The 57671-nt window shown below is 45.9% G+C and carries 54 protein-coding genes (1 of these 54 running past the window's edge); 6 read left to right on the top strand and 48 right to left on the bottom strand.

Going from position 1 to position 57671, the window contains the following annotated elements; genetic code table 11:
• The 6 genes from AB4209_RS17840 to prmB all read right to left on the bottom strand — a co-directional run.
• The coding region (locus AB4209_RS17840) for an ABC transporter substrate-binding protein (protein ID WP_372056752.1) at nucleotides 1-1043 on the bottom strand (1043 nt) is incomplete at its 3' end.
• A gap of 111 nt (nucleotides 1044-1154) precedes the next feature.
• On the bottom strand, nucleotides 1155-2600 hold the full coding sequence (locus AB4209_RS17845; RefSeq protein WP_017068960.1) for an ATP-binding protein: 1446 nt from the start codon (nucleotides 2598-2600) through the stop codon (nucleotides 1155-1157).
• Nucleotides 2601-2645: 45 nt separating this feature from the next.
• Nucleotides 2646-3374, bottom strand: coding sequence for a response regulator (locus AB4209_RS17850; RefSeq protein ID WP_017060637.1), 729 nt, complete (start codon nucleotides 3372-3374; stop codon nucleotides 2646-2648).
• Nucleotides 3375-3533: 159 nt separating this feature from the next.
• Nucleotides 3534-4991: a protein adenylyltransferase SelO gene (locus tag AB4209_RS17855; RefSeq protein ID WP_372056754.1), complete on the bottom strand. Its 1458-nt coding sequence runs from the start codon at nucleotides 4989-4991 to the stop codon at nucleotides 3534-3536.
• Nucleotides 4992-5526: 535 nt separating this feature from the next.
• A complete protein-coding gene (locus tag AB4209_RS17860) occupies nucleotides 5527-6168 on the bottom strand; it encodes a LysE family translocator (RefSeq protein ID WP_017060639.1) in 642 nt (213 codons plus the stop codon).
• A 253-nt stretch (nucleotides 6169-6421) separates the two neighbouring features.
• A complete protein-coding gene (prmB, locus tag AB4209_RS17865; protein WP_017060640.1) occupies nucleotides 6422-7354 on the bottom strand; it encodes a 50S ribosomal protein L3 N(5)-glutamine methyltransferase in 933 nt (310 codons plus the stop codon).
• 62 nt (nucleotides 7355-7416) lie between these two features.
• Here prmB and smrB point away from each other — a divergent pair, with 62 nt between their 5' ends.
• On the top strand, nucleotides 7417-7947 hold the full coding sequence (smrB, locus tag AB4209_RS17870; protein WP_017064096.1) for an endonuclease SmrB: 531 nt from the start codon (nucleotides 7417-7419) through the stop codon (nucleotides 7945-7947).
• Between the two features lie 111 nt (nucleotides 7948-8058).
• Here the strand turns inward: smrB and sixA are convergent, their stop codons facing one another.
• The gene (sixA, locus tag AB4209_RS17875) at nucleotides 8059-8523 is read right to left on the bottom strand and encodes a phosphohistidine phosphatase SixA (protein WP_017064097.1); all 465 of its coding nucleotides are present in this window, start codon (nucleotides 8521-8523) and stop codon (nucleotides 8059-8061) included.
• Between the two features lie 305 nt (nucleotides 8524-8828).
• Here sixA and AB4209_RS17880 point away from each other — a divergent pair, with 305 nt between their 5' ends.
• Entirely contained in the window at nucleotides 8829-11606 is a 2778-nt protein-coding gene (locus AB4209_RS17880) for an insulinase family protein (protein WP_372056756.1), read from the top strand.
• A gap of 303 nt (nucleotides 11607-11909) precedes the next feature.
• Here AB4209_RS17880 and fadJ read toward each other — a convergent pair whose 3' ends face one another.
• Together fadJ and fadI are read right to left on the bottom strand one after the other, a co-directional pair.
• Nucleotides 11910-14126: a fatty acid oxidation complex subunit alpha FadJ gene (gene fadJ, locus AB4209_RS17885; RefSeq protein ID WP_372056758.1), complete on the bottom strand. Its 2217-nt coding sequence runs from the start codon at nucleotides 14124-14126 to the stop codon at nucleotides 11910-11912.
• Nucleotides 14126-15433, bottom strand: coding sequence for an acetyl-CoA C-acyltransferase FadI (gene fadI, locus AB4209_RS17890; RefSeq protein ID WP_017060645.1), 1308 nt, complete (start codon nucleotides 15431-15433; stop codon nucleotides 14126-14128). The genes fadJ and fadI overlap by 1 nt, the downstream gene beginning before the upstream one ends.
• Nucleotides 15434-15985: 552 nt before the next feature.
• Between fadI and AB4209_RS17895 the strand changes: the two genes are divergently transcribed.
• The 4 genes from AB4209_RS17895 to AB4209_RS17910 all read left to right on the top strand — a co-directional run bounded on the left by AB4209_RS17895 (nucleotide 15986) and on the right by AB4209_RS17910 (nucleotide 20422).
• Nucleotides 15986-16534 carry a sigma-70 family RNA polymerase sigma factor gene (locus tag AB4209_RS17895; RefSeq protein WP_017060646.1) on the top strand — a complete coding sequence of 183 codons (549 nt, stop codon included), beginning with the start codon at nucleotides 15986-15988 and terminating at the stop codon, nucleotides 16532-16534.
• Complete coding sequence (locus tag AB4209_RS17900; RefSeq protein ID WP_372056760.1) at nucleotides 16527-17255, top strand: DUF3379 domain-containing protein; 729 nt, start codon at nucleotides 16527-16529, stop codon at nucleotides 17253-17255. Before AB4209_RS17895 ends, AB4209_RS17900 begins: the two co-directional genes overlap by 8 nt.
• Nucleotides 17256-17552: 297 nt before the next feature.
• Nucleotides 17553-18821, top strand: coding sequence for an outer membrane protein transport protein (locus tag AB4209_RS17905; protein ID WP_069597167.1), 1269 nt, complete (start codon nucleotides 17553-17555; stop codon nucleotides 18819-18821).
• Nucleotides 18822-19117: 296 nt separating this feature from the next.
• Nucleotides 19118-20422, top strand: coding sequence for an outer membrane protein transport protein (locus AB4209_RS17910; protein WP_017068971.1), 1305 nt, complete (start codon nucleotides 19118-19120; stop codon nucleotides 20420-20422).
• An 89-nt stretch (nucleotides 20423-20511) separates the two neighbouring features.
• Here the strand turns inward: AB4209_RS17910 and AB4209_RS17915 are convergent, their stop codons facing one another.
• The 39 genes from AB4209_RS17915 to AB4209_RS18105 all read right to left on the bottom strand — a co-directional run.
• Nucleotides 20512-21297: a VacJ family lipoprotein gene (locus tag AB4209_RS17915; RefSeq protein WP_372056762.1), complete on the bottom strand. Its 786-nt coding sequence runs from the start codon at nucleotides 21295-21297 to the stop codon at nucleotides 20512-20514.
• A 124-nt stretch (nucleotides 21298-21421) separates the two neighbouring features.
• Complete coding sequence (gene ccmI / locus AB4209_RS17920; RefSeq protein ID WP_372056764.1) at nucleotides 21422-22642, bottom strand: c-type cytochrome biogenesis protein CcmI; 1221 nt, start codon at nucleotides 22640-22642, stop codon at nucleotides 21422-21424.
• Nucleotides 22642-23130, bottom strand: a complete 489-nt coding sequence (locus AB4209_RS17925) for a cytochrome c-type biogenesis protein (RefSeq protein WP_017084526.1) — start codon at nucleotides 23128-23130, stop codon at nucleotides 22642-22644. The genes ccmI and AB4209_RS17925 overlap by 1 nt, the downstream gene beginning before the upstream one ends.
• Complete coding sequence (locus AB4209_RS17930) at nucleotides 23127-23678, bottom strand: DsbE family thiol:disulfide interchange protein (RefSeq protein ID WP_372056766.1); 552 nt, start codon at nucleotides 23676-23678, stop codon at nucleotides 23127-23129. The genes AB4209_RS17925 and AB4209_RS17930 overlap by 4 nt, the downstream gene beginning before the upstream one ends.
• Nucleotides 23679-23683: 5 nt before the next feature.
• Nucleotides 23684-25654, bottom strand: coding sequence for a heme lyase CcmF/NrfE family subunit (locus tag AB4209_RS17935; protein ID WP_017060654.1), 1971 nt, complete (start codon nucleotides 25652-25654; stop codon nucleotides 23684-23686).
• Nucleotides 25651-26133: a cytochrome c maturation protein CcmE gene (gene ccmE, locus AB4209_RS17940; RefSeq protein WP_017064106.1), complete on the bottom strand. Its 483-nt coding sequence runs from the start codon at nucleotides 26131-26133 to the stop codon at nucleotides 25651-25653. The genes AB4209_RS17935 and ccmE overlap by 4 nt, the downstream gene beginning before the upstream one ends.
• Nucleotides 26130-26336, bottom strand: a complete 207-nt coding sequence (gene ccmD, locus AB4209_RS17945) for a heme exporter protein CcmD (protein ID WP_009848525.1) — start codon at nucleotides 26334-26336, stop codon at nucleotides 26130-26132. The genes ccmE and ccmD overlap by 4 nt, the downstream gene beginning before the upstream one ends.
• Before the next feature lie 14 nt (nucleotides 26337-26350).
• Nucleotides 26351-27091 carry a heme ABC transporter permease gene (locus AB4209_RS17950; protein WP_017064107.1) on the bottom strand — a complete coding sequence of 247 codons (741 nt, stop codon included), beginning with the start codon at nucleotides 27089-27091 and terminating at the stop codon, nucleotides 26351-26353.
• Between the two features lie 157 nt (nucleotides 27092-27248).
• Nucleotides 27249-27917, bottom strand: coding sequence for a heme exporter protein CcmB (gene ccmB, locus AB4209_RS17955; RefSeq protein WP_017060658.1), 669 nt, complete (start codon nucleotides 27915-27917; stop codon nucleotides 27249-27251).
• A 1-nt stretch (nucleotide 27918) separates the two neighbouring features.
• Entirely contained in the window at nucleotides 27919-28536 is a 618-nt protein-coding gene (gene ccmA / locus AB4209_RS17960; protein WP_017060659.1) for a cytochrome c biogenesis heme-transporting ATPase CcmA, read from the bottom strand.
• A gap of 278 nt (nucleotides 28537-28814) precedes the next feature.
• Nucleotides 28815-29327: a DUF2802 domain-containing protein gene (locus AB4209_RS17965; protein WP_017066369.1), complete on the bottom strand. Its 513-nt coding sequence runs from the start codon at nucleotides 29325-29327 to the stop codon at nucleotides 28815-28817.
• Nucleotides 29327-29821: a chemotaxis protein CheW gene (locus tag AB4209_RS17970; protein ID WP_017064109.1), complete on the bottom strand. Its 495-nt coding sequence runs from the start codon at nucleotides 29819-29821 to the stop codon at nucleotides 29327-29329. Before AB4209_RS17970 ends, AB4209_RS17965 begins: the two co-directional genes overlap by 1 nt.
• A 72-nt stretch (nucleotides 29822-29893) precedes the next feature.
• Complete coding sequence (locus AB4209_RS17975; RefSeq protein ID WP_372056768.1) at nucleotides 29894-31036, bottom strand: chemotaxis protein CheW; 1143 nt, start codon at nucleotides 31034-31036, stop codon at nucleotides 29894-29896.
• Nucleotides 31023-31805 carry a ParA family protein gene (locus tag AB4209_RS17980; protein WP_017071206.1) on the bottom strand — a complete coding sequence of 261 codons (783 nt, stop codon included), beginning with the start codon at nucleotides 31803-31805 and terminating at the stop codon, nucleotides 31023-31025. Before AB4209_RS17980 ends, AB4209_RS17975 begins: the two co-directional genes overlap by 14 nt.
• A gap of 10 nt (nucleotides 31806-31815) precedes the next feature.
• Entirely contained in the window at nucleotides 31816-32940 is a 1125-nt protein-coding gene (locus tag AB4209_RS17985; RefSeq protein WP_017071205.1) for a chemotaxis response regulator protein-glutamate methylesterase, read from the bottom strand.
• Nucleotides 32941-32953: 13 nt separating this feature from the next.
• A complete protein-coding gene (locus AB4209_RS17990) occupies nucleotides 32954-35146 on the bottom strand; it encodes a chemotaxis protein CheA (protein WP_017064112.1) in 2193 nt (730 codons plus the stop codon).
• 9 nt (nucleotides 35147-35155) lie between these two features.
• Nucleotides 35156-35887: a protein phosphatase CheZ gene (locus AB4209_RS17995; protein ID WP_372056770.1), complete on the bottom strand. Its 732-nt coding sequence runs from the start codon at nucleotides 35885-35887 to the stop codon at nucleotides 35156-35158.
• A gap of 106 nt (nucleotides 35888-35993) precedes the next feature.
• Nucleotides 35994-36362 (bottom strand): chemotaxis response regulator CheY, encoded by a 369-nt coding sequence (cheY, locus tag AB4209_RS18000; protein ID WP_016767062.1) that lies wholly within the window; start codon nucleotides 36360-36362, stop codon nucleotides 35994-35996.
• A 42-nt stretch (nucleotides 36363-36404) separates the two neighbouring features.
• Nucleotides 36405-37139 carry an RNA polymerase sigma factor FliA gene (locus tag AB4209_RS18005; RefSeq protein ID WP_017060667.1) on the bottom strand — a complete coding sequence of 245 codons (735 nt, stop codon included), beginning with the start codon at nucleotides 37137-37139 and terminating at the stop codon, nucleotides 36405-36407.
• On the bottom strand, nucleotides 37132-38019 hold the full coding sequence (locus AB4209_RS18010; protein ID WP_017060668.1) for a MinD/ParA family protein: 888 nt from the start codon (nucleotides 38017-38019) through the stop codon (nucleotides 37132-37134). The genes AB4209_RS18005 and AB4209_RS18010 overlap by 8 nt, the downstream gene beginning before the upstream one ends.
• Nucleotides 38020-38032: 13 nt before the next feature.
• The gene (flhF, locus tag AB4209_RS18015) at nucleotides 38033-39595 is read right to left on the bottom strand and encodes a flagellar biosynthesis protein FlhF (protein WP_029235190.1); all 1563 of its coding nucleotides are present in this window, start codon (nucleotides 39593-39595) and stop codon (nucleotides 38033-38035) included.
• 27 nt (nucleotides 39596-39622) lie between these two features.
• A complete protein-coding gene (flhA, locus tag AB4209_RS18020) occupies nucleotides 39623-41722 on the bottom strand; it encodes a flagellar biosynthesis protein FlhA (protein WP_017064115.1) in 2100 nt (699 codons plus the stop codon).
• 210 nt (nucleotides 41723-41932) lie between these two features.
• Nucleotides 41933-43063, bottom strand: coding sequence for a flagellar biosynthesis protein FlhB (gene flhB / locus AB4209_RS18025; protein WP_017064116.1), 1131 nt, complete (start codon nucleotides 43061-43063; stop codon nucleotides 41933-41935).
• A gap of 9 nt (nucleotides 43064-43072) precedes the next feature.
• Nucleotides 43073-43855: a flagellar biosynthetic protein FliR gene (gene fliR, locus AB4209_RS18030; RefSeq protein WP_372056773.1), complete on the bottom strand. Its 783-nt coding sequence runs from the start codon at nucleotides 43853-43855 to the stop codon at nucleotides 43073-43075.
• A 6-nt stretch (nucleotides 43856-43861) separates the two neighbouring features.
• Complete coding sequence (gene fliQ / locus AB4209_RS18035) at nucleotides 43862-44131, bottom strand: flagellar biosynthesis protein FliQ (protein WP_004736211.1); 270 nt, start codon at nucleotides 44129-44131, stop codon at nucleotides 43862-43864.
• Nucleotides 44132-44142: 11 nt separating this feature from the next.
• On the bottom strand, nucleotides 44143-45072 hold the full coding sequence (fliP, locus tag AB4209_RS18040) for a flagellar type III secretion system pore protein FliP (protein WP_017091072.1): 930 nt from the start codon (nucleotides 45070-45072) through the stop codon (nucleotides 44143-44145).
• Complete coding sequence (fliO, locus tag AB4209_RS18045) at nucleotides 45059-45475, bottom strand: flagellar biosynthetic protein FliO (RefSeq protein ID WP_372056816.1); 417 nt, start codon at nucleotides 45473-45475, stop codon at nucleotides 45059-45061. The genes fliP and fliO overlap by 14 nt, the downstream gene beginning before the upstream one ends.
• 104 nt (nucleotides 45476-45579) lie before the next feature.
• Nucleotides 45580-45990, bottom strand: coding sequence for a flagellar motor switch protein FliN (gene fliN, locus AB4209_RS18050; protein ID WP_004736208.1), 411 nt, complete (start codon nucleotides 45988-45990; stop codon nucleotides 45580-45582).
• A gap of 29 nt (nucleotides 45991-46019) precedes the next feature.
• Nucleotides 46020-47063 carry a flagellar motor switch protein FliM gene (gene fliM, locus AB4209_RS18055; protein ID WP_017087925.1) on the bottom strand — a complete coding sequence of 348 codons (1044 nt, stop codon included), beginning with the start codon at nucleotides 47061-47063 and terminating at the stop codon, nucleotides 46020-46022.
• Nucleotides 47064-47070: 7 nt separating this feature from the next.
• A complete protein-coding gene (gene fliL / locus AB4209_RS18060; protein WP_017087926.1) occupies nucleotides 47071-47559 on the bottom strand; it encodes a flagellar basal body-associated protein FliL in 489 nt (162 codons plus the stop codon).
• 109 nt (nucleotides 47560-47668) lie between these two features.
• The gene (locus AB4209_RS18065; protein ID WP_372056776.1) at nucleotides 47669-49798 is read right to left on the bottom strand and encodes a flagellar hook-length control protein FliK; all 2130 of its coding nucleotides are present in this window, start codon (nucleotides 49796-49798) and stop codon (nucleotides 47669-47671) included.
• Nucleotides 49799-49980: 182 nt separating this feature from the next.
• The gene (fliJ, locus tag AB4209_RS18070; RefSeq protein WP_372056778.1) at nucleotides 49981-50418 is read right to left on the bottom strand and encodes a flagellar export protein FliJ; all 438 of its coding nucleotides are present in this window, start codon (nucleotides 50416-50418) and stop codon (nucleotides 49981-49983) included.
• A gap of 19 nt (nucleotides 50419-50437) precedes the next feature.
• Nucleotides 50438-51757: a flagellar protein export ATPase FliI gene (fliI, locus tag AB4209_RS18075; protein WP_372056780.1), complete on the bottom strand. Its 1320-nt coding sequence runs from the start codon at nucleotides 51755-51757 to the stop codon at nucleotides 50438-50440.
• Nucleotides 51757-52557 carry a flagellar assembly protein FliH gene (gene fliH, locus AB4209_RS18080; protein WP_017060681.1) on the bottom strand — a complete coding sequence of 267 codons (801 nt, stop codon included), beginning with the start codon at nucleotides 52555-52557 and terminating at the stop codon, nucleotides 51757-51759. The genes fliI and fliH overlap by 1 nt, the downstream gene beginning before the upstream one ends.
• A 124-nt stretch (nucleotides 52558-52681) precedes the next feature.
• On the bottom strand, nucleotides 52682-53743 hold the full coding sequence (gene fliG / locus AB4209_RS18085) for a flagellar motor switch protein FliG (RefSeq protein WP_017060682.1): 1062 nt from the start codon (nucleotides 53741-53743) through the stop codon (nucleotides 52682-52684).
• Entirely contained in the window at nucleotides 53736-55478 is a 1743-nt protein-coding gene (gene fliF, locus AB4209_RS18090; RefSeq protein WP_372056782.1) for a flagellar basal-body MS-ring/collar protein FliF, read from the bottom strand. The genes fliG and fliF overlap by 8 nt, the downstream gene beginning before the upstream one ends.
• A 16-nt stretch (nucleotides 55479-55494) precedes the next feature.
• Nucleotides 55495-55806 carry a flagellar hook-basal body complex protein FliE gene (gene fliE / locus AB4209_RS18095; RefSeq protein ID WP_017060684.1) on the bottom strand — a complete coding sequence of 104 codons (312 nt, stop codon included), beginning with the start codon at nucleotides 55804-55806 and terminating at the stop codon, nucleotides 55495-55497.
• A gap of 132 nt (nucleotides 55807-55938) precedes the next feature.
• A complete protein-coding gene (locus tag AB4209_RS18100; protein ID WP_102321175.1) occupies nucleotides 55939-57348 on the bottom strand; it encodes a sigma-54 dependent transcriptional regulator in 1410 nt (469 codons plus the stop codon).
• 33 nt (nucleotides 57349-57381) lie between these two features.
• A protein-coding gene (locus AB4209_RS18105) for a PAS domain-containing sensor histidine kinase (RefSeq protein ID WP_017060686.1) crosses the window boundary here: on the bottom strand, nucleotides 57382-57671 show its end. The gene runs 751 nt beyond the window's last position; 290 of the gene's 1041 nt are visible here — the last part of the coding sequence; the start codon falls outside the window, past its right edge; it ends in the stop codon at nucleotides 57382-57384.

Raw genomic sequence — 57671 nt, forward strand, 5'->3', positions numbered from 1 at the left:
AGGTGCCGCCTATCCGACATATCTAGACGTACAGGGATAGAACCCTTGTTAAGGTTGAAGACTTCTTGGAAATCTTTGGTAAGAATGGTTTTCGCTAGGTCTTGCTGCGCTTTTTGGTTCTCTTTGTCACTCAGCTCAAAGAACGCAAAGCTATCGATGTTGAAAGTGAATTGGCCATCAGTGCCCGGTGCTGGTGCACAGATGTAATCTTTACCCGGTACTTTGCCTGCCGCAGTAAATTCACCTTTCGCCCAGTCACCCATGATCTGCATTGCCGCTTCGCCATTGATAACCATCGAAGTTGCTACGTTCCAATCACGACCCGGAGAGTTGCTGTCGATGTAATCACGCATCTTTTTGAACTTGGTGAACACTTCCACCATTTTGTCGCCAGATAACACGTCCATATCCAGGTCAACGAACGCTTTGTTGTAGTCTTCACTGCCTAGCACATCAAGTGCCACCGCTTCGAATACCGTCGCGTCTTGCCAAGGTTGACCACCGTGAGCCAGTGGAATGAAGCCAGCCGCTTTAATCTTGTCTGCGGCAACAAAGAACTCATCTAACGTAGTTGGAACCGTCACGCCTGATTTTTCTAAAACAACAGGGTTCGCCCAAAGCCAGTTAACACGGTGAACGTTGACAGGAACTGCGACATATTCGCCATCCCACTTCATCACTTTAGTGACCACTTCTGGCAGTAGCTCATCCCATTTTTCTTGTTTCGCAGTTGCATCGAGAGACGTTAGAAAACCTAAACCACCCCACTCTTGAATATCATGACCTTTAATCTGCGCCGCAGATGGAGGATTGCCCGACACTGCTCGAGTTTTCAAAACAGTCATCGCACTTTCACCGCCGCCACCAGCAACAGCGAAATCTTTCCAAGTATGGCCTTGTTCTTCAATCATCTCTTTCAGTACAGCTGCGGATTTCGCTTCGCCACCGGCAGTCCACCAGTGAAGCACTTCCACTTCACCAGCTTGAGAAAATGTTGAGGCAGCAAGAAGAGATAGAGTAAGTAGGGTTTTATTGATTTTCATTATTATCTTCCATGTTTTAGCGGACTCGACGTCCGGTTCAATACAGAGTCTACTTATTCTGATTTGTAAGATTGAAACAAAAGGTAAGCTCAATGTAACACAATTGTTACATTAAACTTCTAGGCCGCGTGGAATATAGACTTTAGCTTCTAAGCCGCCTTGAGGGGAGTTACGAATAATGAGATCTCCGCCGTGTCCGTGTAGGATATTTCGGCAGATCCCGAGGCCAAGACCGTGTCCTTGATCATCCGTTGCTAACCTAAAGTAAGGTTCAAAAACTAACTCTAGCTTGTCTTCTGGAATACCGAGACCACGGTCTTGAATGGTCACGACCACCCAAAGATCATCACCGCTGATTTCAACAACTGCTGAGGAACCATACTTAACCGCGTTGTCGATTAAGTTGGTGAGTACACGCTTTATCGCCAGTGGTTTAGCGACCAATGGCTCAATGACGACCGGCTCGAACTCAACCTTTGTCTGATACTGGTTATGAGATTCAATCACTGCAAGTACCATTTCGTTGAGGTCAATAATGGCATTATTCTCGTGTAGATCTGTGTCTCTTACCGCTTGCAAAGCACCTTTAACCATCATCTCAAGCTCATCGAGATCTTTGTTGAATTTGTCTTTCTTTACTTCACTCTCCAACAACTCTGCACGCAATCTAAGCCGTGTTATTGGTGTCTTTAAATCATGTGAGATTGCAGAGAAAAGGTGCTCACGGTCGGCAACATAGCGACGAATCCGTTGCTGCATTCGATTAAACGCTCGGGTCGCCGTCACCAGCTCAGTAGCCCCCTCTTCGTTAAGTGGCGGCTGCTGAATATCCATACTCATCTCGTTGGCCGCTCTTGCTAATTTTTTAAGAGGGCGTACTTGCCGACGAATCATCAAGTAAGTCAAAACCAAAAGAATGAGGGTCGAGGAAACTAAGAAGATCACCTGTTCTCTGCCGAGAATCGTATCGTCGAGTTTGACGTAAGGCGCAGGCAACAACGCGGCGATATACACCCATTCATGACTGGCTAATTCTATCTGAACAACCAGAATAGGAGGGTTAAGAGGTTCTAAGGTTAAAGTATGATGTGCCCACGATCGTGGGAGATCGCTCAAGTAGATGTCATTTTTAAGCAAACGAAGATGCTCAGGGCGAGAGAAATCAACCCGCACTGATTCGACTTTATTGAGCTTGCTACTCAAAACACTTTCTATCGCTTCAATCGAGGCGGTTTTTAAACGGGTATCAGGGATCGGTTCGACAATCAACGCCTCTTTATTGAAAGAAACGAAGAAGCGCGTACCGCCCATATTGCGGATTTGATCCAACACGATATGGCGATATTTAACGGGCAGAGACTGGAAGAAAGTCACCGTCGAGGCAAACATATTGGCCATGCTTGAAGAGGCAGAACGAATCCCCTCCAGTTCTTTGTGTTTGGATTCGCTATACCAAATAGACGTTGCGATACCTTGAGCTATCACCACAGCTAACAAGGTCAGTAACAATGTTCTGGCAACCAAAGAGTTTGGCTTTAACCGACTCAACCCGTTCATAGGAAATACTTCATTGCCGAGGTGCTCATTAACATCACTTGATTATCAGTGTTCATACTGAACAGGCACAGCGAGGATATAGCCATTACCGCGCATGGTTTTGATGTAGTGAGGATACTTGCCACTGTCGCCCAATCGGCTTCTCAGACGACTAAGCTGCACATCAATGCCTCGCTCAAAAGGCAACGCTTCACGGCCTCTGGTCGCGAATGAGATAGTGTCACGGTCGAGAACTTCGTTAGGGCGAGTTAAGAACAACATCAACAGAGAAAAATCACTGCCCGACAAATCCATCTCTTCCGAGTTTTCATTGTGGGAAATTCGATGCGCTAACGTATCAAGCGTCCAATCACCAAAAACAATCTGTTTTGGCAATGCATCACTTGTCTTGTCATCCACCACTTGAACGCGGCGCAACAACGCTTTGATACGCGCCATTAACTGACGAGGGCTAAACGGCTTGGCAATGTAATCATCAGCACCAATTTCTAAGCCGATAATTTGGTCGGTTTCATCCGATACGGCAGTCAGCATGATGATAGGCACATTCGATTGCTTACGGACGCGTTGACACAAGGTAAAACCATCGTCACCGGGTAGCATCACATCAAGCAGAATCAGATCTGGATAACCTTGGTTTTGCAGATGAGCTTCTAGTTCAACACCGTCTCCCACAGAAGAAACATCGAAACCAGATTTTGTGAGGTACTCTTCCAGCAGCTCGCGGATTTCTTGATCATCATCCACCACGAGAATTCGAGTATTTGTTGGCATCGCCCAAACCTATTAAATTTACAACTTATTCACATAGTGTATAGGCTGGCCGATTGTTTGATTATTGACATGTTTGTAAAGTTAGAAGAACAAACAGATAAAGATCACAACTTAGTGACCTCTATCTGAATCTTTAGGGCTTAATCCGCTATTGGTTGGTTATGAAGAGCAGCTGATCTCCATGGCTTTACCCCACTCAGGAGGTAAAGCCGCAAGGTGCTCATAATCCGGGTGTTCCGCGTAAGGGTCTGCCAGTACCACCATCAAAGCATCAATGTCGCTGCTATCACCGCGCTCTGCTTTGTCTATCGCCAGTTGAGCTAGGTAGTTTCTGAGGATGAATTTCGGGTTTGCCTGCCTCATCTTTTCGCAGCGCTCTGCCACTGAGCTCTCTTCCAGTTCACAGCGTTGTAAGTAGTTATCTACCCACAGCTTTGCTGCCTCTCGGTCGATAACCAAATCAATCACTTCTTGCGGCTGCAAGGTATCCAAATTCGACAACGTTCTAAAAAATCTTGGGTAGTCGACTTTGTTTTGCGACATCAGCTCGAACATAGATTCAAACAAACGACTGTCACCTTCTTGTTTCGAAAGTAGCCCCAACTTACGACGCATCATCTGACTAAAGTAACCGTTCATTTGCGGTTCGTACTGCTCTAAAGCCGCCTCTAAGTCGGCCTTATCCACCAGCGGAGAAAGTGAGTGAGCCAGTGCCGACAGGTTCCAAAGCCCTATTCTTGGCTGCTGGTTAAAAGCATAACGACCTTGGTAATCCGAGTGATTACAGATCAATCTTGGGTCATATTCATCAAGAAACGCGAACGGACCATAATCGAAAGTTTGCCCGATGATCGACATGTTATCGGTGTTCATCACGCCATGAGCAAAACCATTCGCTTGCCACAACGCAATCATCTCCGCGGTACGGTCAACAATCTGATTAAACATAGCAGCGTAGGGTTTCTCTTCATCGAGACACTCAGGGAAGTGCCATTCAATGACTTTATCGGCCAGCAACTTATGCTCAGCCAACTGATTGGTATAAAACAGATGTTCAAAGTGACCGAAACGGATGTGTGATTCGGCAGCACGCACCAACAATGCGCCCCACTCTTGCTTCTCTCGATATACCGGTGTGTCGCTGGTCATCATAGCCAACGCGCGAGTGGTTGGGATATTGAGCCCTGCCATCGCTTCGCTACATAAGTACTCACGAACGGTTGATCGAATAACAGCGCGTCCATCGCCCATACGTGAATAGGGCGTTTTACCGGCACCTTTAAGGTGTAAATCGAACGTTTCGCCACTTTTCGCGACAATTTGAGCTAATAACAGCCCTCTTCCATCACCTAAATCCGGGTTATAAGAACCAAACTGGTGGCCTGCGTATTTCATTGCTACAGGCGAAAACTGCTCAGGTTCAACATTGCCAGATAACGTTTCAAGCAATTCCTCGGAAGCATCATCAAATGACAAAAAACCGAGTTCATCCGCAAGCTTATGGTTCCATGCGAGCCATTGGACATTGCTGAGCGGCGTAGGTTGAATTGGGGTATAGAACAGTCGAGGTAATGCAGTAAATCGATTGTTAAATGAAATAGAATCCCAGACAGACATGAGAGATACACTGTAGATAAAAGATAACTTAAGATTATCACAGTTTCGTAACAACTTCAGAAGTGCGATGGCGCTTGTTTATAGAGGTAAGGTGATAAACCATTCCACAAGAAGAAAGTGGTGACTAGGAGTAAATTACTGGGGGATGCTTGCTAGAAGAAGATGACTAAGAAAAAGTTAAGTGGCTAGCCTGATGAGAAAAGCCACATTTATAAGAGAAAGAGTTCTGACTTTGAAGACTTTTTAACAAGTGATTTCATAATAAAAACTAAAACTATAGAGCCATGAAGCTGACTACATTAGAGCAAGAATACCCACTAGAGAAAGGGTAGAGAAAATCCAAGTACGACTGATTACGCCAAAGTTACTGTGTTGAATCATTTCTTGATGCTGCATATGTCTCTCCTTGAGAACGTGATGGTGTAACTACAATATATCGGCTTTTCGCCAAAAGCAGCAAGCACATTAATATTAACCTTTTATGACAGCATCAAGAATATTCTGTAACCATTCACCTCTCTGATAAAACAGAAAGTTATGCTCGACTGGTCGTCGAAAGCAGTGCGCCAGCCCCAATAAAGACACCTCCAGTGACACGATTAAAGACCTTGGCTCGACCTTTCGCAAACAACCAATTTGACGACTTCGCCCCCAAGTAGGCATACACCAATAACCAAGACAATTCCATCACTGCGAAGGTAAAAGCAAACACGGTAAACTGTGGTAATAGCGCAATTGAGGGATCAATAAACTGTGGGAAAAGTGCAGTAAAAAACAAGATAGCTTTGGGGTTACTCGCGCCAACAATAAAGCCACTTAAGTAATGCTGCGCAGCGCTTTCTTTGACAGATTGAGCACCGCCTTGTTGATCCGATAACTTGTCATAATCTTGTTGGCTAGAGCGCAGAGACTTCCAACCGAGGAAGATCAGATAAGCTGCACCAGTCCATTTTATGACATTAAATACCACTTCAGACGAAGCAATAATTACCCCTAGCCCGGTAAACGATAAAGTTAAAATACCAGTAATCGCAGTTAAGCTCCCCAAGGCAGTAAATATCGATAATTTAAAGCCAGATTGCACACCTTTGGTCATGCACAATAAAGAACTTGGGCCTGGTGATGCCGTTAAAATTAGCACCGCTAATAAATAATAAATCCATGTATCAAAGCTCATCGTGAATCCTCCTTAACTCACTAAAACGACTAAATATTAAACACCAATATGTAATAAGCCCTCATATTAATCAACTAAATATTGCGCTTAACGTCTTCGATATAAATGCAAACATCTTTAATCTAGGCAATAAAAAACGCCATGCATTGCTGCATGGCGTTTAAATAAAAACGTTTCAAATCGAACGTCTTACTAGATGTCAGGTTCTAAGCTTACAGCCCTAAGATAGGGGCACTAACCTAATAATTGAAACCTAGTCTTTGTAGATAGAGAACTCATCAGCGCAAGCAACAAGCTGCTCACGAGTGATCATGAATACGCCATGACCACCGTTAGAGAATTCAATCCAAGTGAATGGAATCTCTGGGTACTGATCCATCATATGAACCATTGAGTTACCAACTTCACAGATAAGAATACCGTCGTCAGTTAGGTAGTCTGGTGCATTAGCTAAGATGCGACGAACCAATTTCAGACCGTCTGTACCCGCTGCTAGGCCAAGTTCTGGCTCGTGAGTAAACTCATCTGGCAGGCTGTTCATATCTTCTTCGTCCACGTAAGGTGGGTTAGATACGATCAGGTTGTATTTCTCTTTTGGCAAATCACGGAAAAGATCCGAACGGATTGGGAACACTTGCTGCTCCATGCCGTGATCTTGAACGTTCTGCTCTGCAACTTGCAATGCGTCAGTAGAGATATCAATCGCATCTACTTCAGCGTCTGGGAATGCGTGAGCACAAGCAATAGCGATACAACCACTACCCGTACACATATCCATGATGCGAGTTGGCTCTTCAGTTAACCAAGGTTGGAATTGAGCTTCGATCAGCTCACCAATTGGAGAACGAGGCACAAGAACGCGCTCATCAACGAAGAACTCAAGACCACAGAACCAAGCTTTGTTGGTTAGGTAAGCCGTTGGTGTACGATCATTAATACGCTTGATTACGCGCTCAACAATACGTAGACGTTCGCTGCTCGTTAGACGAGAGTTCATCACATGCGAAGGAACATCAATCGGCAGATAAAGAGTAGGTAAGATAAGTTGTACTGCCTCATCCCACGCGTTATCAGTGCCGTGACCATAAAATAGGCCCGCTGCGTTAAAGCGGCTAACAGTCCAACGAATCACATCTTGAAGCGTGTGTAGTTCTGATACCGCTTCTTCTACAAAAATCTTATCCAAAATTGTCTCCGAAAAGCGCTACAATACTGCTAATTACGTTTCTAATTAGAATTCATAACCTGATGAGCAAAAAAGACACCGACTTCGATGACGATTTCGCCCTGTTCAACGATGCAGTAAAGGGCGTTAAAAAGTTGCAACAGGATACCATAGTCCAGCAGCCAAAAAGAAATGCCAAGCAAAAAGAAATTACTCGAACGGCAAGACAAGCCAGTGATAGCGAGTTTTATTTCTCGGATGAGTTCATTCCGCATCTTAGCGAAGACGGTCCGACGCGTTATGCGCGTGATGATGTCTCTAAATATGAGGTCAAGCGCCTCCGTCGTGGTGTCTACGTGCCTGACGTGTATCTCGATATGCATGGTATGACTCAACAAGAAGCCAAACGTGAGCTTGGCGCGATGATTGCGCACTGCGTGAAAGAGAGCGTGGCGTGTGCCTGTGTTCAACACGGTATCGGTAAACACATCCTTAAACAGAAGGTGCCTTTGTGGTTAGCACAGCACCCAGACGTGATGGCTTTCCACCAAGCACCGTTAGAGTTTGGCGGCAATGGCGCGCTGTTAGTCTTGCTTTCGGTTCCTGAGAAGTAATTCTGGTTAACAAACTCTCTCTCACCAAAAAACAACAAAGGGCATCCCAATCATATTGAGATGCCCTTTCTAATTGTCTGCAACTTTGTCATCAAACAGAGCTCAACGAGCTTATGGATTGATGTTCCAAAGCAACTCACCTTTTTGTGTCTCAAGGTTGAAGTCGATACAGGCTAGGCCCGAAGTGGGAAACATAGGCGGCGCCATGCCTGTTGCAAACTCTGCAGTTAGGTAGCCAACTAGAGGTAAATGAGAAACAAATAAAATGGTCTCTAGTTTTTCTACTTCAGCCATTGCTAAGGTCAAATCAAACACATCGTCGGACATTCCATAAGGCGTAATATCATCACAGGTTTCTACTTTCTTTCCAGAAAACGCCTGAGAGATCTCTAACCACGTTTCTTGTGCCCTTAAATATGGGCTCACCAGCACTTTATCGAATTGACTAATCCCCTGCTCATTTGCAGCTTGTGCCACGGCAAGAGAAGCCATTTTCCCGCGCTTGGTCAACGCTCTTTCTGCATCCGAGTTGGCAAAATGTTCTGCTTCACCGTGGCGCATAATGAATATTTTCATGTTCAATCCTGTCTTCGTAACATGTCGAAAGTCGATATATCCCATATATCAGCGAAACGCTACTTAGGTTTGGCTCTCAATCCAGAGAAACCGCAGTCAATATAAATAATTATATCAAGTCACTTGCCAAAGAGTTCGACTTTCTTAACAATCTTGTTAAAAGAAAATAAATTACTGATAAAAATCGATAAAAGTGATTTAGAAATCGCCAAAAAGCACTTCATATCCCAAAATATGATCACAAGGTTTGCACGCCGAATCATCGGGTACATAATTTAAAAACCACCTTCTCTGGAGATGCTCCTGTGCACTTAAGCCCAAATGATGAACATCAATACCGCTACATAACCTTAAATAACGGGTTACGTGTACTGTTAGTTCAGGATCAAAATGCTCAAAAAGCAGCAGCCGCATTAGCCGTCAATGTGGGGCATTTTGATGACCCTACAGACCGAGAGGGTTTAGCTCACTACTTAGAGCATATGCTATTTTTGGGAACTGAAAAGTATCCAAAGGTCGGAGAGTTCCAAAGTTTTATCAGCCAGCATGGCGGTAGCAACAACGCTTGGACAGGAACAGAGCACACCTGCTTCTTTTTTGATGTTGAATTGAATGCCTTTGAAACCGCACTCGATCGCTTCAGCCAATTTTTTACCGCTCCCCTTTTCAACGAAGAAGCGTTAGACAAAGAACGCCAAGCCGTTGACTCCGAATACAAGATGAAACTCAACGACGACTCACGACGCTTGTACCAAGTTACCAAAGAACTGGTGAATCACAATCACCCATTCTCGAAGTTTTCTGTCGGTAATATCGATACGTTGGGTGACAGAAACGGCGAGACGATTCGACAAGAGATCTTGGCTTTCCACCAGCAACAATACTCTGCTGACTTGATGACACTGACACTGTCTGGCAATCAGTCGTTAGATGAGATGCAAAGCTGGGTTGAGGATCGCTTTAGCTCAATCACCAATCACAACCTACAAGGCAAAAAGGTTGAAGTTCCGATTGTCGGCGAGTTAAGTACGGGTGTACAAGTCCGCGTTGAGCCGATTAAAGAAGTGCGCAAACTGATCTTAACCTTCCCGATGCCAAGCATGGACGAACACTACGGCGTTAAGCCTTTGTCGTTCTTTGCCCACCTTTTAGGTTACGAAGGTGAAGGCAGTTTGATGATGCAACTCAAAGAGAAAGGCTGGATAACATCTCTCTCTGCAGGTGGTGGCGCGAGTGGCAGTAACTACCGTGATTTCACAGTCAGTTGCTCATTGACCATAGAAGGTTTAACCAAAACCGATAACATCATCCAAGCGATATTTCAGTACATCAAGTTAGTCGAACAACAAGGCATAGAAGAGTGGCGCTACCTAGAAAAACGCGCCGTTTTAGAGTCTGCTTTCCGCTTTCAAGAGCCAGCAAGACCGCTTGATGTCGTCAGCCACCTCGTCATCAACATGCAGCACTACCAAGAGCAAGATGTGGTGTATGGCGATTACAAAATGTCGCATTTCGATGACGAATTACAGCGTTCTTTGCTGCCTTACTTAACCGTAGACAACATGCGAGCGACCATTGTTGCTCATGGATTCGAGTATGACAGGGAAGCGAAGTGGTACTTTACTCCCTACTCGGTCACACCTTTTAGCGCTGAACAAGTTCAATGCTTTACGTGCATTAACCCCGGTTGGCAGTTTGAACTCCCAAGCAAAAACCCGTTTATTTGCTACGATCTAGACCCGACTGAACTGGAAGGTGACGCTAAGTTCCCACAACTGTTAGAAGAGCTCGACGGCTTTAAGCTGTGGCACCTGCAAGACCATCAATTTCGAGTTCCTAAAGGTGTGGTGTATGTCGCTATCGATAGCCCGCACTCAGTTGCTAGCCCAAGAAATATCGTTAAAACACGCTTGTGTGTAGAGATGTTCTTAGACTCACTCGAAAAAGATACGTATCAGGCTGAAATCGCCGGAATGGGCTACAACATGTACACCCATCAGGGCGGTGTAACGCTCACTCTGTCCGGGTTTAGCGAGAAACAGCCACAACTGCTCAATATGATTCTTGAACGTTTCCAAGCACGCGACTTTAGTCCAACACGCTTCGAAACCATCAAGCATCAATTGCTCAGAAACTGGAACAACGCGTCGCAAGACCGCCCTATTTCGCAGTTGTTTAATGCAATGACTGGGATACTTCAACCAAATAACCCGCCTTATTCCGTGTTAATTGAAGCCCTAGAAACGATAGAGGTCGATGAGCTCTCCTCTTTTGTTCAAGCAATCTTGGCGGAACTTCATGTTGAGATGTTTGTGTATGGCGACTGGAAAAAAGCCGATGCACACAAGATGGCTGAAACGCTAAAAGATGCACTGCGTGTTCAAGATCAGGCTTACGAAGAATCACTGCGTCCGCTCATCATGCTCGGTGAAAACGGCAGCTTCCAACGTGAAGTGGTGTGTAACCAAGATGATTCAGCAATTGTGGTTTATTACCAATGCCCTGATATTTCACCTAAAAATATCGCGCTGTATTCATTGGCAAACCATTTGATGTCGGCCACTTTCTTCCATGAGATACGAACCAAGCAGCAGCTAGGTTACATGGTCGGTACTGGCAATATGCCGCTCAACCGACACCCTGGTATTGTGTTGTATGTGCAATCACCGAATGCCGCCCCTGCTGACTTGTTAGCTTCAATAGATGAGTTCCTCAATGCCTTTTACATGGTGCTGTTGGAGCTTAACGACTATCAATGGCACAGCAGTAAGCGCGGTCTCTGGAATCAGATTTCGGCACCAGATACGACTTTGCGAGGGCGAGCTCAGCGCTTATGGGTTGCGATAGGCAATAAGGATGTTGAGTTCAACCAGAGAGAGCGCGTATTGGAAGACCTTAAGGGGTTAACTCGCTCAGACATGATGCGTTTTGTGGTTAGCCAGCTAAAACCACGCACGGCAAATCGCCTGATTATGCATGCTCACGGTAATGCTCATAATGAGGAAGAGAAGCTGTCAGCAGGTGTTGAAATTGGCTCTATTGATGAGTTTCAGTTACGCCCGAAAGATACTGAGCTTGGCTGATAAAGCTAGAATGAAAATCATAAGGTTGATGCGAAAGCACCAACCTTTTTTATTGGATGCAGTCCAAAAGCAGATCTCCTATTACGCTCCTTCGTCGCTTTAGGAGATGACGGTAGTTTTGATTGACGTGTGTTTGACCACCTTTCTAATCAACGCAATAACTTACTTTTTATCTCTCAATCATCATTCCCGAGAAGGAGGAACGACTGAGTCGGGAATCTCATTCCTTTCACACTCGTTCATAAAACAGAAAAGCCCGCATCAATTGCTTGATACGGGTTTCTTAATCAATGAGTTAGAGAGTTACTTGTAGAAAGACTCACCCAATCCAGCACGTGTCAGTAGGCCATCACATGGCGCGAAACGATCACCGTACTTCTTAGCGAAATCGTTCATCATCTCAACCAGTGACTTAATGCCGATTTGATCCATATAACGGAACGGACCACCTAGGAATGGCGGGAAACCGATACCGAAAATCGCACCGATATCACCATCACGAGGGCTGCGGATAATGCCGTCGTCTAGACAACGAACCGCTTCGTTTAGCATAGGTAACACACAGCGCATCGCGATATCGTTATCGCTCAACTTAGGATCTGGTTGCAGCTTAAGCAGCTTGTAAACTGACTTATCCACTTCCTTCTTCTTGCCTTTGTAAGTGTAGAAACCTTTACCACTCTTGCGGCCTTTACGATTGTCATTCAAAAGAATATCGAACACATCAGGACCTTGGAAACGATCGCCAAGCTCATTCACTAAAATCGGAATGATCTTCGCACCGATATCAACACCCACCTCATCTAATAAAGTGATAGGACCAACCGGGAAACCGAAGTCCAATAACGTGCTGTCGAGCTTTTCAATTGGCTCGTTCGCTAGCAGTAAATGCGCTGCTTCGTTCATGTACGGAGCAAGAATACGGTTCACATAAAAACCAGCCGTGTCTTTCACAACAATCGGCGTTTTACCTTGCTTCTTCGCTAATGCAACAACCGTAGAAATCGTCTCTTCTGACGTAGTTTCATGAGGGATAACTTCTACTAGCGGCATTTTTTCGGCTGGGCTGAAGTAGTGAAGACCGACCACGTTTTCTGGTCGCTGCGCCTTCTCCGCAATCTTATGGATCGGCAATGAAGACGTATTCGTCGCGAAAATAGTCTCTGGCTTGGCATTGGCTTCGATGTCCGCAACCATTGACTGCTTAAGGTCGAGGTCTTCAAATACCGCTTCAATCACCACATCGGTGTGATTAAAGCTCGTAAAGTCGATACCACCAGACAGTTGAAGCATCTTACTTTCAAGGCCCGCTCGGCTCAGAATGCGACGCTTACGCTGCTTATCGAACAACTTGAAGTTGTAGTTAAGCGCGTTCAGTACACCTTCATTTGATACGTCTTTAATGCGTACAGGCACTTTCGCCTTAGCAACACTGACATGGCTGATGCCTGCGCCCATAAGACCACCGCCTAGCACACCAACACGCTTAACCGCTTTGGGTTCTGCGTCTGCGCCGTGTTCTTTTTTCATTTCCGTGGTTGCAAAGAAAATCGAACGAAGGGCTTTAGACTCTGAAGTCATAACCAGTTCTGAGAAACGCTTCTCTTCATACTGAAGACCTTTATCAAAGCCGTTCTCAAGGCCATAACGAATCACGTCTAAAATCGCATCCGCTGCTGGGTAATTGCCGCGTGTTTTCTGATTGGTCTTCTTAGAAGCTTGTTCAAAAATCACTTTACGACCAAGGCCGTTACGTGAAATCAGCTTTTCTTTGGTCGACGCTTGGCTTTTCGACGCAAGGCGCTTACCTTTTTTACTGCCCGTATTCTTTTCAACAAAGCTTTTAGCGACTTCAAGCAGGATAGTTTCAGGCACACAAGCATCCACAACACCGAGCGATTTCGCTTTCTTAGCGCGCAGTTGCTTACCCGTAAGGATTAGGTCAAGAGATGGCAGCAAACCAATAAGGCGAGGTAGACGCTGTGTACCGCCAGAGCCTGGTAACAGACCTAACTGTACTTCTGGCAGACCAACGCGAGTCTTATCTGAATCGGTACATACACGGTAATCACACGCCAGTGCAAGCTCTAAACCACCACCTAAACATGGGCCGTGAATCGCTGCGACTACTGGGTACGGTAGTTCAGAAAGCGTTTGGAACATCTCCTGCCCTTGGCGAGCCAGAGACTGTGCTTCGTCAGCCGTTTTACACGCATCAAGCATTCTTACATCAGCACCAGCGATAAAGTTATCTGGCTTAAGAGAATGAACGATTAGGCCCTTAACTCGGCTTTGCTTTTCTTTGAGTTGCTCGAAGATGGCTTTCATTTCTTCAGCAAAAGCCGCTTGCAGCGTGTTCATTTTCTCGTTTGGTACATCAATCGCTAACCAAGCAATATCTTGCTCATCGATATTGAGAGTAAATGCTGTCGCTTTCTTTTTGGTTGATTCAGTCGCAGAGGTTGAATCTGGTTGAGCGACTGTTTCTTTTTCTGTTGTTGCATCAAGAGTCGTAGACATTATTCTACCTCCAAGATCATTGCTGCACCTAAACCACCAGCCGCACACGCTGTGTTCAATGCCAAGCCGCCACCGCGACGTTTCAGTTCACGTAATGTTTGAGTCATCATGCGCGCGCCAGTCGCTGCAAACGGATGTCCGTAAGCAATCGAGCTACCCAGCACGTTGAACTTCTCCATATCAATCTCACCGATCGCTTTGTCGCGGCCAAGATTCTTCTGTGCAAACTCATCGCTCGCGAACATTTTAACGTTAGCCAAAACTTGGGCAGCGAATGCTTCATGCATCTCGATCAGTGTAAGGTCTGACAACTCTAAACCGGTGTTCTTTAATACTTGTGAGGTCGCGTAAGTCGGGCCCATCAACATATCTGTTTCAACACCAATCGCTGAGAACGCATAACCACGAATATAACCAAGCACTTCTAAGCCTAGTTCTTTCGCTTTACCTTCGCGCATCAACATCACTGCTGCACCGCCATCAGTCAGTGGCGTAGCATTGGCTGCCGTTACACTGCCGTACTTTCTATCAAAAGCAGGACGTAGCTTGGCGTATCCTTCAACCGTTGAGTCGTGGCGAATGTTGTTGTCTTCCGCTAGATACTTTTTGTAAGGTGCCGGGAATGCCGTCATCACTTCGTCTTTAATCTTGCCTTCTTTCCATGCCTGAGAAGCCAAAGAGTGAGAACGGTGAGCAAGTGCATCTTGAGCTTCGCGAGTAATACCATGCGTCTTAGCCATTTGCTCAGCCGTTTGTCCCATGGATAAACCGGTCGAGTATTCAGCAACTGCAGGTGGTACTGGCATCAAATCTTTTACGGAAAGTGTTTTAAGAATTTTCAGCTTTTGACCCATAGTTTTCGTTTTACTCAGCGCTAATAGATTTGCCGCTAACTTTTTCGAAACACCGATAGGCAATACAGAAGAAGAGTCCGCACCGCCCGCAATACCGATATCAATCGTGCCAGCCATAATGCTTTCGGTCACGTTAACTGCCGCTTGGAAGCTGGTCGCACATGCTCGTGTGACACTGTAGGCATCGGTATTGATGTTCATGCCTGTGCCCAACACGATTTCACGCGCAATGTTCGGCGCTTCTGGCATTTGCACTACTTGGCCGAACACAACTTGTTCGATAAGCGCAGGATCGACATCCGTTCTTGCAAGCATTTCGCTCACAACCATTTTGCCTAGGTCAACCGCAGGCACTTGGCTAAATTCTGTGCTCTGACGAGCAAATGGGGTTCGTAATCCAGCGACAACGGCAACACGTTCTCCAGAACGCGTTTTGACTTCCTGTTTGCCCATGGTTTCTCCTTAAAGTTAAGAGGTCTGACCTGAAGCATTGTAAAGAAGTTGTTAATTAAATCAAACGAGCGTTTAAATAAACGTGATACGAGTATCTCACTGTTTGAAAATATAACTGCGCATTCAGGCGAACCTTTTTGGGGGAAAGGTTGTCGTAAGAGACTAAACTATTGTAAGCAAAGACTGTTATCGCTGTGTAGGGAATGGTTTTCTTGAGGCAAAAAAAAACCACACAAAGCTGTGTGGTCGGAATGTATATAAAGCAATTAACTTAGCGCCAATTGAAATAATCAGTTTCCTGATTAGGAGAAAGTAAAGTCAGCCTTCAAAAGGAAGTGTCGTCTTGCTCAACATGCTAGCCACGAATGACTAACTAGACGACAAGGTGTACTATAGCTTGTTCGAGGCCTTAGATTTTGAAGTAGATCAATTTTAATGTGATTTTACGATTTCCTGCCGATCGTTAGCTCTAAAAATATAAAAACAAAGCACAACGTATAGAGGACAGCTATACGCAGAGCAATTATGGAGGCTCGTGTGTCAATAATAAAAATGTTTGGAAAGAAAACAGCCAAGCGTCCGGTCAACTCTGATATGGACAAACAAAGAAAATACGAAGCACTCGTGCGTGCCTATCATCGTGACCTCTTTCGCTACGCCTATTGGTTATGCAAAGACAAAAGCATTGCCGAAGACTTAGTTCAAGAAACTTGCCTTCGTGCATGGAAGTCACTCGATAGCCTTCAAGATGAAAAAGCCGCTAAATCTTGGCTGATTACTATCTTGAGACGCGAGAACGCTCGACGATTTGAACGCAAACAGTTTGATCTGGTTGATATCGACGATCACGGTAATGATGCTAGTGTCAGCGATGACCCGCACCATCAGCATCAGTGGTTGCAAGCGCAGATCATGAAACTTGAAATTGATTACCGTGAACCTCTCTTCTTGCAAGTGATTGGTGGTTTTAGTGGTGATGAGATTGCCGATATTCTCGATCTCAACAAAAACACGGTGATGACACGTTTATTCAGAGCTCGAAATCAGTTGAAAGAGCTGTTGGATACAGAAGAGGCAGAGAGGGGGCAACATAATGGATGATTTGGAATTTCGTCGTCGTGTATTGTCGGAACCTAAACAACGTACACAAGATATTGTTGATGCGACCGCGAATAGCGAAGCCAATAGTAACTTCTTAGACGATGTACTAGCGCTTGATAAACAGATCCACTCTGCGATGAATGTGGATGTGCCAGACGATCTTGCTGATCGTATTCTGTTCAATCAGACCTCAAGCGAAGAAAGCAAAGTAGTAAGGCCAACGTTTGCGAGACGAGCAATGGCAATGGCCGCCTCAGTAGCATTCGTTGCAGGTTTATTAGTTGGCCAAGTGAATTGGGGAAATGCATTCGTTTCACCTGCGCAAGCTAGTTTAGTTGATACAGCGATGAAGCATGTTGTTGATGAGAAGAGCTTTGTTAGTAGCATCGATGAACAGGTTACATCGCAGCAGATCAACGCAAAAATGAACCCATTTTCTTTTCAGTTTGATGACGCTTTCCCTTACCATGTTTATTACCTAAACCACTGTGGCTTTGGTAAATCCAACGCAGTACATATGGTCTTCCAAGGCGCAAAAGGCAAAGTAACACTGTTTTTAACCGGTATTCCAACAGACAAACCTATCGATTTTGATGAAAAAGGCATGTCCGGCTCGGTAACACCCGTAGATGGCAGCAGCTTAATCCTTGTGGGTGAAAATGGTGAGGATGTTTCCAAAATCGCCGAAAAGCTGACAAAAATGATCAAACCAATGAGCTAATTCGCTCTTAAAGCCCCGTCACAAAAGGCCCAGCAATTATATTACTGATATTGCTGGGCTTTATTTATAAATAAACCACAAAACCATTCACACCATCAATACCTCTAGAGTTAAAACTCTAAAAATCAGCATTTCGCACCATTTTCGTGCCAGATAGGCGTCATTTCCATAATTTTCCACTCAAAATTCCCAATGGTCGGATTTGTATATCGTATACTTGCGAATAGGATCAGCCACCATTGAGCAATTGCTCAAATTAATCGCCCTGTAGAGGCGGATATATAAAGGAATAAATGAATGACTACCAACAACACGCGTCTGTTTAAAAAGTCTCTTTTAGCAGTAACAATTACACTGGCGTCTTCGCAAGCGATGGCAGCAGGTTTCCAACTTAACGCACAATCAGCAACCGGCATCGGCCGTGCTTTCGCTGGTGATGCAGTAATCGCAGATAACGCGTCAGTAATGGCACGTAACCCTGCAGCAATGGCACTATTTGACAAAACTGAGCTTTCGCTTGGTTTTGAAAGCATTACTTCAATGATTGAAGTAAACGATGCTGAATACAATATTAATGGCAGTCCAATTCCGGTTGCCGACACGGATGATGTTGGTGATACATCTATCGCGCCAAATATCCACCTTATCGTTCCAGTAAACGATAAATTCGCTTGGGGTGTTAATGCGTACTCAAACTTCGGTACTAAGACAGAGTTTGATGATAGTTATACTGCAGCTGAATACGGCGGCTTAACAGATGTTCAGAGCATTAACTTTGGCCTTGCTGGTTCATACCGACTGAATAAACAATGGAGCTTTGGTGCAGGTTTAGACCTTATTTACGGTCAAGGCACCATGAAAAGAGAAACTAGTGCAGCTCTTGGTGTAGCTAGTGGCGGTTTAGTTCCTGCCGGAACAACATTAGTCGATGTTGATGAGGCTGATGGTTGGGCTGTGGGCTTCAATGTTGGTACTGTATATGAACTAGACGAAAACAACCGCTTCGGCTTAGCTTACCGCTACAGTCCAGAGATCACAGCTAAAGATGATAAAGGCCAAGAAATCACCTTACCTTTACCTGATATCGCTGAATTCTCGGGTTACCACAAAATCGAAGATACTAAATTCGCAGTTCACTACTCTGTACAATGGATTGGTTGGGGTGCATTCGATCAAATCGACTTTGAAAACTTACAAGGCTCACCTCTTGGCTCGTCGTATGCGAAACAATACCAATGGCAAGATGGCTGGCACTACGCTATTGGTGGTACATACTACCTAAACTCTGATTGGACTCTTCGTGCAGGTTACATGTACGACACAAGTGCACAGGATGAACTGACTTCAATTTCTGTTCCAGATTCTGATCGTCAATGGTTCTCTGCTGGTTTCACATACCACATTGACACAGTTTCTAATGTTGACTTCGGCTTCACATACCTAATGGGTGATGATGTAGATGTATCAGAAACTACGCCAGTCGCTCCTGGGCTTTCAACCGGTGTTAACGCAACAACACATGCTGATGCAATCCTGATGGGTCTGCAGTACAGCCGTAGCTTCTAATATAAGCTAATAATTTATCCCCAAAGGGTCGCATTATGCGACCCTTTTTCATTGCCTAAACCACTGACTCACATCAATTTAAGCTTACAGTTGTAGCCTGCAAGGTCAATATATGACTACAAGTGTACGCTCAAATTTCGCAACACAGCAGAAACATTTAGATTATTTCTCTAATAATTAAACACATTTACTCATTAAATCCCTAAAACACTGTTTTATTCGAATTTCATTTTTAAAGCAATGACTCTAAACGTAGAATCACGCCACTAAATACTTATGATTCAGCGAACATAATAATGAAAATGAATAAGACTCTTCTATCTGCTGCGGTGGCAGTTGGACTACTTTCGACTTCTACCGTCACTCACGCGGCAGGTTTTCAACTAGCAGAATACTCAGCAACAGGCCTTGGCCGCGCATACGCTGGTGAAGCTGCAATGGCTGACGGCGCAGACGCACAATGGCGTAACCCTGCCATGCTGACTTACCTAGAAGGTACTCAGGTTTCTGTTGGTGCTATCTATGTTGACCCTAACATCGATATCGACGGTACTTCTACGTCCATGATGGGACAATCGACTTCGTCAAATTCTAGCGATTTTGCGCACAGTGCAGTAATCCCAAACTTTTATGTTTCTCATAAGTACAACGACAAGTTCGCATTAGGCTTTGCTGCTGGCACTAACTACGGTATGGAAACAGACCTAGGTAAAGACTTTGGTGGCGCAAACCACGGTAACGAAGCAAGTGTTACTACGATGGAGCTAAACCTAAACGCGGCTTACCAAGTACTTGAAAGCGTATCTATTGGTGGTGGTATTCGTTACATCATGGCTGAAGGTAGCTTTGGAGCGGTATCTACAGTTAACTCTCTAGTTCCTATGCCTCAAGGTACAGCTTTAAAATACATGGAAGGTGATGACACAGCGTGGGGCTGGCAAGTTGGTACCGCTTGGCAGATCAATGAAAACAACCGCCTTGGTTTTACCTACAAGTCAGAAGTAGACCTAACGCTTGAGGGCCACGCAAATGGTGTCGCTTTTGATGCTGTTGCTGGCGCTTTAGGTACTCCTGTGAAGTCAAAATATAACGGCTCAATGCAACTTGCATTGCCAGCAACCGCCGAGCTTGCAAGCTTCCATCAACTATCAGATAAAGTCGCTGTACATGCGAGCGTTAACTGGACTAATTGGAGTAGCTTTGAAGAACTAGTAGCTGACATCCCTGAATTCGGTCCTGCTCGAACTCAAGATATCAAGCAAGAGAACTGGGAAGACAACTACCGCTTTGCGATCGGTACAACTTACCAAATGACACCTAAGTTAGCTCTGCGCTCTGGTATTGCGTACGACACTTCAGCGGTAAGCGATGAACACCGTACTGCGACGATTCCGGAAACAGACCGCACTTGGTTGAGTATTGGTGCTGGCTACCAATGGTCTGAGCAACTAACACTAGACGCTGGTTTCACTTACATCCTAGCGAAAGACGCAAAAATGGTTGAAGATGACGCAAGTTCTGCGCCATTTGGTGGTGACTTCGAAGGTGAAGTGACTGGTAGCATCTGGTTAGTGGGCATCCAAGCGAACTACCGCTTCTAATCTACCGCCCTAAAAGTAGAAAATATTAAAAAGGCTCGATGTTGCATCAACATCGAGCCTGTCTTTTATCGGTTTTCTAAATCGTGTTTCTAGTAATCTTCTAGATAACCATCGATGAAATCTTCTTCTTCAAGGTCGACCTCTTCAGGTTCAATCTCGGCTTTGAAATCACGACGTTGAATGTAAACATCACGCGTTAATGCATATGGATCAGGAGAGTTATCCAACAGAGCCTCTTGTGACACTAACTGAGCACGTGTTTCCATGCCTTCGAATGCCCACTTGCCTAAGCTAGCCCAGAAGTTCAAGAAAGACAGAGGCACATACATACCATCAACGGTTTCAGTCACTTCGCGCGTTGTTACTGGGCCATAACCCGGTACCATGAAGTACGGACCATTCCCTACCCCGTAATGACCAATCGCATCAGAGAACGACTTATCATCGTACTTGGTGATCCCAGCTTCGCTGGCAATATCGATCAAGCCTAACAAACCAATCGTTGAGTTAATCCAAAAACGATTGAAATGGTCGAGTGCTTTTTCACCATTGCCCATAATGAGGTTATTCACCATGCTTGATGGTTCGTCTAAGTTGGCTAGAAAATTGGAGATACCAGAACGTACTGGCACAGGGGTGTAGTCAACATAAGCGAGGGAAACAGGGCGAACTAAATAAGGATCTAGATATTCGTAGTTGATATCCCACATCGCTCGGTTGAAGCCTTCAAAAGGATCATTCGGGTGGAACTCTTCGACGTATTCAGAGGTTTCGAGGTTATCATCGTTAACACTTTCGTCCGGCGCACTTGAACACCCAACCGTTAAGCTTGCGATAAAAAGTAAACTCGAGAGTCTTAAAACACTGACAGACATATCACCTTTTCCATAAGGAATTCAAATAATAAAAAAGGCCAGCAATCGCTGGCCTCAATTGTTTGGCTAAGTCTATACCGTTTATCTGCAAATCGGAATAGCTAACACCTATGCAAAATGATGATTAATATTGCTTATTGATATCAATGGTGACTGGATCGCCCAATTCAACCACTTCACTTTCACCGTACCAATCACCTTCGCGAGTTGAAACGTTGCCGTCTGTATCAAGCCTAGCTCTAACCATCAGAGTTTCAAGGCTAGACAGCTCTTGTCCTTCCAGCATGCTGTTGCCGTCATCTAGCACAACAGTACGAGGGAAAGTCCCTAGTGGGTAACGAGCGGCTGCGATAGGCATTGGAGAACCATCCGCTCTGTGTACTGACACAATTAACACTGAGTTAGGGTCAGCATTCACGTCTGCAGATAGATCGAGCGTTACAGCAACAGTCTTGCCTTGGTCGACACCCATAGTGTCACCCATTTTCTTCTGAGTACTTTCAATACTGCGAGAAAGCATTTCATAGCGACTGTCTTGTGGACCAATCATCTGTTGCATGATGCTCCAGTACTTCACAGCACCCGGGTAATCTTGACGCTCAAATGCATCGAACGCTAGCAGTGAGAACACACGAAGGTCTACGTAATCGTTTTGAATCAAACGGCTCAAAATCAAACGAGCTTGGTTTTGATCCGCTTCATCAGGTGAAAGCATCAGTGCTTGTGCGAAACCTAACTGAACATCTTCATTCTTAGGTTCAAGCTTGTAAGCTCGTTCCATAGAATCTTTTGCTGTTTCAGCGTCGCGGTTAGCCAGTGCAATACGGCCAAGCAGTAACCAACCGGTTGAATCTTTTGGTTGATAGTGAAGACGAGTACGAAGCGCTAGAGTCAAATCTTCAAGTTCATCATCGGTAAGCGTTCCACCTTCTGATGACATTAACTTTTTAGACAACTCAGGAAGGTTCGAACTCACTTCTTGCCAGTGTTGAACCTTATCTAATGCACCAAATTTAAAGTACATACCGTAGGTAACAACCAAAACAAGAATCACTGACGGTACAACGACACCCAGCGTAGATATCTGTGTTCTCTTGATTTTTTCTTGCGTTGGAACGTCATCAAGTAGCGACTGTTTTAAGTCAGCGATCAGTTCTTGCTGGTTATCAACAAGGCCTTCTTCAGCTTCTACTTCTAATTCAACTAAGCGATCTTTATAGAAGGCTTTATTCAACTCATCACGAAGCACTTCATCGTTGTTTTCCTTCTTGTTCAAAAAAGGCAGAACAATCATTAAAATCGCTGCTAGCGAAAGGACAATTGTAGAAATCCAAAATAGAGTCATTACTGTTTATCTCCGTCGTTCTCTTCGTCGAGTAACGCTTTTAAACGTGCTTCTTTGTCTGCATCCCAGTCTTTATTGGACTCTACTGCTTTTGATTTTGACTTTCTGCTTCGTAAAACAATCAAACCAAAACCTAATACAACAACCGAAAACGGACCAACCCATAGGATCGATGTCGCCAAGGTCAGTGGCGGGTTGTACGTTACAAAGTTACCGTAACGAGCAATCATGTAATCAATAATTTCTTGCTCAGACTTGCCATCTTTTGTCATCTCATACACTTTTTGACGCAAGTCGACCGCAAGTTCCGCGTTCGAATCACCAATCGTATTGTTCTGACATTTTGGGCAACGAAGCGTATTGCTCAAATCTTTAAATTGCTGCTCTTGATCGACCGTATCAAACTCATGAAATTCGATAGGCGCCGCCGTTACCGACGCAGAGATAGCGAACGTGGCGAACATTGCTACAAGTGTTTGTTTAATCATTTCGCCTCCTCCAATAACTCTTGGTACATCGGCTGAAGCGTCGATGCCCAGTTGGTTGGGTTCACGTCACCAACATGGCGGTAGCGAACCACGCCGTTAGCATCGATTAGGAAAGTTTCAGGCGCGCCATACACGCCAAGGTCAAGACCTAGCATGCCATTGCCATCAAACAGGCTGATTAAGTAAGGGTTACCCAGTTCTTTTAACCAACCAACCGCTTTGTTGCGATCATCTTTGTAGTTAAGACCAATGATCTTAACACCTTGATCCGCAAGCTTGTTCAGGTAAGAGTGCTCTGCATAACAAGTAGGACACCAAGTCGCCCACACGTTAAGAAGCAGTGGCTCACCTTTAAAGATCGCTTGATCATGAAACTTACCTGGTTGTTCTAAGTCTTCTAGACCGAACTCAGGAACAGGCTTACCAATCAATACTGATTCAAGCTTAGTCGGGTCATCACCCGACTGGTTGCGCATTAATTGCGTTGCAAAGATTCCAGCTAGAACCATGAACGCAATCAATGGAATGAATAAAATCTTCTTGTTCATTCGAATTAAGCCTCCTGCTCTTCAGCCGACTTTTTTGTTGGCTTACGGAAACGGTAACGACGGTCACTGATAGCAATAGCGCCACCAATCGACATGATCAAAGAACCAGCCCAGATCCAACGTACAAATGGTTTGTAGTAGATACGTACAGCCCAAGATTTGTTGTCGTCTAAACGTTCACCCATTGCAATGTAAAGGTCGCGCGTTACGCCACGGTCAATCGCTGCTTCTGTCATCATAGACTTAGCTGTGGTGTAGAAACGTTTTTCAGCGTGGAGCGTGTTGATGTATTTGCCTTCTTTAGTAATTTCAAAGTCAGCAATGTAACCATCGTAGTTAGGACCATCTTTGTCACGAACCCCTGTAAACAGGAAGCTGTATTCTTCAAGCTGGTAGCTTTCACCTGGCGCCAGACGCACATCACGTTCGATGCTGTAGTTTTGCACCATCGCGATACCAATCACTGTCACGGCTAAACCAATGTGACCACACATCATTGCCCAGTGGCTTCGAGGTAGCTTAGTTAGACCTTTCAGGAATGTGTGACGGTGAGTCGCACGTTCATGCAACTCAAAGCCGTGCATGAAGATAATCCAGAACGCCATTACCCAACCAGCAAACGCAGTACCACTGAAGCGGTCGGCCAATAGAGCAACCATTAGCGCACTCAAGCCAAGTGAGAATGCACCTGAAATCAGCATTGGTTTAACAAGCTTAGATAGGTTGTCACGTTTCCAGCGGATCAGAGGACCGATACCAAGCAGGAACGAGAACGGGATCATTAACCAAAAGAACAACATGTCAAAGAATGGTGCACCGATAGATACCGAGCCCAAGCCTAACTGTTTGTGAACTAATGGCAGTAGCGTACCGACTAATACAACGACAAGCGCTGCAATCAATAAGATGTTGTTACCAAGCAGTGCGTTTTCACGAGAAACCAAATCGAAGTTACCGCGAACACGAACCGATGCGCCTTTAACCGCGAACAACAGCAGTGAACCACCAATAACAAAGACTAGGAAACCTAGAATAAACATACCACGAGCAGGATCCGACGCGAATGCGTGAACAGATACCAAGATGCCCGAACGAACTAAGAATGTACCTAGTAAGCTTAGCGAGAATGCAGAGATAGCCAGCAATACTGTCCAAGCTTTAAATGTGCCACGCTTTTCAGTTACCGCTAGTGAGTGCATTAGAGCAGTACCAGCCAACCAAGGCATGAATGAAGCGTTTTCTACTGGATCCCAGAACCACCAGCCACCCCAGCCAAGTTCGTAGTAAGCCCACCATGAACCTAGTGCGATACCTACCGTTAGGAATAACCAAGCTGCGATTGTCCAAGGACGCGACCAACGAGCCCATGCCGTATCAAGACGACCACTCATTAGAGAAGCGATTGCGAAAGAGAACGCAACAGAGAAACCTACATAACCCATGTAAAGCATTGGCGGGTGAATAATCAAACCCGGGTCTTGCAGTAGTGGGTTCAAGTCACGGCCATCTACAGGGAAGAAAGGCAATGTACGTAGGAACGGGTTAGACGTTACGATAATGAACAGCAAGAAGCCGACAGTAATCAAACCCATGATAGCCAGTACGCGAGCCACAGACTCTTGAGGCATACCACGACTAAACGTCGCTACAGCAACCGTCCAACCCGCTTGGATAAGAACCCAAAGCAGTAATGAACCTTCGTGAGCGCCCCAAACCGCCGTAATTCGGTAGTACCAAGGCAGTTGGCTATTCGAGTTACTTGCTACGTATTGAATCGTAAAATCATTTGTGTAGAACGCGTAACACAGGATAAAGAACGAAATCGCTAAGAATCCGAACATACCCCACGACAACGGTCGTGCGCTGTTCATCAATAATGTGTTATTTCGAGCGGCTCCATACAGTGGGAGCACGCTTAGCAGCAATGCAAGTCCCAAGGACAGGATCATCGCAAAATGGCCGATCTCGGCTATCATTGAGCATTTCCTTCTTTTTGTTCAGTCGTGTATTGCAAAGGCTCATGGGTTTTCTTCATTGCTTCCGCAACTTCAGAAGGCATGTACTCTTCATCGTGCTTTGCCAACACCTCAAACGCTTCGATTGTCGTTGCATTTTTAAGAACACCCTGAGCAACAATACCTTGGCCTTCACGGAAAAGATCAGGAAGGATGCCATCGTATAGAATTGTTACTTTAGGGCCTACATCTTGCAAATCAAAGCTTACACGTAGTGATTCATTGTCACGGCTTACAGAGCCGACTACGACCATGCCACCAATACGTAGGCGTTGACCAACTTCAGGTTTCTTACCATCTTTGCCGTTGACCAGCTCAGTTGGTGTGTAGAACAGATCCATGTTCTGGTTAAGTGCGTAAACCATCAATCCAACAGTCGCACTGATACCAAAAAAGATCGCTAAGACAATGCCCAGCCTCTTTTTACGTCTTGGGTTCATAGAGTGTTCTCCATATTTTTTGCTGCATCGATACGAGCTTGACGATCAATCTTAGCTTGTACTTCATTTAGTAATTGCTTACCACGACGAACGCTTACGACCAGTAAAATGATCATCGCGAGAAATGTGATTCCAAATGCACTCCATACATAGGAGGCATAGCCTCCCATGGCAAAGAAATCACTCAAAGATTCAAAATACATAATTACCTACCCTACTACGCTTTTTCAGCCGCAAGCTTGCGAACCCATGGACGGTGACTTTCTTTACTGATGATTTCGTTACGGAAACGAACCATAGTCACAGCACCAAAGAAAAAGGCGAAGCCGAAGATGTTAAGAAGAAGCGGCCATAACATGTCACTTGAAATAGAAGGCTTGTCGAACTTAGTGATCGTCGCGCCTTGGTGAAGTGTGTTCCACCACTCTACTGAAAAGTGAATGATAGGTAGGTTGATGACACCAACGATAGCCAAAATGCCTGCCGCTTTTGCTGCTGTTTTTTGGTCGTCAAAAGCGTGGTGTAGTGCAATCACACCCAAGTATAGGAATAGAAGAATCAGCTCTGAGGTTAAACGCGCATCCCAAACCCACCAGGCGCCCCACATTGGTTTACCCCAAACAGCGCCGGTTAGTAACGCAATGAAGGTAAACACAGCACCAATCGGTGCCATCGCCAGTGCGGCCATGTCTGATAGCCTTACCTGCCATACCAAACCGATAAAGGCAGCAATCGCCATCGACATGTAAACGCCCATAGACCAGATTGCAGACGGTACATGGATGTAGATGATACGGAAGCTATCGCCTTGTTGGTAATCAGAAGGCGCAAATGCAAGCCCCCACACGGTACCGACGGATAGACACAATAGCGCTAGGATCGAAAACCATGGCAAAAGTTTACCAGCAAGCTGATAAGAGGTTTCTGCTTTGGCATAGGGATGGAGCCATTTCCACATGTTGTAATCTCACTCTTACTTCATATTGCTTACAGCTATTAAAGCTATTAAAGCTATAATTATAATAATTTTATTTGTCTTGCTTTCAGTTTTATTGACTCTATGAGTCCAATCGTCACATTTGGTTCACATTGGCTATACGATAACGGAACCCCAATCAGTTCACACTCACTCTAAGTGCGGCACTGATCGCAAAAGGCGTCATAGTCATCGCACCCATTAACATTGCCCCAAGCACCGCCAATTGGCCGTTGTACGCAACGCCCAAAGCCGCAGCGTCAATCGCTGACGTCGCGAAAATCAAAATGGGGATGTAAAGCGGCAAGATTAACAGGCTTAACAGGACTCCGCCCTTCTGTAACCCAACGGTTAACGCAACACCAATCGCACCAATAAAACTCAATGCGGGTGTTCCTACCAGCAAGGTCAACACAACTGAGAGCCATGTATCAAAATCTAAAGACAACAAAACAGCCAATAATGGGCTGATTAAAATCAATGGTAACCCGGTCAACAACCAGTGTGCTATGACCTTGGACAATACTACCAACTGCAACGGGATGGGCATCAGCATCATCTGCTCAAGCGCGCCATCTTGAAAATCATCACGGAAAAGACGTTCTAAAGAGAGCAGTGCAGAGAGCAAAGCGGCCACCCAAACAATACCCGCAGCAATACGCGCAAGTAGGTTTGGCTCAGGGCCGATACTCAAAGGGAATAGAGTTATAACAATGATGAAGAACCACAAAGGGTTAAAGATATCCGCTTGACGTCGAAACGCGATAAGCAGTTCGCGTCGGATAATCGTGGTCATTGAAGAGATCATATTACTCACCCAACTTTATTTTTCTTAGTTTCGGGCTATCAGCAAACATATCTTGGTGTGTGGTTAACAACACAATGCCACCGTTGTCTGCATGCTGAGAAAAAAGAGATTCGAGAACTTTCACGCCCTGCTTATCAATGGCAGTCAGCGGCTCATCAAGAATCCACAACATTTGCTTGCTCAACCAAAGGCGAGCCAACGCAACTCGGCGTTGTTGGCCTGCTGAAAGTTGCCCCGCAGGTACGTCTTCTCTGCCCGCAAGCCCGACTTGAGCCAGCGCGTGATAAAGCTCTTCTTTGCTGGTACCGCCACTGTGAATCGACTGATAAAAGCTCAGATTCTCATAAGCACTAAGCTCGCGCTTTACGCCTGTTTGGTGACCAAGAAAAAGTAAATTTTGATGATAAACATCTCGACTCGATTCAATAGACTCACCGTCCCAAGAGATAGTGCCGTCATCGCGATCGCCTAAGCCAGTAATAATCCTAAGGAGTGTCGTTTTCCCGGTACCGTTACGACCTTCAACTTGAACCAGCTCACCTGGTTTCAATTGAAAAGACAACGATTCAAACAGAATCCTATCGTCACGAATAGCAGTTAAATTTGAGACTTCTAGCATAGGTAAATTTAGTCGAGTAATGAGAGCACTATAGTAGCACACCAACATGGTGACAAAACAGGACTAGGCGTTTTCGATAGAACAAAGTCGGTAAGAAACTGTTACCACCTCATCACAATTTACACATTTTCATCAACAAACAAGATATTGTCGTAGATACAAGCACTTATAAACATCGTTCTATATAGATCGGACAGGCATAAAAAAAGAAGCCGAAGCTTCTTTTAAGAGGAATACGTAATAAACATCAATTGCTCAATACGAATTAAGCGCTCAATTTAACGACGTCGAGGCGGGTCTCTGCGATCGCGAGAGGCATCGGGTTGATCATCGTACGATGAAGGGTTACTTCTCAACGAAGGGATTTTCTCTTTACCAGCAAGCTTGTTCTGCAGAGACATCATCAGCTCAGCTTCTGCTTTGGGTAATTCACATTCTTCAATTAACTCGTTAATCCCAGCGCCAAGCTGAACCATTTTCGTTGCACGTGTGTACAAACGTCCATCGGTATCCGCATGTTCCAGCTCAACAATACGTTCATTCAAATGTTTGATAAGATCTTGTTGTTCAGTCACTTTCTGGCCAAGGCCAACCACAACAGAGCGAACCTCAAGTAATTGCTTACTCGATTTTTGAAGCTCTTTGTCCAAGTTACGAACTTGCAGGCGTGACTGATCGAGCTGCTTTTGAATCGCACGTTTTACTTTGCTAATCAAAATCAGGATAAATAACGTAAAAACCCCAACGCCTGATATCAGAGCGACAGGGCTTAAAGGAAGCGCTTCAAACATTACAGGTGAGCCATCTCATCCCATTCGTCTTCGCTTAGTAGTTTGTTTAGATCTACTAAGATAAGTAGCTTGCCATCTCGGTTACTTACACCTTGGATGAACTTAGCACTTTCATCAGTACCAACACTTGGCGTTGTGTCGATTTCAGAAGAACGCAGGTAAACCACTTCAGCAACGCTATCTACTAGAATGCCAATTACTTGACGCTCAGATTCAATAACGATGATACGAGTGTTGTCTGTGATTTCACCTTGCATCAAACCAAAGCGAGAACGAGTGTCGATAACAGTAACAACGTTACCACGTAGGTTAATAATACCTAGAACGTAATCTGGAGCACCCGGTACTGGAGCAATTTCGCTGTAACGTAGTACTTCACGTACTTGCATTACGTTGATGCCGTAAGTTTCTTCTTCTAGCTGGAAAGTCACCCATTGAAGTACTTCATCATTCGTTTGCTCTTTTCTTACTTCAACTTCACTCATATGAGACATAGATAATCCTCTTGCCGTCGTTACCGACCACTATTATTAACTTGATGCTTATTGTTAGCCCAATGCTTATTACTAGCTTAATGCTTTTACATCTAGCCCTGCGTTTAGCATGGCGATTAATGCTTCAACATGAATCAAAGCACACATTTTTTCTTTTACCATACCAGCGAGCCATGGGCGTTTCCCTGCCATTTCTCGCCAACGTACTTTGTCTGTATTAAGTAGCTCGGTGCCTTTGAGCTCTGTGCCCGCCAGGCCCCACAAGCTCTCTCCAAGCATCACTATATATTGATAGTTTTCTTTGTATTCGTCACCTGATAGTTTCTCAGACATCACCCATTTTGCGGTGTCGACCACATCTAGCTGACTATCACGGTTGGTTTGTAAACCCAAATACCAAGCTGGCTTACCAATGATATGACTTAACTCTTCAAGGCGATGGATGCCGCCAAGCTCATCAAGTGGCACCGCAAAGGTCACGCCGTTTACATCAAAATACAAGACTTGAAAGTCTTCTTTGCGAACCGTACTTTCCCAAGAGGTAAACTGGTCAGCACCTCCTGCTTGAGTTTCGGGTTCAATAACTGTCTCGGGATCAGGAACGTCAAGTTCAGGCTCAACAGCCTTAACTTCTACTTGTTCCGTCTCCAACGATTCAGCTTGTAACTCTTCAATTTGCTGCGATTCAACAGGTGGCTCTACAACAATTGATAAATCGGGTTCTGGAAGATTCCAATCCTGAATCTCTGGCTCTTCGAACACTTGAACAGACTCAACCGCGGCATCAAACATTTGCATGTCAGCTTGCTCGGCAATTTTCTGGGTGTTCTGATCCATCAACTCATCAAGGTTCAGTTCATCAACAACATTGGTCGCCTCTAAACGGCTGAGTAGTTTCTGAACATCCTCAAGGTTAGGAACCTCAAACTCAGCCGCGCGTATTTCTGCGTAGCTAGAGTGGTGACTCGAAAATTGGCGCTCTGGCTCTGGCTCTGGCTCTGGCTCTGGCTCTGGCTCTGGCTCTGGCTCTGGCTCTGGCTCTGGCTCTGGCTCTGGCTCTGGCTCTTCAGATTGTGATTCGTCGCTCGACTCGTCAACAAAAAAATCGTCAGATTCAAAGCTTTCATCGCCTAATAACGCAGTAAAGTAATCATCCAGTGCTTGTTCACTAGAGAGACTTGGCTGCGCCATTGTTGATTCTTTATTCGCGCTCATTTATCGCCAACCTTTCGAGATAAATAAGCAACTGTTTATAAGCAAATACACCACGGCTACCCGATGCAAAATGAGAGGCTGGCAAGCGTTTTAGGCTCGCGTCTCGAAACTTGGTATCAATCGGCACAGCAGACGTCCAAACTTGGTTTGGGTAATCATCTTTGAGCTGCGTTAATGTTTGCAGTGAGGCTTTGGTTCGCTTGTCGTACATCGTCGGGACAATCGTCACCTTAAACGGTGTTTTGCGCGACTTCTGCATAATGGTCAAAGTGCGAATCATGCGCTCTAAGCCCTTCATCGCCAAAAATTCCGTCTGTACCGGAATCAATATACGATCGCTTGCAGCCAATGCATTGACCATCATCACACCAAGAATTGGCGGGCAATCGATCAATACATAGTCATAGTCGTCTTTCAAAGCGGCTAAAGCACGCTTCAAGATCAACCCCATGCCGCTTCGATTTCCCATTACACGGTCTAATGTCGCCAAAGACATGTGCGCAGGGATAATATCGATACCTTCGACTTCTGTTTGTAAAAGCAAAGGTCTTACCGTCTGCACGTTAAACTCACGCAACTGGAACAGATCAAACAGGCTCGATTCCACCGTATCTGAATCGTAACCCAGATAGGTGGTCAGTGATGCATGTGGGTCAGTATCAACCAACAGAACACGGTGCCCCTTCAACGCAAGTAAACCTGCTAGAGTCACGGTCGTGGTCGTTTTACCAACACCACCTTTTTGGTTTGCAACACTCCAAACAATCATTTCGATTTACCTAAGCTAACCCAACTTCGACCAAGATCCTTTCCGCGATACGGTCTAGAGGGAGGTCTTCAGTAGAAATGCCAGCTTTTGCTACAGCTTGAGGCATACCATATACAACACAGCTATCTTCGTCTTGTGCCCAAATTGTCGAGCCCGCAGTTTTCAACATACGCGAACCTTCTCGACCATCTGCGCCCATACCAGTCAGGATCATAGACAACACTTTGTCGCCGTAGATCTTCGCTGCAGAGCCGAATGTGACATCCACACAAGGCTTGTAGTTCATGCGGTCGCCGCCATCGATAATTCTTAGACGTGCAGACCCTGCGCGGCCATCCACCATCATCTGTTTACCACCCGGAGCAAGATACGCCACGCCAGGTTTTAACACATCACCGTCTTGCGCTTCGCGAACTTCAATCTTACACAAGGTGTTCAATCGGCTCGCAAAAGCAGCAGTGAATGTTGCTGGCATATGCTGAACTAACACAATTGGGTGTGGATAGTTAGCAGGGATGCGAGTCAAAATCTTCTGTAGAGCAACAGGGCCGCCAGTCGACGTACCAATTGCTGTTAATTGATACTTCTTACCTGACGCTCTGAATTTCGCCGTAGATGCAACCGCAGGCTTCGCTGTCGAAGTCGAAGCTGCTGTTGAAATCGGCTGGCGCAATGGCGTAGCTGTTGAAGTCGTTGCTGTCGCTCTCGGCGTAATAGGAGCACGGCGCATAAACGCACGCTTTGCTGCAATCTGAATCACACGTTGTTGAAGTAATGCAACAGCATCATCACGGTTACGTGCGATGTCTTCAAACTTCTTAGGTAGGAAGTCTAGAGCACCTGCGTCTAACGCATCTAACGTTGCTCTCGCTCCATCATGCGTCAACGAAGAGAACATCAAAATAGGCGTTGGAGACGCTGCCATGATTTCACGAACGGCAGTTATGCCGTCCATGACAGGCATTTCGATGTCCATCGTGATTACGTCAGGTCTTAGCTGTTTCGCTTTCTCAACCGCTTCTTTACCGTTTACTGCTACATCAATGACTTCTAGGCGAGCCTCTGAGTTGATGATCTCGCTAACGCGACGACGAAAGAAACTCGAATCATCAACGACTAATACTTTAATCGCCATATTTATCCTTAAATTAAATTCTTGACGCAGCTGCGTACTGCTTCAACAAGTCCGGCACATCTAGAATCAATGCAATGTGTCCGTCACTTGTAATTGTCGCACCTGCCATTCCTGGCGTGCCTTGCAGAAGCTTATCAAGCGGCTTGATCACGACTTCTTCTTGACCGATAAGCGTATCGACAACAAAACCAACACGTTGGCTACCAAGTTGTACGATAACAACATGGCCGTGCCCTTTACGCAGCTCAACAATACCCGCTTTAGGAGCAAGCCAGTTTTGCAAGTAGAACAACGGAATAGACTTATCGCGAACGATAATCGTCAGCTGGCCATCAACCACGTTTGTGCGGCTTAAATCTAGGTGGAAAATCTCGTTAACCGATGCCAATGGCAATGCAAATGGGTGACCTGCAACACCGACCATCAAGGTTGGTAGAATCGCTAGGGTTAGTGGAACCTTGATGGTGATCTTGGTGCCCTGTCCCATTTCTGAATCAATATCAATAGAGCCGTTCAGTGTGTTGATCGCTGTTTTCACAACGTCCATACCCACACCACGACCAGAGATATCCGAGATCTGCTCTTTGCTTGAGAAGCCAGGAGCAAAAATCAGGTTAAAACACTCTTTATTTGATAAGCGAGACGCTGCATCTTCATCCATCAGGCCACGTTTAACCGCGATAGCACGAAGCTTATCAGGGTCCATACCGCCACCGTCATCAACGATAGCCAGTTCAATGTGGTCACCTTCTTGAGAGGCAGACAGAATCACTTTACCCGTTTGTGATTTACCCGCAGCAACACGGTCGTTTGGCATTTCAATACCATGATCGACAGAGTTTCTCACCAAGTGAATCAGGGGATCAGCAAGTGCTTCTACTAAGTTTTTATCAAGGTCCGTTTCTTCGCCACGCATTTCAAGAACGATGTCTTTCTTCAAGCTACGAGCAAGGTCACGGACAACTCGTGGGAAGCGACCAAATACTTTCTTGATCGGCTGCATACGAGTCTTCATTACCGCACCTTGAAGGTCTGCAGTAACAACATCTAAGTTAGAGACAGCTTTCGACATTTCTTCGTCGTTGCTGTTGAGGCCTAGGCTGACTAGTCGGTTACGCACCAATACCAGTTCACCCACCATGTTCATGATGGTGTCCAGTGTTGATGTATCAACACGAACTGTCGCTTCAGCTTGTTGCTTCTTAGCCGGCACTTTAACTTCAGCTTTTGCTGGAGCGCTCGGTTTTGGCTCAGCTTTAACGGCAACTGGCGCAGCAGGTTTAGGCGCAGCTTGAGGTGCTACTGCCTTAACTTCTGCTGGCTTAGTCGCGGCATCCAATTCTTCAATCGAAGGTCCATTACCTGAGCCATGTAGTTGGTCAAGTAACTTCTCGAACTCTTCGTCAGTCATCAGATCATCGCCTTCAGACATCGCCGAAACAGGTGCTGCTGGCGGCGTTGGCGGTGGAGGAGGCGTTGAACTTGCCGCTGTCGGGCTCTTACCCGCACCGTGCAATTCATCTAATAACTTTTCAAATTCGTCATCAGTAATATCACCACTGTCAGCAACAGACTGAGGTGCAGCGGGTGCTGGCGGCGGTGTTGGTGCAGAAGGCGCTGTTGGTGAACCACCTTTACCGTGAAGCTCATCAAGCAAGCGTTCAAACTCATCTTCAGAGATATCATCGACTGAAGATGCATTGATGTTTGAGCTTTCAGCAGTAGGTTCCGGAGCAATAACAGGCTCAGGCGCTGCAACAACAGGTTCAGGGATAATAGGTGCAGGCGCTTCTACTGGTGCCACTTCATCCGCAGACTCTGGTTTACAGAGACGGTGAAGTTCATCCAATAAAGATTGGTCGGCTGGCACTAAAGGTTCCTGATCTTGCACGGCGCGAAACTGTACATTGACTGTATCTAGCGCCTGCAGCATGGTATCCATCAAACCTGATGTTACGCTGCGTTGGCCGTTTCGCAGAATGTCGAACACATTCTCAGCACCATGACAAGTATCCACCAGCTCAGTTAATGCTAGGAAACCAGCACCACCTTTTACTGTATGGAAACCACGGAAAATAGCATTTAATAGGTCTTTGTCGTCAGGGTTATTCTCAAGCTCTACCAGTTGTTCTGATAGGAGTTCAAGGATCTCTCCTGCTTCGACTAAAAAGTCCTGAAGAATATCTTCGTCTAAATCGTAGCTCATACGTTACCTTTAAAATCCAAGACTGGATAACAAATCGTCGACTTCATCTTGAGATGCGACAGCGTCTTCGCGCTCTTCTGGGTTCATAATTGGACCTTCAGGCGCAATCGATGCTTTCTTCTCTGACTCTGGAGTTGGCTCTTTTTGATTCGCACCGAATACCGTGAGAATCTCGACCAAACGTCCTTCCACCTCATTCACCAAGGTAATAACTTTGCTGATTATCTGCCCAGTTAAATCTTGGAAATCCTGAGCCATCAAGATTTCAGTCAATTGTCCGCGTAGTTCAGTACTGTCGCCTTCTACTTGGACAAGCAATCCATCAATGCGGTGACATAAAGCTTTAAATTGTGCCAGCTCAATGCGGCCATGCATCAGTTCATTCCATTGAGGCCTTACTTGAAGTAAACACTCGTGTAGGTTGTCTGCAATTGGCATACAACGATCGACGGCGTCCATCGTCTTATTTGCCGCAACTTCCGTTTTATCAATGACATACTGAAGGCGATCCCTTGCGTCAGGGATTTCATCATTTGCGATAACGCTGATGCGCTCATCGAAATTGAATTGAGTCAAAGAGTCATGGAGGTCGCGAGTCAAACTTCCTATTTCTTGAAGCATTGGATTGTCTTGAAGACTAAAATTGTCTTCATAAATGCTTCTAACAAGAGAATCAGCATCTTGCTGCTTATCGTTCTCAAGCAGCTCTACTAATTTTTTTGCTTGTTCTAATGAAATCATCCTGAGTTCGGCCTTACTCCGCATACTTTGTGCGCTTAGGCTATCGAGATAAACAGAGATCTTATCGGTCAGTGTTTGCCTAGAAGTGCCTAAAACTTATTGATGCTTATAAGCGATCAAAAATCTTATCAAGTTTCTCTTTCAGCGTTGCAGCAGTGAAAGGCTTCACAATGTAACCATTAACACCCGCTTGCGCTGCTTCGATGATCTGCTCACGCTTCGCTTCCGCAGTGATCATAAGCACTGGAAGGTGCTTAAGTTCTGCGTCTGCGCGAATGTGTTTAAGCAGGTCAATCCCTTGCATGCCTGGCATGTTCCAGTCAGTTACCACGAAATCAAATTCGCCTTTTTTCAGCATAGGTAACGCGGTCAAGCCATCATCTGCTTCTTGAGTGTTGTTGAAACCTAAATCGCGAAGTAGGTTTTTAACAATTCGGCGCATCGTTGAAAAATCATCAACAATGAGAATTTTCATGTTTTTGTTCAAATTAGCCTCCACTGAATAGGATCAGTGTTGTTAGTCGTTCTGTGTCCAAGCACTTAACTTAGTGCGTAAACGCTGCATAGATTGGCTCAGTATTTGGCTGACACGAGATTCGCTGACACCTAACACTTCCCCAATCTCTTTTAAATTGAGTTCTTCGTCGTAATAAAGCGAAAGCACAAGGCCTTCCCTTTCCGGAAGTTGTTTTATCGAATCGATCAAAGCTTGGCGGAATGACTCATCAGCAACCCCTTGAAAAGGCGTATTATCTTGAGAGTCTTCATTCGGAGATATTACATCATCTGAGACGCCTAAATCTTCAATTCCAACCAGTCTTGAGCAATTAATGTCAGTTAAAGCACTGTGATACTGCTCTAAACTGAGCCCCATGTGTTTTGCCACTTCGGCATCACTCGGGTCGCGGTTGAGGATACCCTCTAATTCCGCAATTGCACTGCTGATTTCTCGATTATTCTTATGAACCGATCTCGGCACCCAGTCCCCACGGCGAATGTCATCCAACATTGCCCCGCGAATCCGAATACCAGCATACGTCTCAAAGCTTGCGCCTTTGGTACCATCATAGTTTTGTTGCGCTTCAATCAAGCCGATCATGCCAGCTTGAATTAAGTCATCAACCAATACATTAGGCGGTAATCGCCCCAACAAGTGATGAGCGATACGTTTAACCAACACAGAGTACTTCTCAAAAAAAGCCTGTTGGCTATTGTGATTAGCGTGTTGGTCGTAAGTAAGCGCTTTATTCACCAAATGGTTCCTCTATAAATTCAGTACGATTCAGCAGCCTTTCAACAAAGAACTCCAAGTGTCCGCTCGGTGTTTTTGGTATTGGCCAGGTCAAGGCTTTGTTAGCCAAAGAGCTGATTGCCAATGCAGCTGGAGAGCGAGGAAACGCATCGACTACGATTTTCTGTCTCTTGACTGATTGACGTACTTTATCATCTAAAGGAATACATGCTACGAGTTCGAGGCTCACATTCAAGAAGCGCTCTGTGACCAAAGTCAACTTTGCAAATAATTCTCGGCCTTCGCGGTAGCTTCTGACCATATTTGCAACAACTTTGAATCGCTGAACTTGGTGTTCTCTGCTTAAAAGCTTAATCAAAGCATATGCATCCGTGATCGAGGTAGGTTCATCACATACCACGACAACCACGTCTTGCGCCGCTCTTGAGAAGCTGATCACCATGTCCGAAATACCGGCTGCGGTATCAACCAACAAGATATCCATCTCGTCTTCAAGCGAACCGAATGCGCGAATCAAACCAGCATGCTGTGCGTGTGAAAGTTCAGTCATGCTTTGAGTGCCCGATGTCGCTGGAATAATTTTAATTCCGTGCGGCCCTTCGACAATCGCATCCTTAAGTTCACATTCGCCAGCCAACACATGCCCAAGGTTTCGTTTAGAACGAATACCTAGCATGATATCGACGTTCGCTAGTCCTAAATCGGCATCTAGCACCATGACTTTTTTGCCTTGGCGCGCCATGCAAATAGCCATACCTAACGTCACATTAGATTTACCAACGCCTCCCTTACCACCGGTTACAGCGATAACTTTTGTGAGTGAAGGCTTGGTTAAGCGACGGAGGCCGCTAGCTTGGTCATGTATCATATTTTCATTCATATTTATCCGCCGCCTAGAGCCCTTCAGAATCGCTATTCCAGTAATGAGGTTCATTCTCTGTAGATTTTTCTAATAGCTCATTAGCCTTAGCAATCATGTACTTTGGCTGAGCTATAACGATATCTTCAGGAACTCGTTGACCATTTGCTATGTAAGCAACTGGTAATGCATTTTGTATTACGACACTGATGAATTCACCTAGACTTAGGGATTCATCCAGCTTAGTCATGATGCATCCCGACAACGGGATTCTTCTAAAGTGTTCAATTGTTTCTTGCAGCACTTTGCGTTGCGCGGTTGCAGGCAACACAAGGTAGCTATTGATAACGGAACCACTCTCTTGCATCAATGTGTCTAACTGCTCAGATAGGCGAACATCTCGTTGTCCCATGCCTGCAGTATCGACCAGAATCAGGCGACGATTACGTAACTGATATATTACATCGGCCAGTTCGCTAGAATCTTTAGCAACTCTTACAGGACAACCCATAATTCGGCCGTAGATCGATAACTGCTCATGTGCACCTATACGATATGTGTCAGTTGTCACTAGTGCGACGTTATCAGCGCCATATTCCATGGCAGCACGTGCAGCTAGCTTTGCAACAGTCGTTGTTTTACCCACGCCGGTTGGGCCAAGTAGAGCCACAATACCGCCGCGTTTTAAAATATCTTTTTGTGTAACGGAGATTTGGTCAGCAACCAGAGCTAACAGAGCCTTCCATGCACGTGCAGGTTTAGTATCTTCAGGAATGTAGCAAGCCATTTGATCGGCAAGCTCTGCAGATACACCCATACGTTCAAGGCGCTTAATAAGCATGGCTCTCAGTGGTTCACGGCGCTCAACTTCTTGCCACATCAACCCAGAAACTTGATGCTCTAACAGACGACGAATTGAGGTCATCTCTTCGCGCATCGTTTCCATTTCAGTATCAGAACCTTTGGACTGAGTGTTCTCTCGACCACGATCATAACGGGTAGGATCCAAGCGAGGTGTCGGGCGCTCTACTCTGCGGTCTTCAGCAATCAACTTAGACAAACCCGTTTCACGAGCAAATGCAGAATCAAGATTTCCGTGAGACTGTTGGTTACCGTGAGATTGCTGATGGCCATGAGACTGCAAATTGCTTTGAGTCTGATGACTATGAGGCTTATGGCCCGTGCTTGATTGGCGATTGAGCAATGCTGACAATGAATCTTCATTTTCTGCACGATGCTGTGGCTCATCATCGGCGCCATGACTGTATTGCTTAAGCATATTCGCAAAGCGCTTAGTCATTGAGCGTCCACCTTCAACATTCGACTGTAGGCTAACCTTGTCATCGTCTAGTTGACGTCGCCCAGCAGGAGCTGCGGGCGCGGCCATTTGCGTATATTGGCTTTGTGCAGGCTGCTGAGGTTTATTTAATCTCTGGCTCGCTGTCGACGGGCTGGATTCGCCATCAATAGCGGCAACAATTTCCACGCCACCTGCGACCTTTTTGTTAGACATGATCACCGCTTCTGAACCAAGTTCTTCTTTAACTTGGAGCAGAGCCGTTCGCATATCTTTTGCAAAAAATCGTTTAATTTTCAATTCGATTGTCCGTTCTAATTAGGCGGCTTAATTACCAACAGCTTGTACTATACGTATCTGCTTTTCGTCCGGTATTTCTTGGTAAGACAAGACTCGCAAGCTTGGGATCGTGTTCTTCACGAACTTAGCCAGAGTCGAACGCAACACGCCAGAGGTCAATAGTACCGCGGGCTCACCTTTCAGCTCTTGCTCTTGTGTAGCGTGGCTGAGAGAGGTCTGTAAACGTTCGGCTAAACCAGGTTCAATACCAGCAGATTCTCCGCCGGATGCCTGCATGGTTTGATGCAAGATTTGTTCCAGCTCAGGAATCAAGGTTATCACTGGTAACTCGGGCTCTATACCATTGATTTCCTGAACAATTAATCGTTTCAATGAGATGCGAACCGCCGCAGTAAGTATGTCAGGTTCTTGACTCTTACCTGAATACTCCGACAAAGTTTGGACTATGGTTCGAATGTCACGAATTGGAATCGCTTCATTCAGCAGGTTCTGTAGCACTTTCACAACCACACCCAACTGCAATTGATCCGGTACAAAACCTTCCACCAGCTTAGGTGTTGAGCGGCTGAGCATCTCAAGTAAGTTCTGAACTTCTTCGTGGCCAATGAGCTGCGATGCGTTGTTGGTTAGCAGCTGGCTAAGGTGTGTCGCCAGTACTGTAGAAGAATCTACAACGGTATAACCTAGAGCTTGTGCGTGTTCACGCTGCTCTTCACGAATCCAAACCGCTTCAAGGCCAAAGGCAGGGTCAATCGTCGGCTCGCCATCGATCATGCCATAGACTTGGCCCGGGTTAATCGCGAGCTCCATGTCTGGCTTAATCTCAGCTTCACCCACAGCAACACCCATCAGGGTAATACGGTAGCTGTTTGGTGTCAGTTCTAGGTTATCGCGAATGTGTACCGCTGGGATCAAGAAACCAAAGTCTTGAGACAGCTTTTTACGCACACCTTTAACGCGTTCAAGCAATTCACCACCTTGGTCTCTATCAACCAAAGGAATTAAACGGTAACCCACTTCTAAACCAATAATATCGACAGGTTGAACATCATCCCAAGAGAGCTCCTTCTGAGAGCCTACTTCTCCATTCGCTTCAACTGTCGCCGGAAGGTTAGGCTCTTCCGCCTTCTTCTTGTTCTTTTTATCGATGTAATACGCCCCCGCGCCTGCAACGATGGCAAGGCTCAAGAACGAGAAATGTGGCATACCCGGAACAATACCCATGATGCCAAGGATGGCGGCGGTGATCATCAAGGCTTTTGGATTGTCGAACATCTGGAAGACAAGTTGCTCACCCATATCTTCATCAGTATTTTGGCGCGTTACCATCATCGCAGCTGCAATAGACAGTAATAGAGATGGAATTTGTGCAACCAGACCATCACCGATAGTCAGTAGCGTGTAGATTTCGATTGCTTCACCAAAACCAAGATCAAACTGAGCCATACCAATGCTCAAGCCACCAATGATGTTGATGAATAAGATTAAGATACCAGCGATCGCATCGCCTTTAACAAACTTAGAAGCACCGTCCATCGAACCGTAGAAGTCAGCTTCTTTGGTGACTTCAAAACGTCTCAGACGCGCTTGGTCTTGGTCGATCAAACCTGCGTTCAAGTCGGCATCGATTGCCATCTGTTTACCCGGTAAGGCGTCTAACGTGAAACGCGCGCTTACTTCCGAGATACGACCCGCACCTTTGGTTACAACCATGAAGTTGATGATCATAAGAATCAAGAACACCACTAAACCAACCGCGTAGTTACCACCGATAACCACGTTACCGAAGGCTTCAATCACGTTACCTGCCGCGTCGCCACCTTCGTGACCATGGAGCAATACCACACGTGTCGAAGCAACGTTCAAGGCCAATCGAAGTAGAGTCGCAATCAGCAGGACGGTCGGGAATGCAGCGAAATCTAAAGGCCTGCGGGTATAAACCGATACCAATAGCACAACCATAGACAGTGCAATATTGAAGGTGAAGAACATATCCAACAAGAAAGCTGGAATGGGCAACACCACCATAGCAAGCGTTGCAAGTACCATAACAGGTGCACCAATCGCAGGCATGGCACGGTTAGGGATTTTAGGTAGCTTGTCCACAAAAGGCAGGGAGAATTTCATAAATCTAGACAGTTTCGCTATGTTGTAGCTCTCTGAACAAGTGGATTAGGTCTTAGTCAGGGCTGTTTGCTATGGGCTTATAATGTTCAGGCTACTACAGCAAACACTGTACCAACATCTCACGTCAAATTATCGCCATCACCTCTATAAAAGGAAGATTAGCTAGCTCGCTATTATCAGGGTTCATCACGCAGAGCTCAAGCAATTGATCTAATGACGTAAATCAGGTGGGATCGGCATATTAGAATCTTGCAGCTTTGGTCGCTCACCACCTCGTTTTCGGTACTGTTTAAGCTGGAAAACATATGCAAGCACTTGTGCAACTGCTGTAAACAGACCGTCAGGAATTTGTTGTTCTAGCTCAGTGGTATGATAAAGCGCCCTCGCCAATGGCGGCGCTGGAACGATATAGATGTCATTTTCACGCGCAATCTCTCGGATCTTCATCGCCATGTGGTCGACACCTTTAGCAACCACAATTGGTGCTTTGTCTTGATTCTGCTTGTAGCGCAGCGCCACTGAGAAGTGCTCTGGGTTGGTGACTATCACGTCCGCTTGCGGCACATCGGCCATCATACGACGCTGAGCCGCTTCCCTTTGAAGCATACGAATTCGGCCTTTCACTTCCGGCTTACCTTCAGTGTCTTTGAATTCGTCTTTGACTTCTTGTTTGGTCATCTTCAATTGATCGGCGTGTTGCCAGATCTGGAACGGGATATCAATCGCCACCACAATAAGCAGCGAGCAACTGATCAACAGGATGAAATTGAGCAAGATATCCAAGGCATGGAAGATGTTCTGTGGGTACACATCCATACTCAGCTGCATTAAATCATGCTGAGAGGCTTGAATCAGATAAATCGCCATCCCCGATACGAGCGCTACTTTAAGAATAGACTTGAGCAGTTCAACCCAGCTTTGCAGGCCAAACATACGCTTGATGCCACTGAGTGGGTTGAGCTTAGACGCCTTAGGCATTGCTGCTTGCATTGAGAAGTTAATCCCACCGACACCCGCAGCGCCGATGACGGCAGCAACAAACAAGGTTATCAGTATCAAAAACAGCGGGAACAGCAGGTTCACCAGTGCACCACCAGCGATTTCTAGGAGTTTGTTAGTGTCAAAAATTTCGTCGCGACTCAAAGAGAACAGACGTTGCATGGCCTCGAACAAAGCCTTCGCCATCGATTCGCCAAACCACATTAATGCAATTGCACCGACAATAAGTACCGACGCTGACGCTAGCTCTTTTGACCTTGCAACCTGCCCTTTCTCTTTGGCCTGTTGCAAGCGTTTGGGCGTGGCGTCTTCTGTGCGTTCTTGACCGTCTGACTCTGCCATTTCAGTCTCCTAGCAATCTAACCGGATTAGACGACATATCTGTTGTTCGCCCTGCATCCAAAATAGCTCATAGTGACTATATAAGCCGCCAAGGATGTACCAACAAAGCAACAGACCCACGAGTAGCGCAAATGCAAAACCCAAAGAAAAGATGTTTAACTGAGGTGCCGCACGCGTCATTACACCAAAAGAGAGGTTAATCGTTAGCAGCGCGATAATGCCCGACAAGGACATCGCCAATGCCGTTTTGAACATGATACCGAGCCACAATGCGAGCTCTCGAAAATCAACAGAGGTCAACGATCCACTGCCAATCGGCAAGGTCTTAAAACTAAACACCACCAGCTGCAGCATTTTCAAGTGACCATCGGTCGCCAAGAAGAACATGGTCGCAAGCAGCATGAACAGTTGACCAAGTACCGGCGTGTTTTGCCCGTTAGCCGGGTCGACCATTGAGGCAAAACCCAAGCTCGATTGCATACCTAAAATCTGACCGAGCATAACAAAAGTTTGAATCAAAAACTGAGTAACAAACCCCATGGCGACACCAATCACGATTTGTTCAAATACCGTCAAGAATCCTTGGAAGGACAGCAGCTCGATCTCTTTAGGAACAGCTGGGATTGCGGGCATCACAGCAAAGGTGATCGCCAAACCTAAATACAGACGGATACGCGGCGACACAAAGCGTGCCCCTGTTACCGTCATCACCATCAGCATGGCTGAGATGCGAGTGTATGGCCAAAAATAATTGGCTAACCACTCTAGTACAAGGCTCGTTGGGTATTCCATATTGGTTTAATACAGAACTTGCGGCAAGCGTTCGATGAGTTCGAAAAAAAACTCCATCATCATCTGAGTCATCCAGTGAGCAAACATCATCAACGCCAATAACGTCACGATCAAACGCGGTAGGAAACTCAATGTTTGTTCGTTGATAGACGTCGCAGCTTGGAAAACCGCTACGACTAAACCAATCAATAGGCTAGGAATAATAATGGCACATACCATTATCAGTACCATCCAAAGTGCATCTCGGAACAACTCTACGAATATTTCAGGATTCATTATTCCCCCAGCTACAAGGCAAAACTGCCGGCGAGAGTGGAGAGTATCAAGTTCCAACCATCAACAAGAACGAACAGCATCAACTTAAATGGTAACGATACAATCATCGGTGACAACATCATCATACCCATAGCCATCAATACCGAGGCGACCACCAAGTCGATGATTAAGAAAGGTAAGAACAGCATGAAGCCAATTTGGAAAGCCGTTTTCAACTCCGATGTGATAAACGCTGGAATCAGAACCGCCATGGAAACATCTTCAGGGTTAGTCACTTCCGCACCCGAGATCTCAACAAAGGTTTCTAGATCTTTGATTCGGGTTTGTTTGAGCATGAAAGACTTAATCGGGCCTTGCGCAACGTCGAACGCCTGTCGTGCCGATATTTGTTCATTGAGATAAGGCTGAACCGCTTGCTCATTCACTTGATTGATCACTGGTGACATGATGAAAAAGGTCAAAAATATCGCGATACCAATAATCACTTGGTTTGAAGGCGTTTGTTGGAGACCCATCGCCTGACGCAAAATAGACATCACCACCACAATACGGGTGAACGACGTCATCAAAATTACCATTGCCGGCAAGAAGCCAAGCATGGTCATTAGGGCCAATATCTGTAAATTGATCGAGTAGTCTTCACCGCCATTGGCGTTGGTGGTCATGGTAAAGGCAGGAATGCCACCACCATTACCCGTTAAACTACCAGTGGTCATGGTTTGCGATTTAGCTTGGTCTTGTTCCATCGTGCTGATGGTAACCGACTCTGAGCCTGCTGTATTCGCTGGAATGACGGTGCCATCTTCAGCCTGTGCAAATACCGACACACTGAACACGAAAGAACAGAGGAGAATGAGCTGAACCAACAACGCTTTTACCACTCGAAAAGATCCGATTTGGCAAAGGTAAGATGAGGTAAAAAGTCCGTTACTTGTTTGCATCTTTTTTAATTAGCTGGGAAAGCTGACTTGAAAATGTACTTTTTTCCAGCATCTCCTGAGTAAGAGGTTTATCGAGCTTAGAGATCAGCTGAATCGACTGTGTGGTAATGCCGACTAAGAACTGTTCATCACCTGCTTGCACAATCGCAATGCGTTCTTTAGTACCAACAGGAATTTGCCTAACAATCGCCAAACCTTGTTGATTCGACATCGCAGGCACTTGCATTCGCTTGAGTAACCAAGCAATAAATAAGATGAAGGCGATAACGAAAATTAGCGACCCAAAAGTGGTCGCTAAATCTAGAGAAGGAGGCGCAGCAAAGGCAATAGAAGGCGTAGACAACAGCCCTATTCCCAATATTACACGGGACAAGCTTATGATTTCACGAAACAAGCCAGTCATTCCGCGAAACAAGCAGGTAATTCCACGAAAAAAACCCGTTACTCCGCGAAACAAACCAGCTATCCCGCGAGACGAGCCCACCAATCTTTTTGGCGAAAAGCGCATTAACGTAGCTTCTTAATTCGTTCTGTTTGGCTAATTACGTCAGTCAAACGAATACCAAATTTGTCGTTCACCACAACCACCTCTCCGTGAGCAATCAGAGTACCGTTAACCATCACATCTAGTGACTCACCAGCAATTCTATCGAGCTCTACAACCGAACCTTGGTTCAATTGAAGTAAGTTACGGATACTGATCTGAGAACGGCCAACTTCCATCGAGATAGTCACTGGGATATCCATGATGGTATCCAGTTTACGACGCTCATCTTCAGAAATCGGAGATGATGAATCGGTTAGCTCATCAAGTGGTGCCGCAAGCACATCATCAACATCAATTGACGGTGCTAAAGGGTCTTCACCAAGTGCTGCAGCCCATTCGTCTGCTAGCTTTTGATCTTCACTAGGTTCCATTACCAATTCCTATACTTTTATCTATTTTGCTATTCGTCATCATCGCTGTTTTCGAGCTCAGACATTAGGTCTTTGCCTAGAAAAGCGAGATCAGTTTTGACCACACTTGGTCTTCGAATTTTTTCCGAAATCTGTACTGCGAGTTTTTCACCCGCACGCCCCATTTTCACACGATACGTTGGCAGTTCTTCGACAAACATCGTCGCGTGTTCAGGCATATTCATGGGAATGACATCCCCTGGGCGCAGCTCCATCAAATCACGCAGAGAAATATCTTGCTCTAACAAGTTCACACGAAAGTTAACGGGTACATCCATGATTTCATCACGCAATGCCGAACTCCAACGAACGTCAGTTTCCATTTTGTCTGATTGAACACCAGCGTCCAACAATTCACGAATCGGCTCAACCATGGAATAAGGCATCACGACGTGGAAGTCACCGCCACCGCCATCCACTTCAATGTGGAATGAACTCACAACAATCACTTCTGTTGGGCTCACAATATTCGCCATACTTGGGTTCACTTCAGAATCCAAGTATTCAAACTCAACCCCCATTACTGGAGACCAAGCTTCTTTGTAATCTTCAAAAACAATTTTCAGCAGTAACTGAATAATTCGTCTTTCTGTTGGCGTGAATTCACGGCCTTCAATCTTGGCGTGGAAACGGCCGTCACCACCAAAAAAGTTTTCTACAAGAATAAATACAAGGCGTGCTTCCATAGTGATCAGCGCCGTACCTTTCAACGGGCGGAAACGAACCATGTTTAAACTGGTGGGTACATACAATGTGTTTTGGTACTCACCAAACTTCATCATTTGTACGCCATTGATCGACACTTCAGCCGTTTTACGCAACATGTTAAACAAACTGATACGCAAATGACGTGCAAAGCGCTCGTTAATAAGTTCAAGGGTCGGCATTCGACCACGAACAATTCGATCTTGTGAAGAGAAGTCGAAATTAACCGCACTGTCGTTATCAGCTTCTACGCTATCTTCAACTTCTTCAACATCATCTACGCCATGTAATAGCGCGTCAATTTCGTCTTGGCTTAATAAATCGGTCACAAATTACCTACTGAATCACAAAATCAGTGAATAGCACTTTTTCAATAACAGGCTGGCCAACAGCTTGAGTCAGGCTTGCTTTGATATCTTCCGTTGCCTTGTTACGCAGTTCGACTCGCCCAGTGGGTGAACGCAATTGATCGACCGTTGCCGAGGCGAACGTCGCCAAGAGCGTACTTTCCACGAGTGGAGAGTGGTAACGAGCCAGGTCTTCATTCTTACTGCCCCGAACCATCATCTGTGCTTTTATCTGAACTAGGCGATCTTTTTTATCACCTGTCACATTGAACAAAAAAGGCTGAGGGATATTAACATACATAACGGGCTCTGCAGCGACCACAGCAGTGGCTGGCTGAGACGGAGATTCAGAGGCGCTATCATCAGAGCCTAAGAAAAAGAGCAGCGCACCACCTACACCAAGCAGTAACACGACTACGGCAATAATGATGATAAGGAGCTTGCTCTTCCCTTTAGGTGCATCTTGTTCTTCTGCCATACTTTACTCTAACTTCCTGTTCTTTCGATTAACTGACGGTTTTTTCTATTAACTAACAGTACTTTCTATTAACTGATGGTTCTTTTAACCAAGCGTTCTTAGCCTGATATTAGGCATAATAACTAATTCCATCACGCTTTGATGCGACATTCAATTCAAGATTGCTGCCACTATCAAGGTTTTCATCACCTTGGCCATCATTTGTGCGGTGAGTGCCGGATTGTTGCTCACCATTGTTGTATCTATCCTGCCCCTGACCAGAGCTCTGTTGCTGAACTGACGAATCGGCTAGTTGTAGACCTTGTTGAGCAAGCATCTCCCTCAGGCGAGGTAAGGTTTGTTCAATCACATCTCTTGCCTGTTGATTACTAACCGTAAAGTGCACGTTCGCCACATCATTATTCATGGTCATGCGGATTTTCATCTGACCCAATTCTGGTGGGTCGAGACGAATGTCCAAGTTCTTGAGGTTCTTAGACATCATCATTTGGACTTTTTCCGCGACCTGCTCATTGGCTAGCTCTTTGGTGAGCTGTAAAGGCGCTTGTTGAGCAGCTTGAATTTCAGCTCGCGTAGGTGCTGAACCCACCGTTGCCGTACCTTGTGCACCAGCCGCAGAAGCGATCTGCTGAGCAAAGGTCGAATCTTTAGAATCTTCTTTAGCACCCGCTTTACCCAAACCAGACAGTGCTGCTGCACCGGCGCCCGCTTTAAGAAGCGTATCAGTCGAGCCTGCTTTTGTGGCAGCTGGCGTTGCATTCATCGCCATTCCTTGCGCGGTTAAAGCTGGATCCAACGTTGCTTGCTGCTGAGGTGAAGCCACATTAGCTTGTTGAGCTGCGGCCTGTTGGGCTGCATGTGCATTATTGGCGTGCAGCATTGCCGCCTTGTCCGTAAGAGCATTGTTTGCTGATTGAGAAGCGGCCTGCGCTGACACTTGTTGTGTAGCCGTCGCTACAGCTGCTGTTGATGCTGCCGCAGCTAAGGCTTTAGTTTCGCTTGAATCCGTATTATCCCAATCGATAGCAGTGGGTTCACCAGACGCACTGTTCGCAGCCGGAGCTTGACTTAGCAAAGCTGTTACTTGTTGTTGAACGTTAGCGAGCTGTTGATTCAACAGGTCTAGGTTAGAGGTCGCTTTAGCCAAAGCGGCTTGCTCATCAACCGTCAACTTAGCGCCACTTTGTTGCTTATCAAGCAAGCTATCGACAACAGACTGCTCTGATTCGATTTGTCCATTCAATTGGTTTAGCGCTTTGGTATGGGCATCTACTTGCTTTGCCAGTTCAATATCCACGGCTGACAATGCTTGGCTCTGCTCGGCAGCAACCGCACTAGCTGCATTCTTTTGGCTCAGCTCTCGGCTCATACTGGCTTCAATTTGTTCTGGAGTGACGCCTTTATCCATCAACTGTCGAATTTCAGTATCAGTTAGCTGAGAAACACCCTTACCTCCGGTAAGTACAGCGATTTCAGAATCGACTTCAAGGCTCTTCTCCTGATTTGCAGCCTTAGCTTGTTGTGTCGCCTTATCCGTAACGGAAACTCCTGCAACAGAAGCACCGGTGATATTACCTTGGGCTTGTTCTACCTGACCTTGCTGAGGCAAGCCTTTGCCGTTTGGCGCTTGATTTAGGGTTTTGTTTGCCTCATCCAATTGACCAAGCAATTTATTGCCTTCGCTCATCGCTGCATTGGCTTGCGATGCCTGCGTAGCACCATCTACCGCTGATGGACCCTGAGTTTGGGATTGAGCAATATGTTCTTTAGACTCGTTAGTCGTATCCTGCGCATCTTTACCATCTGCCTTATCTGCAACAGTCTTATCAGCGACAGTGCTATCAGTGCCCGAATTGGCTTTGAGCTGAGCCTCAGATCCAGACGCAGCCTCTGCTGATGTTTTATCAGCAGCTTTCTCGCCTTCTACTTCTGAAGCTGCTTGCTTGCTTTGCGCTTCGCTCACTTCGTCAGTAGCCTTTGATTCAGCGGAATCACCTTTGTTCGCTTCGGCTGACGCTTCACCTTCGGTAGATGTCTGTTTAGTATCAGGTTTCGCAGTGCTTTCTGTGTCTTTTGCTGCGACTTTACTGTCACTTTCTTCAAAGCCGAGCGCTTCTTTAAAGGACTCAAAGAAACCTTTAGAGTCGCCGGTTTCTTCTACCTTGGAAGAGGCAGAACCGGTGTCCAACAACGATGACATTTTGTTGGTCGCTGAATTTGAGGAAAGACTAACATTCATATATACAAGCTCTATCTACTAGCTTTGCTGCCATGAATCAGGCAACAAAAAGAAAGTCGGATGCTTTTCATGCCTTTGGTGGGCATAACGCGCAATTTTATATAAAACGGAGCAAGAAACATGCCTATAAGTTCGGTTTTCACAATATAGAGAACAGCACTGACGTCATTCGTGGCTTAGGATCACATCTTCTTTCGGCTGTATAACAGAGTCGAAAGCTCATCCATTTGCTTTTGTTCTCTTCGATCTTGCAGCTTTGCTTTCTCTTTCTGCTTTTTCTCCATCAACCACTCGTAGGATTTACGTTTTTTGCGTAACTCCATCCAGTAGCTTTGGCAGTTGTCGACTTGATTTTTAAAGTGGTGCTCGGCTTCTCTCTGTTTGGATAATGTTTCATCCAACTGAGTTAAGAAGCGGTTCAAGTGACCATATTGGCTCGCCGTTAAGCCTGCCTTGCCGCGGTCAACGAGCTGCTGACAGTAATCCAGTCGATACTTTTCAATCTGCGCAACCTGCTCATAGTAGCCTTGCAGCTCAGAGTTCGCTTTGTTGAGCGCAAGTACCGCTTGGTTCTCTTGATCTTTGGCTTGATCGAGCAAAAATTCTAATGCGTTATCCATGACTAACCTTATTCACCCGTTAGCCACCCAATACATGTTTCAACATGTTGACGCACATGTCGTATGGGACGGTCTCTTTCATCTTCTGCTGCAAGTACTCATCCAGTTTTGGTTTCAACGTGAAGGCACTATCGATTGCTGGATCCGTTCCTGGCTTGTAAGCACCAATCGACACCAAATCTTGGTTTTTACGGCAGATAGACAGCACTTGCCTTACCGCTTTCGACATCAAGACATGTTCTTCAGTGGTGATTTGCGGCATAACACGACTGACGGATTTCTCAACATCAATCGCGGGATAATGACCGGCATCAGCCATTTCACGCGACAACACAACGTGACCATCGAGAATCGCTCGCGATGCATCGGCAATCGGATCTTGGAGGTCATCGCCTTCGGTTAACACGGTAAAGAAAGCGGTAATTGAACCTTGTTCATCATTGCCGTTACCTGCTCGTTCCACCAGCGCAGGAAGCTTAGCGAAGACTGATGGCGGATAACCTTTGGTTGCTGGCGGCTCACCCACAGACAGAGCAATTTCACGCTGAGCCTGAGCAAAGCGGGTCAATGAATCCATGAGTAGCAGAACATCTAAACCTTGGTCGCGGAAATACTCGGCGACAGCCAGCGCAGTTTGACAGCCTTTTAAGCGCATCAATGGTGATGAGTCGGCAGGAGCGGCCACAACAACCGAACGCTTACGGCCATCTTCACCAAGAATTTCTTCAATAAACTCTTTAACTTCTCGTCCACGCTCACCGATTAAGCCAACAACAACCACTTGCGCAGTAGTACCTCGAGTCATCATCCCAAGCGTGACCGACTTACCTACACCAGAACCTGCGAACAGACCGATACGTTGCCCTTTACCCACGGTTAGCAAACCATTAATGGCTTTCAAGCCGACATCGAGTGGTTCACAAATCGGTTTACGAGCTAACGGGTTGATTGGCTCCGCATTAAATGAAGCGCGTTGCTCTGTATAGATTGGACCTAAACCGTCGAGTGGATTACCTACGCCGTCGATCACTCGACCGAGCAGTTCCATTCCAACAGGGATACCACTTTCGGTAGTCATTGGCGTGACGCGAGCGCCAGGTAAGATCCCGGTGATTTGCTCACTCGGCATCAAAAATAGGTTATCGCCAGAGAAACCGACGACTTCGGCTTCCATCTGACCAGACATGGTTTCGACTAAACACAAACTGCCGATTGGCGCTTTACAGCCGGTCGCTTCAAGCGTTAAGCCAACAACGCGTACTAATTTACCAGAGGCAATTGGTCGCGATTTTAGCCCCTCGACTTTGTACTGACTGAGACGATTCGCTAACTCAAGCATTACTCATGACCTTGGTGACGGTTTGCGCCGCAGAAATTTTGAATAACGTTCTTTACACGATCTTCCATGCGGTAGTTAACGCTCGACTCACCCGCTTCAATTTGTACATCACCACGGTTGAGTGCTGGCTCTGCGACCAGCGTCCAATTACGGCAGTCCAATTCAGTCTCGCCATACGCAGAGCGAATGATCGCCACATCTTCCGGATTGAGTTTCAATGTGATTGCGTGACCAGAAATCGGCAACGACTCTACCGATTCTTTAACGGTATCTAATATGATTTGTGGGTTGGTTTGCACTTCAACATGAACCACTTCTTTGACCATGGTAAGCACCATGTCGACCAATTGCTTCTCCACCTGAGCGTTCATCAACTCTAATGGTTGAGCGAACTGGTTTGCCAGCCCCATGAAGACGGCCACCTGCTGTTGAATGTACTCTTGACCCGCGGTTACGCCTTCAAGCTTGCCGGCTTCGTTGCCTTCTTCGTGACCGGCAGCAAAACCTTCTTCTTTGCCTTTTTCATAGCCTTGCTTAAAGCCCGCCTCTTGGCCTTGATGCAGCCCTTCCTGATAAGCGCCTTGTTTAATCAGCTCGATTTGCTCTTCAGTCAGAACCAGCTCTTCATCTTCAATGGCTTCTTCAACCGTTGGCATCCAACTAGGGTCGTAGTTAAAAGCGGTTTCTTTGGCTTGTTTGCTCACGTCAGAGGTGTAGTCAGGCAGCCCCCATTTCTGAGGTTGGGCAACCGTATTATCTTCTTCAGGGCGAAGGAAGCCGCGTTTTCTATCACCTGACATATCAGTACCTATCTATGAGTGGCTTAACTGTATTGTGAATTCAAGCAGTTAAACTGAGTTAATCTGTGGTTCGAGATTGGATAAAGAAAAGCCCCAACAGTGTGGGGCTTTTGAGATTTCTGTATTAAAGGAACTCGTCGGCGCCACCAGACAGCATAATTTCGCCACTGTCTGCCATCTTCCTCGCGATACCCAAAATCTCTTTCTGAGCCGCTTCAACATCAGAGACTTTGACTGGCGGCATCGCCTCAATATCGTCTCTCATCATATCGGCAGCACGTTTAGACATGTTCTTGAAGATCTTCTCACGTAGACCTTCATCTGCACCTTTAAGTGCTTTCTGTAGAATATCTTGTGGAACATCACGTAGTAGTCGTTGAACACCTTGGTCATCAACTTCAATAAGGTTTTCAAAGACAAACATCAGATCTTGAATCTGTGTTGCCATGTCTTCGTCTTGGTCACGGATTTGATCCATCAAGACGCCTTCCACGTTGTTGTCCATGTAGTTCATGATCTCAGCCGCGGCTTTCAGGCCACCAATTTTGGCAGCTTGAGCACCCGCTTGACCCGCGAACTGTTTCTCCATGATTTCATTCAGTTCAGCAAGCGCCGAAGGTTGAACTTCTTCAAGGTTGGCAATACGCATCATCAGATCCAGACGAACTCGCTCTGGGAACTGAGACAGGATCTCAGCCGATTGATCGGCATCGAGGTACGACAACACAATAGTTTGAATTTGAGGGTGCTCGTTGATGATAATGCTCGCCACCTGACGAGGATCCATCCACTTAAGCGAATCCAAACCTTTCGAACCTGTGCCGAGAAGGATTTGGTCAACAAGGTTATTCGCCTTGTCTTCACCCAGAGCAGCAACTAACGCATTACGCATGAAGTCTTCGCTGCCCATACCAATGTTGGTGTACTTCTGAATATCATCTAAGAAAGCACGGTGCACAGCGCCTACTTTCTCTTGGGATAGGTCTGTAGCTCGCGCCATCGCACTACCCACACGCTGAACCTGCTTTGGCTCTAGGTGACGAATAATACCAGCAGCATCTTCTTCATTTAAACTGAGCAACAAGATCGCAGCGCGCTCATCGCCTGAGATAGAGCCGATATCCACGCTAGAGACATCAAGCACTTCACCGCCTTCAGTTTGTTGTGGAACTATTTCGTTAGCCATCTACCATCCAATTCTTAACTACTTGAGCTGCTAGCTCTGGTTCATTCGCTACAAGTGCACGTACTGCTTTCAGCACGTCCTCGTCTTTATGAAGGTTTGGTAAGTCGATACTTGAACCAAATTCAAACAGCTCACCACCTTCAATATCACCACCAATTAAGCTGGTTTCGCCGTTGGCACCAATTGGCATGCCATCAGGTCCGTACATCTGTTCATCGTTGTCTGCTGCTGGGTTAAACAGTTTCTTCATTGCAGGGCGAACAAGTACCAACACCACCACAATGATAACCAAGGCACTTGCAAACCAACGAACCCAATCATTGAAGTTTGGATGCTCCCAGATTGGCACATCAGCAACAACATCTGTTACTTGAGGTGCAAACTGCATGCTTAATACGTTGAGCAAATCACCACGAGTTTCATCAAAGCCCACCGTACCAATCAGTACTTGGCGAATCGCATTGATCTCGCTCGCCGGAATCGGAGTATGAACCACTTCACCCGTATCTGGGTTCAAGGATTGGCGGTCTTTGATCGCAACAGAAACCGTCTGACGATTAACCGTGCCGCTCTGTTTACGTTCATGACTGATGGTGGTGTCTAGCTCAAAGTTTCGAGTCGCTTCTTTGTGAACAGAGCCTTGACCTGTCATCGCGCCGTCTTTCATCTGAGCCACATCTTGTGGAATTGAGGCATCCGCTGGAGGCTGGTTACTCAACGCACCCGGAATACCCGCCACCGTATTTCCATTGTTGTAATCTTCTAAGGTGTATTCACTTCGAGTCGCCGGTGTATTCGGATCAAAACGTTTTCTGGTTTGCTCCACAGCACTGAAATCGAGCTGGATATCAACCTGAGCGGTGTAGTTACCAAACCCAAGAATAGGAATCAGGATGGAGTCAATTTTTTCACGCAGCGCTTGTTCTTGATTGCGCTCTAACTCGTGTTCTTTACGACGCGCCGCTGACATAGGGTCTTGAGAGCCTGAGCTCAACAATCGGCCATGCTGATCGGTCACCGTAATACGTGAGGTTTTCATTCCCGGAACGGCACTTGCCACCATATCCACAACAGAATCCACTTCTTGCTGCTTGAGGTTAGTACCTGTTTTTAGAGTTAGGAATACAGAAGCAGAGGCTTCTTGATTATGACGTACAAAAACACTCTGCTTCGGCAGGGCCAATAAAACCTGAGCTTTACGCACCTGTTTCATCTGCTCAATGGCTTTGGCAAGTTGTCTTTCGCGGCTTAATTTAAGGCGTTCTTGTTCTAAACGTTGTGATACACCAAAACCCATGTCTTGCATAAGGATGTCATCACCCGCGTTTCGCTCTTGATTCAAACCCGCTCGTACCATATTAAGCTTTAATGAGTTGTACTCACTCGCCGGTACTGAGATGGTATTGCCTTCAAGCGTGTAATCGATCTTTTGCAGATCTAAGTAATCAAGAACGGGGATCAATTCTTCTGTTTCGTAAGCCCCTAATGGACGCATTTCTGGCTCTTTTACCCAGAAAAACAGCATCACAATCAGCGCTACACAGATAGAGATAGAAAGGACTAAGACGACCTGACGAAGTAAATCAAGATCACCGACAGCCATATCGAACTTCGATGAACTGCGTTCACCTAGATCGGGATTTTGCCCTTCTCCGTCTAGCTCAGAGCCTGCAATAAGTGCGTGGTCGTTGCTATCGCTTACGGTTAAATCTGTTGTTTGACTATTATCTGCCACTATTTAACTACCCAACTTATACCGGCATATTCATCAGCTCTTTGTACGATTCGACCAATTTATTTCTAATTTGGATCGTCGCCTCAAAAGCCACACTAGATTTATTACGAGCAATCATCACGTCCGATAGGGATACGCTTTGGTCTCCACTATCAAAACGAGCTTGAAGATCACCTGAAGTCTTTTGTAATGAGTTCACATTATTGATGGCATTAGTCAGCATGTTGCCAAAATCTGCACCGACCGCTTGCCCCGTTGCTGCGGGACGCGCGCTGGCAGCTTCGACCATCATCGCCTGCATTTCGCCTTGTAAACCATCTATTCTCATCTACTACCTCAGGAGTCAAAATTATGACTATCTATTTAGCTATATTATTGACAGAGCAATTAGCGTGCCACACATTAAATTGACTAGATATCGTATTACACTAGTCAGAAAGCTGACACTACTAATCTATCCTCAGTTTGGGATATCTATTCCAGCATCGCGCATTTTAGCCAACTTGTAACGCAGTGTACGAGGGCTAATACCCAGTTTTTCAGCCATATCTTTGCGTCGACCATTACATGCAATCAGGGTTTCAAGAATGATCGCATACTCTTGATCTCTAAGCTCATTACCTAACCCTTCGCTGCTAGCCGCGATTTTATTGATTGGGTTTGCTTCGGCAATCGGCTTGATTTCTGGCGCAGCTACGTCACTGCCTTCAACGATTTGTTGTAGGCTGCTTGCGTCTTGCCAATCGACACCTTCAAGAAGAATGTGCTCACCAGAGATGTTCTCTTGTTCGCTCAATATTAACGCACGCTGTACCACATTGTCTAATTCGCGAACATTGCCCGGCCACGGATAATTGACGAGTTTACTGATCGCTTGCGCTGACATAACCGGTACAGGCATACCAAGTTTGGTGCAATGACGCTCAACTAAGTGCTTAGCTAAAGGCTCAATATCACCTTTTCGCTCACACAGTGGTGGCCAAGAAATTGGGAATACATTCAAACGATAGTATAAATCCTCACGGAAATTCCCTTCAGAAACATACTGTTTAAGGTCTCGGTTACTGGTCGCTAATACACGAACATCCAATTTGATGCTCTTACGACTACCTAATCGCTCAACTTCGCGCTCTTGCAAAACACGCAGTAGTTTGGCTTGTAGGCTAAGATCCATTTCACTGATCTCATCCAACAGAATTGTACCGCCCTGCGCTTGCTCGAATTTACCTGGGCAAGCTTGAATAGCACCAGTAAATGCGCCTTTATCGTAGCCAAACAGGGTTGCTTCCAACATGTTGTCTGGGATCGCCGCGCAGTTAATCGCGACAAACGGGCCATCTTTTCGGCTAGAAGCATTGTGAATGTAGCGAGACATCACCTCTTTACCAGAACCACTCGGGCCCAACACCATGACGTTGGCATCGGTTTTCGCAACTTTATCAGCCAGCATCATTAGCTTGATACTTTTTTCATCAGCAACGATAGCGTCGCCGTTGTCATCCGACTTTACAGGCGCATAACGGCTGACCATGTTGAGCAGCACTTCTGGCGCAAATGGCTTTGCCATATAGTCGATAGCGCCCTCTTTCATTGCAGCAACGGCATCTTCGATGTTGGCGTACGCTGTCATTAGCAATACCGGCAAATTTGGCCAATGCTGCTTAATGTTTCTCAATAGTGCCAAGCCACCCATGCCCGCCATCTGCACGTCAGATACGACAATATCAACGGAGTTCGATTTTAATTTGACCAGAGCATCTTCCGCACAATCCGCTTCCAGCCATTCATAGCCAGCAAGCGCGAGTGTGTCGACAAGGGCTTCGCGTAGACCTTCATCATCTTCGACGATTAACACTTTGCTTTGAGCCATAGGATTCTCCAGTGTAAATTCAGTTAAAACTTATTAGTCTTCAGAAGAAGCACTTCTTTCAAGCGGTAGACACATGGTAAAGCATGCGCCGTCGCCTTCTTCTGATATCAATTCCAGTCGGCCTTCATGTGCTCGACATACCATTTGTACAACCGCTAAGCCTAGACCTGTACCTTGTGAACGAGTGGTAAAGAAGGGTTCCATTATTTTACCTTGAAGCTCTTTCGGTACGCCGGGGCCACTGTCTTGCACTGATATCTTAAGCTCGCCATTTACGGGCCTAAAAAACACATCGATCTGCGATTCCTTACCCGCAATTTGAA

The sequence above is a fragment of the Vibrio sp. 10N.286.48.C11 genome (genome assembly GCF_041469805.1).
Taxonomy (GTDB): Bacteria; Pseudomonadota; Gammaproteobacteria; order Enterobacterales; family Vibrionaceae; genus Vibrio; species Vibrio crassostreae_C.

Coding starts and splice junctions, on each gene's coding strand:
- AB4209_RS17845 (WP_017068960.1), bottom strand. CDS start 2,600: ATGAACGGGTTGAGTCGGTTAAAGCCAAACTCTTTGGTTGCCAGAACA.
- AB4209_RS17850 (WP_017060637.1), bottom strand. CDS start 3,374: ATGCCAACAAATACTCGAATTCTCGTGGTGGATGATGATCAAGAAATC.
- AB4209_RS17855 (WP_372056754.1), bottom strand. CDS start 4,991: ATGTCTGTCTGGGATTCTATTTCATTTAACAATCGATTTACTGCATTA.
- AB4209_RS17860 (WP_017060639.1), bottom strand. CDS start 6,168: ATGAGCTTTGATACATGGATTTATTATTTATTAGCGGTGCTAATTTTA.
- smrB (WP_017064096.1), top strand. CDS start 7,417: ATGAGCAAAAAAGACACCGACTTCGATGACGATTTCGCCCTGTTCAAC.
- sixA (WP_017064097.1), bottom strand. CDS start 8,523: ATGAAAATATTCATTATGCGCCACGGTGAAGCAGAACATTTTGCCAAC.
- fadJ (WP_372056758.1), bottom strand. CDS start 14,126: ATGTCTACGACTCTTGATGCAACAACAGAAAAAGAAACAGTCGCTCAA.
- fadI (WP_017060645.1), bottom strand. CDS start 15,433: ATGGGCAAACAGGAAGTCAAAACGCGTTCTGGAGAACGTGTTGCCGTT.
- AB4209_RS17895 (WP_017060646.1), top strand. CDS start 15,986: ATGTTTGGAAAGAAAACAGCCAAGCGTCCGGTCAACTCTGATATGGAC.
- AB4209_RS17900 (WP_372056760.1), top strand. CDS start 16,527: ATGGATGATTTGGAATTTCGTCGTCGTGTATTGTCGGAACCTAAACAA.
- AB4209_RS17905 (WP_069597167.1), top strand. CDS start 17,553: ATGACTACCAACAACACGCGTCTGTTTAAAAAGTCTCTTTTAGCAGTA.
- AB4209_RS17910 (WP_017068971.1), top strand. CDS start 19,118: ATGAAAATGAATAAGACTCTTCTATCTGCTGCGGTGGCAGTTGGACTA.
- AB4209_RS17915 (WP_372056762.1), bottom strand. CDS start 21,297: ATGTCTGTCAGTGTTTTAAGACTCTCGAGTTTACTTTTTATCGCAAGC.
- ccmI (WP_372056764.1), bottom strand. CDS start 22,642: ATGACTCTATTTTGGATTTCTACAATTGTCCTTTCGCTAGCAGCGATT.
- AB4209_RS17925 (WP_017084526.1), bottom strand. CDS start 23,130: ATGATTAAACAAACACTTGTAGCAATGTTCGCCACGTTCGCTATCTCT.
- AB4209_RS17930 (WP_372056766.1), bottom strand. CDS start 23,678: ATGAACAAGAAGATTTTATTCATTCCATTGATTGCGTTCATGGTTCTA.
- AB4209_RS17935 (WP_017060654.1), bottom strand. CDS start 25,654: ATGATAGCCGAGATCGGCCATTTTGCGATGATCCTGTCCTTGGGACTT.
- ccmE (WP_017064106.1), bottom strand. CDS start 26,133: ATGAACCCAAGACGTAAAAAGAGGCTGGGCATTGTCTTAGCGATCTTT.
- ccmD (WP_009848525.1), bottom strand. CDS start 26,336: ATGTATTTTGAATCTTTGAGTGATTTCTTTGCCATGGGAGGCTATGCC.
- AB4209_RS17950 (WP_017064107.1), bottom strand. CDS start 27,091: ATGTGGAAATGGCTCCATCCCTATGCCAAAGCAGAAACCTCTTATCAG.
- ccmB (WP_017060658.1), bottom strand. CDS start 27,917: ATGATCTCTTCAATGACCACGATTATCCGACGCGAACTGCTTATCGCG.
- ccmA (WP_017060659.1), bottom strand. CDS start 28,536: ATGCTAGAAGTCTCAAATTTAACTGCTATTCGTGACGATAGGATTCTG.
- AB4209_RS17965 (WP_017066369.1), bottom strand. CDS start 29,327: ATGTTTGAAGCGCTTCCTTTAAGCCCTGTCGCTCTGATATCAGGCGTT.
- AB4209_RS17970 (WP_017064109.1), bottom strand. CDS start 29,821: ATGTCTCATATGAGTGAAGTTGAAGTAAGAAAAGAGCAAACGAATGAT.
- AB4209_RS17975 (WP_372056768.1), bottom strand. CDS start 31,036: ATGAGCGCGAATAAAGAATCAACAATGGCGCAGCCAAGTCTCTCTAGT.
- AB4209_RS17980 (WP_017071206.1), bottom strand. CDS start 31,805: ATGATTGTTTGGAGTGTTGCAAACCAAAAAGGTGGTGTTGGTAAAACG.
- AB4209_RS17985 (WP_017071205.1), bottom strand. CDS start 32,940: ATGGCGATTAAAGTATTAGTCGTTGATGATTCGAGTTTCTTTCGTCGT.
- AB4209_RS17990 (WP_017064112.1), bottom strand. CDS start 35,146: ATGAGCTACGATTTAGACGAAGATATTCTTCAGGACTTTTTAGTCGAA.
- AB4209_RS17995 (WP_372056770.1), bottom strand. CDS start 35,887: ATGATTTCATTAGAACAAGCAAAAAAATTAGTAGAGCTGCTTGAGAAC.
- cheY (WP_016767062.1), bottom strand. CDS start 36,362: ATGAAAATTCTCATTGTTGATGATTTTTCAACGATGCGCCGAATTGTT.
- AB4209_RS18010 (WP_017060668.1), bottom strand. CDS start 38,019: ATGAATGAAAATATGATACATGACCAAGCTAGCGGCCTCCGTCGCTTA.
- flhA (WP_017064115.1), bottom strand. CDS start 41,722: ATGAAATTCTCCCTGCCTTTTGTGGACAAGCTACCTAAAATCCCTAAC.
- flhB (WP_017064116.1), bottom strand. CDS start 43,063: ATGGCAGAGTCAGACGGTCAAGAACGCACAGAAGACGCCACGCCCAAA.
- fliR (WP_372056773.1), bottom strand. CDS start 43,855: ATGGAATACCCAACGAGCCTTGTACTAGAGTGGTTAGCCAATTATTTT.
- fliQ (WP_004736211.1), bottom strand. CDS start 44,131: ATGAATCCTGAAATATTCGTAGAGTTGTTCCGAGATGCACTTTGGATG.
- fliP (WP_017091072.1), bottom strand. CDS start 45,072: ATGCAAACAAGTAACGGACTTTTTACCTCATCTTACCTTTGCCAAATC.
- fliO (WP_372056816.1), bottom strand. CDS start 45,475: ATGACTGGCTTGTTTCGTGAAATCATAAGCTTGTCCCGTGTAATATTG.
- fliN (WP_004736208.1), bottom strand. CDS start 45,990: ATGGAACCTAGTGAAGATCAAAAGCTAGCAGACGAATGGGCTGCAGCA.
- fliL (WP_017087926.1), bottom strand. CDS start 47,559: ATGGCAGAAGAACAAGATGCACCTAAAGGGAAGAGCAAGCTCCTTATC.
- AB4209_RS18065 (WP_372056776.1), bottom strand. CDS start 49,798: ATGAATGTTAGTCTTTCCTCAAATTCAGCGACCAACAAAATGTCATCG.
- fliJ (WP_372056778.1), bottom strand. CDS start 50,418: ATGGATAACGCATTAGAATTTTTGCTCGATCAAGCCAAAGATCAAGAG.
- fliI (WP_372056780.1), bottom strand. CDS start 51,757: ATGCTTGAGTTAGCGAATCGTCTCAGTCAGTACAAAGTCGAGGGGCTA.
- fliH (WP_017060681.1), bottom strand. CDS start 52,557: ATGTCAGGTGATAGAAAACGCGGCTTCCTTCGCCCTGAAGAAGATAAT.
- fliG (WP_017060682.1), bottom strand. CDS start 53,743: ATGGCTAACGAAATAGTTCCACAACAAACTGAAGGCGGTGAAGTGCTT.
- fliE (WP_017060684.1), bottom strand. CDS start 55,806: ATGAGAATAGATGGTTTACAAGGCGAAATGCAGGCGATGATGGTCGAA.
- AB4209_RS18100 (WP_102321175.1), bottom strand. CDS start 57,348: ATGGCTCAAAGCAAAGTGTTAATCGTCGAAGATGATGAAGGTCTACGC.